At 69.2% G+C, this 52628-nt stretch carries 44 protein-coding genes and 1 pseudogene; 10 read left to right on the forward strand and 35 right to left on the reverse strand.

Going from position 1 to position 52628, the window contains the following annotated elements:
- The first annotated feature begins 286 nt into the window (after nucleotides 1–286).
- The 3 genes from ASE10_RS18790 (at nucleotide 287) to ASE10_RS18800 (ending at nucleotide 3275) form a co-directional block, all read left to right on the forward strand.
- Nucleotides 287–667, forward strand: a complete 381-nt coding sequence (locus ASE10_RS18790; RefSeq protein ID WP_055905234.1) for a BlaI/MecI/CopY family transcriptional regulator — start codon at nucleotides 287–289, stop codon at nucleotides 665–667.
- 11 nt (nucleotides 668–678) lie between these two features.
- On the forward strand, nucleotides 679–1899 hold the full coding sequence (locus ASE10_RS18795) for a M56 family metallopeptidase (RefSeq protein WP_157481116.1): 1221 nt from the start codon (nucleotides 679–681) through the stop codon (nucleotides 1897–1899).
- Nucleotides 1900–1967: 68 nt separating this feature from the next.
- Nucleotides 1968–3275: a hypothetical protein gene (locus ASE10_RS18800; RefSeq protein ID WP_082586147.1), complete on the forward strand. Its 1308-nt coding sequence runs from the start codon at nucleotides 1968–1970 to the stop codon at nucleotides 3273–3275.
- A 66-nt stretch (nucleotides 3276–3341) separates the two neighbouring features.
- Here ASE10_RS18800 and ASE10_RS18805 read toward each other — a convergent pair whose 3' ends face one another.
- From ASE10_RS18805 to ASE10_RS18820, 4 genes are all read right to left on the reverse strand, one after another.
- Entirely contained in the window at nucleotides 3342–3731 is a 390-nt protein-coding gene (locus ASE10_RS18805) for a VOC family protein (RefSeq protein WP_056101204.1), read from the reverse strand.
- A gap of 254 nt (nucleotides 3732–3985) precedes the next feature.
- Entirely contained in the window at nucleotides 3986–4219 is a 234-nt protein-coding gene (locus tag ASE10_RS18810) for a hypothetical protein (protein ID WP_056306165.1), read from the reverse strand.
- Between the two features lie 90 nt (nucleotides 4220–4309).
- Nucleotides 4310–5467, reverse strand: coding sequence for an efflux RND transporter periplasmic adaptor subunit (locus ASE10_RS18815; RefSeq protein WP_056306167.1), 1158 nt, complete (start codon nucleotides 5465–5467; stop codon nucleotides 4310–4312).
- On the reverse strand, nucleotides 5464–8673 hold the full coding sequence (locus ASE10_RS18820) for an efflux RND transporter permease subunit (RefSeq protein ID WP_082586148.1): 3210 nt from the start codon (nucleotides 8671–8673) through the stop codon (nucleotides 5464–5466). The genes ASE10_RS18815 and ASE10_RS18820 overlap by 4 nt, the downstream gene beginning before the upstream one ends.
- Nucleotides 8674–8914: 241 nt before the next feature.
- On the opposite strand from ASE10_RS18820, the gene ASE10_RS18825 reads away from it, so the two are divergent.
- Nucleotides 8915–9850, forward strand: coding sequence for an AraC family transcriptional regulator (locus tag ASE10_RS18825; RefSeq protein WP_056306169.1), 936 nt, complete (start codon nucleotides 8915–8917; stop codon nucleotides 9848–9850).
- A gap of 9 nt (nucleotides 9851–9859) precedes the next feature.
- Here the strand turns inward: ASE10_RS18825 and ASE10_RS18830 are convergent, their stop codons facing one another.
- The 7 genes and pseudogenes from ASE10_RS18830 to glnA all read right to left on the reverse strand — a co-directional run bounded on the left by ASE10_RS18830 (nucleotide 9860) and on the right by glnA (nucleotide 16078).
- Complete coding sequence (locus ASE10_RS18830) at nucleotides 9860–10219, reverse strand: VOC family protein (RefSeq protein ID WP_055905251.1); 360 nt, start codon at nucleotides 10217–10219, stop codon at nucleotides 9860–9862.
- 24 nt (nucleotides 10220–10243) lie between these two features.
- Entirely contained in the window at nucleotides 10244–11104 is an 861-nt protein-coding gene (locus tag ASE10_RS18835; protein ID WP_056306171.1) for an AraC family transcriptional regulator, read from the reverse strand.
- Between the two features lie 280 nt (nucleotides 11105–11384).
- Nucleotides 11385–12659: pseudogene (locus ASE10_RS18840) on the reverse strand (ammonium transporter); the annotation flags it as partial.
- 133 nt (nucleotides 12660–12792) lie between these two features.
- Nucleotides 12793–13131 (reverse strand): P-II family nitrogen regulator, encoded by a 339-nt coding sequence (locus ASE10_RS18845; RefSeq protein ID WP_055905257.1) that lies wholly within the window; start codon nucleotides 13129–13131, stop codon nucleotides 12793–12795.
- Between the two features lie 28 nt (nucleotides 13132–13159).
- A complete protein-coding gene (locus ASE10_RS18850; RefSeq protein ID WP_082559774.1) occupies nucleotides 13160–13945 on the reverse strand; it encodes a TorF family putative porin in 786 nt (261 codons plus the stop codon).
- Between the two features lie 203 nt (nucleotides 13946–14148).
- On the reverse strand, nucleotides 14149–14568 hold the full coding sequence (locus tag ASE10_RS18855; protein ID WP_343123450.1) for a GNAT family N-acetyltransferase: 420 nt from the start codon (nucleotides 14566–14568) through the stop codon (nucleotides 14149–14151).
- A gap of 100 nt (nucleotides 14569–14668) precedes the next feature.
- Nucleotides 14669–16078 carry a type I glutamate--ammonia ligase gene (glnA, locus tag ASE10_RS18860; RefSeq protein WP_055905262.1) on the reverse strand — a complete coding sequence of 470 codons (1410 nt, stop codon included), beginning with the start codon at nucleotides 16076–16078 and terminating at the stop codon, nucleotides 14669–14671.
- A 271-nt stretch (nucleotides 16079–16349) separates the two neighbouring features.
- Between glnA and ASE10_RS18865 the strand changes: the two genes are divergently transcribed.
- Nucleotides 16350–17156, forward strand: a complete 807-nt coding sequence (locus ASE10_RS18865; RefSeq protein WP_055905265.1) for an undecaprenyl-diphosphate phosphatase — start codon at nucleotides 16350–16352, stop codon at nucleotides 17154–17156.
- Between the two features lie 156 nt (nucleotides 17157–17312).
- Complete coding sequence (locus ASE10_RS18870; RefSeq protein WP_056306175.1) at nucleotides 17313–18050, forward strand: META and DUF4377 domain-containing protein; 738 nt, start codon at nucleotides 17313–17315, stop codon at nucleotides 18048–18050.
- A 62-nt stretch (nucleotides 18051–18112) separates the two neighbouring features.
- Here the strand turns inward: ASE10_RS18870 and ASE10_RS18875 are convergent, their stop codons facing one another.
- The 16 genes from ASE10_RS18875 to ASE10_RS18945 form a co-directional block, all read right to left on the reverse strand.
- Entirely contained in the window at nucleotides 18113–18715 is a 603-nt protein-coding gene (locus tag ASE10_RS18875) for an RDD family protein (RefSeq protein WP_055905271.1), read from the reverse strand.
- Nucleotides 18716–18785: 70 nt separating this feature from the next.
- A complete protein-coding gene (locus ASE10_RS18880) occupies nucleotides 18786–19577 on the reverse strand; it encodes an SDR family oxidoreductase (RefSeq protein WP_055905274.1) in 792 nt (263 codons plus the stop codon).
- 29 nt (nucleotides 19578–19606) lie between these two features.
- Complete coding sequence (locus ASE10_RS20865; RefSeq protein WP_056306177.1) at nucleotides 19607–20341, reverse strand: hypothetical protein; 735 nt, start codon at nucleotides 20339–20341, stop codon at nucleotides 19607–19609.
- Nucleotides 20334–21278 carry an NAD(P)-dependent oxidoreductase gene (locus ASE10_RS18890; RefSeq protein ID WP_056306179.1) on the reverse strand — a complete coding sequence of 315 codons (945 nt, stop codon included), beginning with the start codon at nucleotides 21276–21278 and terminating at the stop codon, nucleotides 20334–20336. Before ASE10_RS18890 ends, ASE10_RS20865 begins: the two co-directional genes overlap by 8 nt.
- A 25-nt stretch (nucleotides 21279–21303) precedes the next feature.
- Complete coding sequence (locus ASE10_RS18895; RefSeq protein ID WP_055905284.1) at nucleotides 21304–21930, reverse strand: YbhB/YbcL family Raf kinase inhibitor-like protein; 627 nt, start codon at nucleotides 21928–21930, stop codon at nucleotides 21304–21306.
- Between the two features lie 66 nt (nucleotides 21931–21996).
- Entirely contained in the window at nucleotides 21997–22167 is a 171-nt protein-coding gene (locus tag ASE10_RS20620) for a hypothetical protein (RefSeq protein ID WP_157481118.1), read from the reverse strand.
- Nucleotides 22168–22269: 102 nt separating this feature from the next.
- Entirely contained in the window at nucleotides 22270–24342 is a 2073-nt protein-coding gene (locus ASE10_RS18900; protein WP_056101241.1) for a tetratricopeptide repeat protein, read from the reverse strand.
- A 554-nt stretch (nucleotides 24343–24896) separates the two neighbouring features.
- Nucleotides 24897–25886 carry an alpha/beta fold hydrolase gene (locus tag ASE10_RS18905; protein WP_055905785.1) on the reverse strand — a complete coding sequence of 330 codons (990 nt, stop codon included), beginning with the start codon at nucleotides 25884–25886 and terminating at the stop codon, nucleotides 24897–24899.
- Nucleotides 25887–25948: 62 nt separating this feature from the next.
- A complete protein-coding gene (locus ASE10_RS18910; RefSeq protein WP_055905291.1) occupies nucleotides 25949–26755 on the reverse strand; it encodes a lysophospholipid acyltransferase family protein in 807 nt (268 codons plus the stop codon).
- Nucleotides 26756–26834: 79 nt separating this feature from the next.
- Nucleotides 26835–27272 (reverse strand): hotdog fold thioesterase, encoded by a 438-nt coding sequence (locus ASE10_RS18915; RefSeq protein ID WP_055905294.1) that lies wholly within the window; start codon nucleotides 27270–27272, stop codon nucleotides 26835–26837.
- 232 nt (nucleotides 27273–27504) lie between these two features.
- Entirely contained in the window at nucleotides 27505–27699 is a 195-nt protein-coding gene (locus ASE10_RS18920) for a hypothetical protein (RefSeq protein WP_056101243.1), read from the reverse strand.
- Nucleotides 27700–28016: 317 nt separating this feature from the next.
- The gene (locus ASE10_RS18925; RefSeq protein ID WP_082586151.1) at nucleotides 28017–29954 is read right to left on the reverse strand and encodes a phospholipase D family protein; all 1938 of its coding nucleotides are present in this window, start codon (nucleotides 29952–29954) and stop codon (nucleotides 28017–28019) included.
- The gene (locus ASE10_RS18930; protein WP_235565850.1) at nucleotides 29951–30568 is read right to left on the reverse strand and encodes a YceI family protein; all 618 of its coding nucleotides are present in this window, start codon (nucleotides 30566–30568) and stop codon (nucleotides 29951–29953) included. The genes ASE10_RS18925 and ASE10_RS18930 overlap by 4 nt, the downstream gene beginning before the upstream one ends.
- Complete coding sequence (locus tag ASE10_RS18935) at nucleotides 30565–31041, reverse strand: histidine phosphatase family protein (protein WP_055905299.1); 477 nt, start codon at nucleotides 31039–31041, stop codon at nucleotides 30565–30567. Before ASE10_RS18935 ends, ASE10_RS18930 begins: the two co-directional genes overlap by 4 nt.
- A gap of 166 nt (nucleotides 31042–31207) precedes the next feature.
- A complete protein-coding gene (locus ASE10_RS18940; protein ID WP_055905302.1) occupies nucleotides 31208–31837 on the reverse strand; it encodes a ParA family protein in 630 nt (209 codons plus the stop codon).
- Nucleotides 31838–32044: 207 nt separating this feature from the next.
- A complete protein-coding gene (locus ASE10_RS18945) occupies nucleotides 32045–32953 on the reverse strand; it encodes an AEC family transporter (protein WP_055905794.1) in 909 nt (302 codons plus the stop codon).
- Nucleotides 32954–33080: 127 nt separating this feature from the next.
- Here ASE10_RS18945 and ASE10_RS18950 point away from each other — a divergent pair, with 127 nt between their 5' ends.
- Nucleotides 33081–34571 carry an AAA family ATPase gene (locus ASE10_RS18950; protein ID WP_055905305.1) on the forward strand — a complete coding sequence of 497 codons (1491 nt, stop codon included), beginning with the start codon at nucleotides 33081–33083 and terminating at the stop codon, nucleotides 34569–34571.
- A gap of 54 nt (nucleotides 34572–34625) precedes the next feature.
- On the opposite strand, the gene ASE10_RS18955 is transcribed toward ASE10_RS18950, so the two are convergent.
- The 8 genes from ASE10_RS18955 to ASE10_RS18990 form a co-directional block, all read right to left on the reverse strand.
- Complete coding sequence (locus ASE10_RS18955) at nucleotides 34626–34985, reverse strand: gamma-glutamylcyclotransferase family protein (protein WP_055905797.1); 360 nt, start codon at nucleotides 34983–34985, stop codon at nucleotides 34626–34628.
- 17 nt (nucleotides 34986–35002) lie between these two features.
- Entirely contained in the window at nucleotides 35003–36733 is a 1731-nt protein-coding gene (gene ggt / locus ASE10_RS18960; protein WP_055905308.1) for a gamma-glutamyltransferase, read from the reverse strand.
- Between the two features lie 146 nt (nucleotides 36734–36879).
- Nucleotides 36880–39768, reverse strand: coding sequence for an ATP-binding protein (locus tag ASE10_RS18965; protein WP_056306181.1), 2889 nt, complete (start codon nucleotides 39766–39768; stop codon nucleotides 36880–36882).
- A 10-nt stretch (nucleotides 39769–39778) separates the two neighbouring features.
- Nucleotides 39779–40972, reverse strand: a complete 1194-nt coding sequence (locus ASE10_RS18970; protein WP_055905315.1) for an EAL domain-containing response regulator — start codon at nucleotides 40970–40972, stop codon at nucleotides 39779–39781.
- 289 nt (nucleotides 40973–41261) lie between these two features.
- Nucleotides 41262–41906 (reverse strand): tetratricopeptide repeat protein, encoded by a 645-nt coding sequence (locus ASE10_RS18975; RefSeq protein WP_235567584.1) that lies wholly within the window; start codon nucleotides 41904–41906, stop codon nucleotides 41262–41264.
- Between the two features lie 130 nt (nucleotides 41907–42036).
- Entirely contained in the window at nucleotides 42037–44430 is a 2394-nt protein-coding gene (locus ASE10_RS18980) for a family 20 glycosylhydrolase (protein WP_157481120.1), read from the reverse strand.
- Between the two features lie 199 nt (nucleotides 44431–44629).
- Nucleotides 44630–47383 carry a TonB-dependent receptor gene (locus tag ASE10_RS18985; RefSeq protein WP_055905322.1) on the reverse strand — a complete coding sequence of 918 codons (2754 nt, stop codon included), beginning with the start codon at nucleotides 47381–47383 and terminating at the stop codon, nucleotides 44630–44632.
- 138 nt (nucleotides 47384–47521) lie between these two features.
- A complete protein-coding gene (locus tag ASE10_RS18990) occupies nucleotides 47522–48529 on the reverse strand; it encodes a glucokinase (protein ID WP_055905330.1) in 1008 nt (335 codons plus the stop codon).
- Between the two features lie 425 nt (nucleotides 48530–48954).
- On the opposite strand from ASE10_RS18990, the gene ASE10_RS18995 reads away from it, so the two are divergent.
- From ASE10_RS18995 to ASE10_RS19005, 3 genes are all read left to right on the forward strand, one after another.
- Complete coding sequence (locus tag ASE10_RS18995) at nucleotides 48955–50274, forward strand: sugar MFS transporter (protein WP_055905333.1); 1320 nt, start codon at nucleotides 48955–48957, stop codon at nucleotides 50272–50274.
- 87 nt (nucleotides 50275–50361) lie between these two features.
- Nucleotides 50362–51075 (forward strand): class I SAM-dependent methyltransferase, encoded by a 714-nt coding sequence (locus tag ASE10_RS19000; protein ID WP_055905336.1) that lies wholly within the window; start codon nucleotides 50362–50364, stop codon nucleotides 51073–51075.
- 136 nt (nucleotides 51076–51211) lie between these two features.
- Nucleotides 51212–52255: a LacI family DNA-binding transcriptional regulator gene (locus ASE10_RS19005; RefSeq protein WP_055905803.1), complete on the forward strand. Its 1044-nt coding sequence runs from the start codon at nucleotides 51212–51214 to the stop codon at nucleotides 52253–52255.
- The last annotated feature ends 373 nt before the right edge of the window (nucleotides 52256–52628 follow it).

Here is a 52628-nt window from a genome sequence, read left to right on the forward strand (position 1 = left end):
CACTCCCGGCATCGCCCATGCATCAACCCTCGCGCCGCACTGCCCGCCACGACGAGTGGATGGCCGCATCGGCGAAATCGGCGGCTTCATGCCACGCGTCTGCTATCGGCACTTCGCCTGCGGTCCGATCGAATCGACTGCGACGCCACGGGCTCGTCGGCGCAGAACCGCATGTGCGATCCATGCGCCGGCCCCCATCCGATACCGACGGACGCGGCGCCGAAGGAGGCGGCGCACGGCAAACTCACGCCTTGTTTTGCGATCGTGGTCGTCGCATCCTGACACGGTGAAGAAATCGCCCCCCACCGCCGCCGAACTCGCCATCCTGCGCATCCTGTGGCGGGACGGGCCCGCGACGGTGAAGCAGGTGCATGAGGCGGTGTATGCCGGCACCGACACCGGCTACACCAGCGCCCTGAAGATCCTGCAGAACATGCTGGCCAAAGGCCTGGTCTCGCGCGATGCCGATGCGCGCCAGCACGTTTACAAGGCTTCGGTCTCCGAGCGCCCCACCCTCAACCGCCTGGTGCGTGGGTGGATGGACAGCGCGTTCTCCGGATCTTCGCTGGCCCTGGCCATGCAGGCGCTCGATGCGCGTCCGATCGATCAGAAAGAGTTGGCGGAGTTGAAAGCCGTGATCAAGCGGCTCGAAGCCGATACGGACTGACGGTGGCCTCGGTGACGCTGGCCTATGTCTTCGAGCTGCTGGCGTTCGCTCTGGTCGGGACCTTGCTGCAAGGGACCCTGCTGTGGATGTCGTGGCGTTTGTTGAGCCGCGCGATTCCCGTCTCCTATCCGGTGTTGCGCTATCGCGTCGCCAGCGCGCATTTCGCGCTGCTAGCGGCCTTGCCGCTGCTGACCGTCGCATTGTTCCACCTGTTTTTCGCAGCGATGGGCGCCGAGATTTCGCGGGAGAAGCCGTCCGTCGAGCTCCCGCCCCTGGAGAGCAGCGCAGCCTACCTGAGCATGCTGGCCGGCATCGCAGCGTGCTGGTTGCTCGGCGCCGTGGTCCATTGCCTCAAGCTGCTGCGCGAGTGGGCGGGCTTGGCACGCATTGCGCGGAGCGCGGCGCCGGAAAATCTGGTCGCCGCCGTCGATCGCTTGGGCAAGAAGATCGGTGTGCGCGGCCTGGTGCAACCCTGCATAGCCGCTGTCGCCAGCCCGCAGGTCGTCGGGTTTCGCCGGGCGAGCTTGATGATCCCGAAGGATTTCATGACGGCGCTGCCCGCTGCGGAGCGCGACGCGATCTTGCTGCACGAGTTGGCGCACGCGCGCAGGCACGACTTCGCCTGGAATCTGATGCAGAGGTTCGGCCTGGCGCTGGTCTGGTTCCATCCCGCGGCGTGGGCGCTCTACAACAGCATGGCGCTGGAGCGGGAGGCCGTTTGCGACGCCATGGCGGTCGGCCAGGGCGCCTCGCCGAAATCGCTCGCGCAAGGCCTGTTGCGTCTCGCAGAGCGCCGCAGTGAGCACGCGATCGCCATGGCGTCCGCCAGCGGCGCCACCCTGAGCGATCGCGTACATCGGCTGCTCGCTCCCGCGGCCGCTCCAGCCTCGTTGTTGCGGCGCACGGCGATTGCGGGCGGCGTGCTAGCTCTGTTCGGCGTCGCCGCCGCGCTCGCCGAGCCCGGCCTCAACGCCGCCCGGATGCGCGAGCTGTATATCGCGAGCGGTTTCGGTCCCACGGTGGTGGTCAAGGCACGCGATCCTGCCGGCGCCTTCGGCTTGCGCATCCGCCAGGGCCGGGTCGTACAAGCCTCCATCGAACGGCAGTCCGTGCCGACGGAGCGCATCATTCAAAAGGGCGACCAAGTCATCCTGCTCGGACCGAACCGGCGCCCGGCCGTCTCGCTGCGGGTGTCCGCCAACGGCAGAATCCGCTGGGACGCGCGCGGCTAGCACTGGGCCCGATGCTGATATACGATGCGCGTCGTAGATAAATACGACAACAATCGTAGAGAGATCGAATGGACCTGCTCTCCGCCTTTTCCTGCCACCGCCTGGCCGTCGGCCTGGCCGTCCTGTTACTGCCGTCGCTGGCGCCGGCCGCTCCCGATCCGGCCGATGCGGCCCGGGTATTCGCGGAGGCCGAGGTCATCTGCCGGCGCGACGGCGGCAATCTCTGGGGGCAGTCCTTGTGCGGCCCCATCCTGTTGGTCGACTACACGGACCGATCGGTCGTGGCCAACGTCGCCGATGCGCAAGGCAAGCTCATCGCCTCCGGCAAGGTTTTCACCGGCACGCTGCCCGAGAGCGTGATCATCGCCAACACCCCCACCGAATGGTCGGGCGTGCGCTGGACTCAGCTGCTGTGGCCCTTGCCCACGGAAGAGGCGAAGCGCCATGTGCTCCTCTCGCATGAGCTGTTCCACCGCATCCAACCGGCGCTCAAGCTCACGCGCGACGAGGTCGGCAACCAACACCTCGACACGCTCGAAGGCCGCTACCTGCTGCAACTGGAATGGCGTGCATTGGCGCAGGCATTGAAAGCGCCTACACCCGCCGAGCGACGCGCAGCCGTGTCCGATGCGCAGCTGTTCCGCCATGAGCGCTATCGCCTGTTCCCGCAGGCTTCGGTCGAGGAAGGCCACCTCGAGATCAATGAGGGCGTTCCCGAGTACACCGGCGTGAGACTGGGACTGACCGATCCCCAGGCGCGCATCGCCTTCGCCGAATACGACCTGTCCGCGTTCGTGCAGGCGCCGACCTTCGTGCGCTCGTTCGCCTACGCCACCGGACCGGCATACGGCTTGCTGCTGGACGAGCACGATCCGGCATGGCGTGGAAAGCTGGGCGCCGGGCAGCGCCTCGACCAGTTGCTGAGCCTGGCGATGCAGCTGCCCGCTCCGGATTTCGCGGCCCTTAAGACCCGAGCGGCGCGCTACGACGACGGTACGCTCAGATCGTCGGAGGAATCGCGCGACAGCCAGAAACGCAAACACCTGGCGGAGCTGAAAACGCGCCTCGTGGACGGTCCGGTGCTTATCGTTCCGCTCAAGAAGACCAATCGCCAGTTCAACCCGCAAACCCTGCAACCGCTGGGCGAGTTGGGCATGGTGTATCCGACCCTGCGATTGACCGGCGAATGGGGCGCCCTGCAGGTCGAAAGCGGCGGTGCGCTGCTCACCCAGACGCAGGCGACGGTCTCCACCGACGGCGTGAACCCGTCCGCGACCGAAGGCGACGGATGGCGGCTCGATCTCAAGCCGGGTTGGTCGGTGCGGCCGGGCGATCGAGCCGGCGACCTGATCGTGGTGCAAACGCCCAGCCAGTAATTCAGCGGGCGGAACTCCGAGCGTCGCCGGAGTTCCGCCACGGTGGAAGACCGGACTAATCCCTGGTCAGGTCGCAGACAGCGCACTGACCATGACGTAATAGCCGTCGGGATCGCGCAGCGCGAACTCCTCGGTGCCGGTGCTCGGATTCACGCTGGGCTCCTCTTCCAGCACCGGAACCAGCGCCCGCGCCCGGGACAAGGCCTCGGCGAAATCATCGACGCGGAAAAACAAAAGCAAGCCGTTGCCTGGCGTGGCGGAATCGGGGCTGGTCAGCGAAGGATGCTCGTGGGAACCCCACGCGTGCAGGCAGAGCAGGACCGTTCCGTCCGAGTCGAGAATCTGCCCGAAGTAGGTATGGCCGGGAGCCGACGCCGGTATGCCCAGCAGCGACTGGTACCACTTGAAACTGGCAGCCACATCGCTGACGCCGATAATCGTCCAGGTGCGCTTCATGGGGCCTCCTGTGGTCCGACTGCGGTTCGAGCTTGGACGTCGCCCAGCTTATGCCACTTTTGTGATCGTCTGTTGAAACGCCGTGGCCGTGCGCTGAAGCGCACTATCCGGTCTGGCGAATCTCTGGGCCCCGGCGATCCGGCCGCAGCCGCACCGGTCGTTCCCGTCCCGGCAGCGCCCGCTCGACGGTGCCGCCGGCGAGGTCCGCGCGCGGCGAAGCGCAGTCGAAGTTGTCGGCCGATGCGCGGCGCAGGTCAGACCCGATCGACGACTCCGCTCACGCCGGCGTGCTTGGCGCAGTGCGCGCAGCAATAGAACGCACTGCCGCTTTCGATGCCGTGGCCGATGATGGGGCAATGGCAGTGCGCGCAACGCGGTGCCAGTGCGTAGATCGCGCATTCGAACGAGTCGAACGTGCCGCTGCGTCCGCCCATGTCCACCCGGAAGGCCTTGTCGTAGTCGTTGCCGCAAACGTCGCAGATCGCCATGGCATGCTCCCATTTGCCGTAGTCCTGCGATCGACCCTACGCGCCGCCGGGTTAAGCGCCGCTGCTGCGGGTGTTAGCGCCGCGTGTACGTCAGGACTTGCGCGGCTCCGTCGGCGGCTTCACCCGCACTTTGTTTCCCTCGGCCAGCAGGGCGTTAGGCGCCTGAACCACGGTGTCGCCGGGGCCCAGGCCGGAGACGATCTCGATCTCGCTGCCCAGATTGCGGCCCAGCGCGACGGCACGGAATTCCAGGGTCGAATCCTTGCGCACGCAGGCCACGCGCGGGCCGGCGCCGCCCTGGATCACCGCCGAGATCGGCACCAGCACCGCGGGCGCGGCGCGCGGCACCTTCAGCCGCACTTCGCCGACCATGCCGGCGGGGATGCGGCCGTCGGCGTTGGGCAGGCGCAGTTCCACGCGCATCGATCCCAGGTCGCGCGACAGGCTCTGCGCGCTGCGCGCGACTTCGGCCTGGAAGCTCTCGCCCGGCAACTCCGGGAAGCGCACCTCCGCCTGCAGGCCGGCATGCACTTGCAATGCGGCGCTCTGCGGCACGTCGACCACGATCCGCAGCGGGTCCAGCGCGTTGATCTCGAACATGGGCGCGGCCGAGGCGGCCGAATCGGCGACCACGCGGTCGCCGCGCTCGACGTTGCGCGCCGCGACCACGCCGGCGAACGGCGCACGCACGCTCTGGAACGCGCTGCGTTCGCGTGCGCTGGTCAGGCGCGCCTCCGCGGCGGCGCGCGCGGCGGCGGCGGCATCGCGGTTGGCCTTGCGGTCGCTGTACATCTCCTTGGAGATCGCACCGGAGCCGACCAGCACCTGGGCGCGGTCGTAGTTGACCTGGGCCAGTTCCTGATCGGCGCTGGCCTGGTTCAGATCGGCGACGGCCTCGCGCACGGCCTGATCGACTTCGGGCGCGGAGATCGTCGCCAGCACTTGCCCGGCGACGACGCGATCGCCCAGATCGGCCTGGCGCTCGCGCACGAAGCCGGTGGCGCGGGCGTAGATCTGCGCGGATTCGCCGGCGTAGGCGCGCGCCGGCAGGCGCAGTTCGAGTTCGCCGTCGGCGGCCTTGGCAGCCACGGTCAGCACTTCGGGCAAGGCGCTGGCCGGAGCGGTCTCGGCGTCGCTGCGGCCGCAGGCGGCGAGCGCGGCGACGACGAGCGCGAGGCCCAGCGCCAGCGCGCCGCGGGACATCAAACGAATGCGGTTGCTGCGGAAATTCATGGCACTGACCTTCATGGCGTCGCTCCTGCCCCGGCGGTGCCGGCGGCGGCTGTGGATTCGGCGTTCGCGTGTCGCGCGGCGCGCCGTTTGATGTAACGGCCGAGCACGGCCAGGATCGAGGGCACCAGCACCAGGGTGGCCGGGGTGCCGAACAGCAGGCCGCCGATCACCGCGCGGCCCAGCGGCGCGTTCTGTTCGCCGCCCTCGCCCAGGCCGATCGCCATCGGCACGATGCCCAGCACCATCGCGCTGGCGGTCATCAGCACCGGACGCAGACGCACTGCGGCGGATTCGTAGGCGGCCAGCTCCGGGTCGTGACCTTCGGCGATCAGGCCGCGGGCGAAGCTGGTGACCAGCACACTGTTCGCGGTGGACACGCCGATCACCATCATCACGCCCATCAGCGCCGGCACGCTCAGCGGCGTACCGGTGACGAACAGGCCGACCGCGGCGCCGGCGATCGCGACCGGCAGGCCGGACATCGCCACCAGCGGCTGGATCCAGGACTGGAAGTTCACCACCAGCACCAGGAACACCAGCACCGCCGACATCAGCAGGCCTGCGGCGAGTTCGCCGTAGGCGCTCTGCATCTCGCCGGCCTGGCCCGCGATCTCGATGCGGTTGCCGGGCTTGAGGCGGCCTTCCATCTCGTGGGTGATCGCGGTCAGGCGATCGTAGACCGAACCAAGATCGGTGCCCTGCACATTGGCGAGCACGCTGATGGTCGGCGCCAGGGTGGTGCGGCCGATGCTGGCCGGCACCGTGCGCGGCGTGACCGTGGCGATGCTGCGCAACAGCACCGCCTGACCGTTGGGACCGATCCGCAGCGGCATGTTGAGCAGGGTGTCGATGTCGCCCAGGCGCGCCGGCGGCGCCTGCACCTGCACGGTGTAAGCGATCGCGTTGACGGTGTCGGTCCAGTACACCGGCGACACCGTGCCGGCCGAGCCCAGCACCGCAAGCACGGCACGGCTGGCCTGCTGGGTGTCCAGGCCAAGTTGGGCGGCGCGGGTACGGTCGATCCTGACCTGATACTCGGGCAGGTCCAGCACCTGGCGCAGGGCGATGTCGACCGCGCCGGGCACCTGCTGCAGGCGCGTCTCGATCTCGCGCGCCAGCGCCAGGTTGCCGGCGTTGTCGCGGCCGATCAGGCGCACTTCGAACGCGGCCGCGGCCGAACCGGCCAGGGTGCGGCTGGTCGCGTCCGGCGGACGCTCGAATACTTTCACCTCGGGGAATTTCTGCGCGATGCGTTCGCGCAGTTGCTTCAGGTACAGGCGACTGGGCGCATGCGGCGAACGCAGCTGCAGCATCACCTCGGCCTCGAACGAACCGACCACGGCGCTGTCGACCAGCGAAAGATTGATCGCGTCGGGCACGCCGATCTGTTCGTAGACGGTCTGCAGCTCCTGCGGCGGGATGATGCTGCGGATCTCGCGCTGGATCTGGGTCACGCGCGCCGCGGTTTCCTCCAGGCGCATGCCCGAGGGCATCCGCACCTGCAGGCGCAGCTGGCCGGCGTCGACCTGCGGGAAGTATTCGCGCCCCAGCATCAGCGCCGAACCCGCGCCGAGCGCGACCAGCAGCAGCGCCGCCAGGGTCAGCACGCCGCCGTGATGGCCCAGCCGCACCAGCAGCGCGTGGTGGCGCTCGCGCAGGCTGTCCAGCGTGCGTTCGACGCGGTGGTTGAGCGCCAGCAGCCGCTTCTCCGGCGCCCAGCGCGGGTGCTTGCGGCTTTCGATGTCGGCCGGCAGCAGCAGGTAACACAGCACCGGGATCAGCGTGCGCGACAGCAGGAACGAGGCCGCCATGGCGAAGATCACCGCCAGCGCCAGCGGCGTGAACACCCAGGCCGACAGGCCGGTCATCAGCAGGATCGGCGTCAGCACGATGCAGATCGCGACCGTGGACACGAACTCCGGGAACACCACCTCGCGCGCGCTGTCGAGGATCGCGGTGCGCACGTCCTTGCCCAGGGCGATGTTGCGGTTGGTGTTCTCGACGTCGACCACCGCGTTGTCGACCAGGATGCCGATCGCCAGCGCCAGGCCGCCCAGGGTCATCACGTTGAAGGTGTAGCCCAACAGGTGCAGCATCGCCACCGAGGCCAGCAGCGCCAGCGGGATCGCCGACAGCACGATCAGGCTGGAGCGCCAGGAGCCGATGAACACCAGCACCACCAGGGCCACCAGCAGGCCGACCAGCAAGGCTTCGTGCTGGATCGAGCCGATCGCGTTGTCGACGAATACCGACTGGTCGAAGATCGGCGCGATGCGCATGCCCGGCGGCGCCGAGGCTTCGATCTCGGGCAGGCGTTCGCGCACCGCGCGCACTATCTCGACCGCGGACGCGCCGCCGAGCTTGATCAGCGCCACCGACACCGCACTGGAACCGTCCATGCGCGCGACGTTGGTCTGCAGCGCGCCGCCGTCGCGCACCGAGGCGACGTCGCGCACGTAGATCACGCTGCCGTTGCGCGCGGCCACCGGCAGGTCGAGGAACTCGGCCGCGGTCGCCGGGCTGGTGTCCAGCGAGATCTGCAGCTCGCGCGCGCCCTCGCGGATCGCGCCCGAGGGCAGGGTCGGGCTGCCGCGCTCCAGCGCCGTGGTCACGTCGCTGGGGGTGAGGCCATAGGTCTGCAAGGCCGCGGGGTCCAGGTCGACCATGATCTGCCGCGCCGCGCCGCCGTAGGGCAGGGTCATGCGGATGCCGGGGATGGTCTGGATCTGCGAACGCAGCTGCAGGCGCGCGTAGTCGTAGAGCTGGGCTTCGGTCAGCGAATCCGAGGACAGCACCAACTGCAGCACCGGCGTGCTGGACACGTTGTTGCGGATCACCAACGGCGGCGAGGTGCCGGGCGGCATGCGCCGCAGGATGGTCTGCGAGACCGCGGTGATCTGGCCCAGGGCGCGGTCCAGACTGACCGTGGGCTGGAAGTCGATGCGCACGATGCTGGCGCCGTTGATCGACTCCGAGCGCACTTCCTTGAGATCGTCGACGGTGTTGAGGATCGCCGCCTCCGAGAACGAGGTCAGCTTGGCCGCCATGTCGGCCGCCGGCAGGCCGTTATAGGTCCAGACCAGGTTGATCGAGGGAATGCCGACCTCGGGCAGGATGTCGGTCGGCATGCGCCGCGCCGACAGCGTGCCGAACAGCAGGATCAGGATGGCCAGCACGCCGATGGTGTAGCGGCGGTTGAGCGCGTATTGAACGATCCACATCGCGACGTATCCGGGTGCGAGGGAACCGCGGCCGGGCGCTGGAGGCGGGGCGCACGGGCGCCGCGCCGGGGCGGACCCGGTCGGGTCGGGGGGAGACGGCTACGTTAGGGGTTGCGGCCCCCGCCGGGTAAGTACATTGCTGCCGAATCTTTGCCCGATCCTGCAATTTGCCCATTCCGGCACGCCGAACGGCAGAATCCGCAAACATAATCGGGGTATCCCCCGTCGGATGCTGGGAGCCATGAACGCCAATACTTCCGCCGAGTCGGCCGCCCGCAACGGGTTCTGCGCCCCGCAAGCCGAGCTGGCCGACCGGATTGCCCGATCGACGGCCGACGACGGCGTCCACGCCACCGCGGTGCCGTCGCTGTACCTGATCCGTTCCAGCACCCCGACCCCCTGCAAGCCGACCCTGTACGAGCCGCGCCTGTGCATCGTCGCCCAGGGCAGCAAAGTCGCGATGCTGGCCGGCGAGACCTACCACTACGACCCGCTGAATTACCTGGTGGTGTCGGTGACCCTGCCGATGATCGGCCAGATCACCGAGGCCTCGCCGGAAAAGCCCTACCTGTGCCTGCGTCTGGACATCGACCCGGAGGAGATCGCCGCGCTGATCCTCGACGCCGGCCCGCAGGCGCCGTCGGCCGGCATCGATCGCGGCCTGTACGCCGCGCGCGTCAACGCGCCGCTGCTGGATGCGGTGCTGCGCCTGATGCGGCTGCTGGATACCCCGGCCGACCTGCCGGTGCTGGCGCCGATCGCCTTGCGCGAAATCTACTACCGGGTCCTGGTCGGCGACCTCGGCCATCGCCTGTGCGAACTGGCGATGGCCGACACCCGCTCGCACCGGATCGCGCGCGCGGTCGAGCTGCTGCGTCAGCGTTACCTGCAGCCGCTGAGCATCGACGACCTGGCGCAGTCGGTGCACATGAGCATCTCCTCGCTGCACCATCAGTTCAAAGCCGTGACCACGATGTCGCCGCTGCAGTTCCAGAAGCAGCTGCGCCTGCACGAGGCGCGACGGCTGATGCTGGTCGACGGCATCGAAGCCGGCGCGGCCGCGCACAAGGTCGGCTACGAGAGCCCCTCGCAGTTCAGCCGCGAGTACAAGCGCCTGTTCGGCGCGCCGCCGCGCTCGGAGATCGTGCAGATACGCAGCAACGCGCGGCTGGCCTGAGCCGCGCGCTCAATCCATGCACACCGCTTCGACGTTGTGGCCGTCGGGGTCGATGAGGAACGCGGCGTAGTAGCTCGGGCTGTAGTCCACGCGCAGTCCCGGCGCGCCGTTGTCGCGCCCGCCGGCCTCGACGCCCGCCGCATGGAAACGCTCGACCGCGGCGCGGTCGGGCGCGCGGAAGGCGACGTGGCTTTGTCCCTGGGCCTTGGCGTCCTCGTACAGCCACAGCGCCGGTGCGCCGTCCGGGCCGAGTCCGGCCCCGCCCTCGTAACGCGAGTCCAGGCGATGGCCGAGCGCGCCGAGCGCGGCTTCGTAGAAACGTACGCTCGCGTCGAGATCGCGAACCTTCAGGCCGATATGGTCGTACATGGCGGAACCTCCGTAGGTGGAGGCTCAGCTTGCGACGTAGGCGCGTATGCGTTCTTGGAGAATCTTGCGGTCGCCGCGCGCGGCGTGGCGGAAGCCGCGCGGCGACACGCCGGCGGCGCGGCGAAAAGTGCGGACGAAATTGGACAGGTCGGCGAAACCGCTGTCGTAGGCGACCTCGGTGATCGAACGGCGCGCGTCGGCCAGCAAGGGCACCGCGCGCCGCAGCCGCGCGCGCAGCAGGTACTGGTGCGGGGTCACGCCGAGCACCGCCGAGAACAGGCGCAGGAAGTGGAAGGCGCTCAGGCCGACGCTGGCGGCGGTACGCTCCAGATCGACCGCCTCGTGCGCATGCGCGTCCAGCCACAGCGCGGCCTCGATCGCACGCCGGCGGTCGCGCGCCTGCGCGTGCATCGCCCGCGCGTCGCGACCGCCGACCAGGCCCAGGTAGCGCTGAGCGAACAGCAGGCCGAGCTCGTCCACGCCCAGATCGCTACGCCCCTCGGCCGCGGCCTGGGCCAGTTCGCCCAGCACCATCAGTTGCGGCAACGGCGGCAGGCCCGCGGTGGTCCAGCTGGCGCTACCGCAGCGGCGCGCGCCGGCGAGTTCGTCGACCAGCTCCGGCGCGAAGTGGAACGACAGGCATTCGTCGCCGCACAGGTGGTGGTCGTGCGTGCACAGGTATTCGTCGCCGGTGCGGCCGATCAGCACCGAGCCGGCGACCAGTTCGTAGCTGCGCCCGCGGGCCTGATAACCGAAGCTGCCGCGGCGCACGTAGGCCAGCGAGTGGCGGCCGTGCTGCTCCAGGAACGGCGCGTCGTCCGGACCGGCCTGGCAGCGGTAATCGACTACCGTCAGCGGACCCTGCAGCAGCGTGGTTACGTGCATGCGCCGATGCTAGCACCGCGGGTGTTGCCGATGCGGGAAGCCCCGACCGAGGTTGGCGGCTTCCCGATCGTCTTTGCGCAGCACCTCGGAACTTCAGAATCGGCCGCGCCGACCCACCTGGAAACCCACCCCTCGCAGCAGCGGCGCGGAGTCGCGCATGGCTACGGTTCGTGCCGCTACGGCGTTTGCAGTCGGACGCGATCCGCGCCGCTGCTGCGAAGAGTCGAGCGGCGCCGGCGCCGGAGGCCGGGCCGGAGGGACGCCCCTCCGGCCCATGCGCTCAGTTCTCGTACGCGGTTTCGCCGTGCGAGGTGATGTCCAGGCCTTCGCGTTCGGATTCCTCGGCCACACGCAGGCCGACCACCAGCTTGACGAAGCCGAACGCCAGCACCGACACCAGGCCCGACCAGAGCACGGTGATCCCGACGCTCAAGGCCTGCACGCCCAACTGCGCGGCGATCGAATCGTTGCCCGCGCCCAGGCCGAAGCCGCCCAGCGACGGCGAGCTGAACACGCCGGTGAGCAGGGCGCCGATGATGCCGCCCAGGCCGTGCACGCCGAACACGTCGAGCGCATCGTCGGCACGCAGCAGGCGCTTGAGTCCGTGCACGCCCCACACGCACAAGGCGCCGGCGATCGCACCGATCGCGATCGCGCCCATCGGTCCGACCGTGCCGCAGGCCGGCGTGATCGCGACCAGACCGGCCACCACGCCCGACGCACCGCCCAGCATCGACGGTTTGCCCTTCATCACCGCCTCGACCAGGCTCCAGGCCAGCGCCGCGGCGGCGGTCGCGAGCAGGGTGTTGAGGAAGGCCAGGGCTGCGCCGGCGTTGGCTTCCAGGTTGGAGCCGGCGTTGAAGCCGAACCAGCCCACCCACAGCAGCGAGGCGCCGATCATGGTGAAGGTCACGTTGTGCGGCTTGATCGCCTCACGCCCGTAGCCCACGCGCTTGCCGACGAAATAGGCGCCGACCAGACCGGCGACGCCGGCGTTGATGTGGACCACCGTGCCGCCGGCGAAATCGATCGCGCCCTTGGCGAACAGATAGCCGTCAGGCCCGTACCAGACCATATGCGCGATCGGCAGGTAGGCGAAGGTGAACCACAGCGCCGAGAACAGCAGTACCGCCGAGAACTTGATGCGCTCGGCGAACGCGCCGACGATCAGCGCGCCGGTGATGCCGGCGAAGGTCGACTGGAAAGCGACGAACACGTACTCCGGCAGCGACACGCCGGCCGTGAAGGTCGCCGCCAACGTGTCCTTGTTGACGCCGGCCAGGAACAGTTTGTCGAAGGTGCCGATGAACGCGCCCGGGAAACCGGCGCTGCCGCCGCCGAACGCCAGGCTGTAGCCGTAGGCCACCCACAGCAGCACGATCAGCGAGAACACCGCCAGCACCTGCATCAGCACCGACAGCACGTTCTTGGAGCGCACCAGGCCGCCGTAGAACAGCGCCAGGCCGGGCACGGTCATCAACAGCACCAGCAGGGTCGAGGTCAGCATCCAGGCGACGTCGCCCTTGTCGACCACCGGCTCCGCGGCGGCGGCGGCGTCCTGCGCGCGCGCGGCGATCGGAGCCAGTACTGCGGCCAGGGGCAGCGCGCCCAGGGCCAGGGTTCGCAACGACCGCTCGCGCGAGCGGGATTTGATGGCATGGGTCTTCATGTCGGATCTCGCGTCAGGGTCACAGGGCATCGTCGTCTAGCTCTCCGGTGCGGATGCGCACCGTGCTCTCGATCGGCAGCACGATGATTTTTCCGTCGCCGACCTTGCCGGTGCGAGCGGCGTTCTGGATCGCCTCCAGCGCGGCATCGAGCAGGCCGTCGGGTACCGCGCACTCGATCTTGAGCTTGGGCAGGAAATCGACGACGTATTCGGCGCCGCGGTACAGCTCGGTGTGGCCCTTTTGCCGGCCGAAGCCCTTGACCTCGGTGACGGTGATGCCCGAAACGCCGACTTCGGTCAGCGCTTCGCGCACTTCGTCGAGCTTGAACGGCCGGATGATGGCGGTGATCAGTTTCATCTCGCAGCTCCGTAGGTGCGGTGGCGCATCAGAACGCCTTGGTGAGGGTGAGGGTGAACGCGTCTTCGGCGATGTTGTTGCCGTGTGCGTTGGTGTAGAGCGCCTCTTCCGCGTCCGTGTCGGTGTACGCCGCGGCGATCGAGAAGCCGTTGTCGAAGGCCTTGGTCACGCCGAGCTTCCAGTCGGTGTATTCGAAGGCTTCGTTGTTCTTGATCCACTGCTTGCCGCCGTGCAGGTTCAGCGTCCAGCCGGGCTGGAAGGTCCAGTTGACCGAGGCGTCGAGATAGCCACTGCCGTCCGAGTCGGCGTAGCCGAACAAGTCGGTCAGGGCGTGGGAGTACTTCAAACCGAGCGCGACGGTTTCCACCGGCGTGACGGTGGCGCCGACATAGAACTCGGCGGTGTTCGGGCTGTTGAACCCGCCCGGATAGTCGCCCGGGTACCAGTAGTACAGCGCGCCGACGTCGTAGGCGAAGATCTCGCCGGCCTTGCCGCGGTAGCCCGCGGAAACGTCCAGCTCCAGGCTGCTGGATATGTCGTCGCCGACGACGACGGTATCGGACAGCCAACTGACGTTGCTGCCCCAGGCGCCGACGTAGAAACCGCTGTCGGCGGCGTATTCGATGCCGCCCTGCAGGGCCGGCTCCTGGTTGGTCTGCGACACTCCCCTGAAGATGTAGTCGCTGGTCAAGCTCACCGAACCCGAGGTACCGGCGTGCGCGAGCGCCGGTGCGCCCAGGCAAGCGGCGAACACGGACAGAGCGAGCGCGGCGTGCGCGGTCGCGGTGGTGCTGGCGTTGGTACGAGACGACATGACGCAGGCTCCTCATAAGCGGTGGCCCCTCCCCGGTCAGTACTTCGTGCTCTTGCGGCGCGGGCGTTTCGTCGTGGCCCGGCCAATTTTTGGGACGCAGTCGCCCTGCGGCGGAGCGAGCCCGTCGTTGAGACCTCCTGGTTGTGGTGGTGGACTTGAAAAGCGAGCGGCCCGTAGCTTTCGCCACGGGCCGCCGGGTGCGTCTACAGGTGTTTCGTCATGAAGACGCTGTTCGGGTCGTCGACGTAGTCCGCGAAGGGTCCGCAGGGGTCGAAGCCGAAGCGCGTATAGAGTCTGCGCGCCGGCTCGAATCCGTCCATCGATCCCGTCTCCAGGCTCAGCCGCCGATAGGCGCGTCGCCCTGCCTCGTCGATGAGGTGATCCAGCATCGCGGCCGCCACGCCCTTGCGCAGGTGCCGCGCTGCCGTGCGCATCGATTTGATTTCGCCGTGCTCCGGATCGAGCTGCTTGAGCGCGCCGCAGCCGAGCAGTTGCCCGTCCTGCCAGGCGCTCCAGAAGCTGATCCCCGGTCGCCGCAATCCGTCCAGGTCCAGCGCGTGGATGCTCTCCGGCGGCGACAGTCGGGCCATGCCCTGCAGATGTTCGCGCAACAGCGCGATCACCTCGGGATGGTCCAGTTCGCCTGCACGGATCTGCATCTTCGCTCCTGGCGGTGGTGCGGCAACGCGGGACGGCGGCGCGGGCCGCCGTCCCTGTCGCACGTTAGACGGCGTAGTACATCTGGTACTCGAGCGGATGCGTCGCCGCGCGGAACTTGGTCACTTCCTGCATCTTCAGCGCGATGTAGCCGTCGATGAAGTCGTCGGTGAACACGCCGCCGGCCTTGAGGAAGTCGCGGTCCTTGTCCAGCGCTTCCAGGGCCTGGTCGAGCGAATGGCAGACGGTCGGAATGCCCTTCTCTTCTTCCGGCGGCAGGTCGTACAGGTCCTTGTCGCTGGGCGCGCCCGGGTCGATCTGGTTCTTGATGCCGTCCAGGCCGGCCATCATCAGCGCGGCGAAGGTCAGGTAGCCGGACTGGATCGGGTCGGGGAAGCGCATCTCGATGCGGCGCGCCTTCGGGTTGGCCACGTACGGAATGCGGCAGCTCGCCGAACGGTTGCGGGCCGAATAGGCCAGCATCACCGGCGCCTCGAAGCCCGGCACCAGGCGCTTGTAGCTGTTGGTGCCCGAGTTGGTGAACGCGTTGATCGCGCGCGCATGCTTGAACACGCCGCCGATGTACCACAGCGCCATCTGCGACAGGCCGCCGTAGCCGTCGCCGGAGAACAGGTTGACGCCGCCCTTGGCCAGCGACTGGTGCACGTGCATACCGCTGCCGTTGTCGCCGACGATCGGCTTGGGCATGAAGGTCGCGGTCTTGCCGTTGCGGTGGGCGACGTTCTTGATGATGTACTTCATCGTCAGCAGTTCGTCGGCCTTGGCGACCAGCGAATTGAACTTGGTGCCGATCTCGCACTGGCCGGCGTTGGCGACTTCGTGGTGGTGCACTTCGACTTCGATGCCGGCCTGTTCCAGCGTCTTGCACATCTCGGCGCGGATGTCGTGCAGCGAGTCCAGCGGCGCGACCGGGAAGTAGCCGCCCTTCACGCCCGGACGGTAACCGCTGTTGCCGCCTTCGTATTCCTTGCCCGAGTTCCACGCGGCTTCTTCCGAATCGACGTGGAAGAAGGTGTGGCCCATCTCGTTGGCGTAGCGCACCGAATCGAAGATGAAGAACTCGGGCTCAGGGCCGAAGAAGGCCTGGTCGGCGATGCCGCTGGACTTGAGGTAGGCCTCGGCGCGCTTGGCGACGCCGCGCGGATCGCGCGAGTAGGCCTGCATGGTCGCCGGGTCGAGGATGTCGCAAGTCAGGATCAGGGTCGGATCGGCAGTGAACGGATCCAGGACCGCGGTCGAGGCGTCGGGCAGCAGGATCATGTCCGACTCGTTGATGCCCTTCCAGCCGCTGATCGACGAGCCGTCGAACATCTTGCCGTCTTCGAACAGCGCCGGCTCGACGATCGACTTGGGGAAGGTCACGTGGTGCTGAACGCCACGCATGTCGGTGAAACGCAGGTCGACGAATTCGACCTTGTGGTCCTTGACGAGCTTTTCGACGTGTTCGAGGGACATGGACTGGATCCGGATTGGGAAGGGACAGGACGTGCGGTGCGCGGCTTTGAGCTGCTTGGCTTAAGTAAAGCAAGCAGCGTGCCAAGTTCTGAATTAACGTATATGATTGATTATAAAGAAAATTAATCTTGGCGCACCGCAGCAATGCTTCCTATTGGTGCTTTTCCAGTTGTGAATGCACCAATTTGGACCAGGCGCTCTTTAGGATATCCTGCTGCGGTTTTTGTCCCTGCCGTCCTGCCGCCCCCTCGCTTCGCACGATTCCCACTCAATGACCGATCTGCTCGCCGCGCTCCTGCTCGGCATCATCGAAGGCGTCACCGAATTCCTGCCGATTTCCAGCACCGGCCACCTGCTGATCGCGCAGCACTGGCTGGGCAGCCGTTCGGACCTGTTCAACATCTCGATCCAGGCCGGCGCGATCCTGGCGGTGGTGCTGATCTACCGGCGGCGGCTGTGGCAGCTGGCGACCGGCTTCATGCAGCCCGACAACCGCGACTACCTGCTCAAGCTGATCGTCGCCTTCGGCGTCACCGCGGTGCTGGGCCTCACGGTCAAGAAGCTGGGCTTCGTACTGCCCCACAAGGTGCTGCCGATCGCCTGGGCGCTGGTGTTGGGCGGCATCTGGATGCTGGTGGCCGAGCACTACGCGGCCAAGCACGCGCAGACCCTGGGCGAGCGCACGACGATCAGCTGGACCGTGGCGATCCTGGTCGGCGTGGCGCAGGTGATCGCGGGCGTGTTCCCGGGCACCTCGCGCTCGGCCGCGACCATCTTCGTCGCCCTGCTCGCCGGCACCACCAGCCGCGCGGCGGCGACCGAGTTCGCGTTCCTGGTCGGTATCCCGACCATGTTCGCGGCCACCGCCTACGAACTGCTGGGCGTGATCGGCACACCGGCCGCGACGAGCGAGAACTGGACCGCGCTCGCGGTCGCGTTCGCGGCCTCGGCGGCGACCGCGTTCGTGGCAGTGAAGTGGCTGCTGCACTACATCCAGAAGCATCGCTTCACCGTGTTCGCCTACTACCGCTTCGCCCTGGGTGCGGCGCTGCTGCTGTTGATGCCGTCGGGCAGCTGATCCGCGCCGCGCGCGGCGGCATCCGGCGCCTGCGGCGCCGATGCGTGTGGAATTCATCCTTCCTTTTCGTGGCCTGAACGATACTGAATAGGCTTGACCCCACCGGTTGAGCCGATGCGTTCGCATGGGTTCGGCTATCGAAACGGAAAACCCCACATGAAGATGCTCGCCCCCGCACTGCTCAGCCTGGCCCTCGCCGCCTGCGCATCCAACACCGCGCCCGAAGCCACCGGCGCCGGCCGCGATGTCGACGCCGGCACCGCGAGCGCGGCCCTCAGCCTGGACGCCTACCACTGGCGCCTGACCGACGCGACCGACAGCAGCGGCAAGCCGATCGCCGCGCTCGTGCCGGACCCGAAGCGCCCGCTGCAACTGGACTTCGACCGCGGCCGGGTCAGCGTCAGCGGCGGCTGCAACCGCGCCAGCGGCAGCTACACCCGCGACGCCAAGGCGCTGAGCTTCGGCGACATGGCGCAGACCCTGATGGCCTGCGCGGACACGCGCCTGATGGAACTCGACCAAGCCATCGGCGAACGCCTGCGCGGCTCGCTGCCGGCACGGATCGAAGGCGGGGCCGACGCGCCGCGCCTGCTACTGACCGCCGCCAACGGCGACCGGCTCAGCTTCGAAGGCGCGCCGTGCTCGCACCCGCTGATCCCGAACATGCAGTGCCTGCAGGTGCGCGAGCGCCGTTACCAGGCCAACGGCGTGGCGATCAAGAGCGACGCCGCCTGGCAGCCGCTGTACCAGGACATCGAGGGCTACACCCACGAACCCGGCGTGCGCAACGTGCTGCGGGTAAAGAAGTACGCCATCAAGAACCCGCCGGCCGACGCCTCGTCGGTGGCCTACGTGCTCGACATGGTGGTCGAGTCGGAGATCGTCTCGAAGTAGGTCCTGCCGCCGCGACTACCCCATCGCGACCACCCGGGACCGGGCGGTCGCGATGGCCGCGCTCAGGGCGCGACCGTAATGCTGGCCGCCGCGCCGGTGTCCGCCGCGACCCGCGCCGGCTGCGGCACGATGCCTTCGCCGAACTGGCTGCTGATCGCATGACGCGGCCGGCCGACGCGCTGGCCCGGACGCGGACGGCGGATCACGTAGGTCTTGGTCAGGGAGTCGTGCCAGCCGCGGCGGACTTCTCCATCGCTGAACAGCAGCGACAAGGCATCGAACGGAATCAGGCGGCACAGGCTGCGCAAGAACGCGCGCGCGAAGCCCGGCGACCTGCCGTACTCGTCCACCACGCGGGTGTTGGTGATCAGCTTTCCGATGGTGAAACCGAACGCGCCTTCCATGAACGCGTAGTAGACCACCGTGATCGCGGCGGTCAGCAGGATATCGGTCAGGCGGTCGATGCGATCGATCCACGCGAGCACGGCTTCGTTGCCCGACAGCGCCGCGAGCACGCCGAGCAAGGCGCCGAACAGCAGCACGATCAGCTTGTCGATCAGCCAGTTGAAAAAGCGGCGCCACTTGGTGGCGGACTCGACGTCCACCAATTCCACGACATCGGCCACCGCCGCGCTGGATGCGCGGTACGGGTTCTGTTCTTCCATAGCGTTCCCCCTGTGAACGGGGAAAATCTAGCAGTTCCGTGGCCGGAAACAACGTCAGGCTGGGCCCGGGCTAGAGGGTGCGGGTCTGCCCGCCGTCGACGTCGACGATCGCGCCCTGCATGTAGCTGGCGGCGTCCGACAGCAGGAACGCGACCACCTGCGCGACCTCCTCGGGCGTGCCGTAGCGGGCCACGCGCAGCTGGCGGGCGAGCTCGGCCGCGGCCTGCGCCGGTTCGATGCCGCGCTCGCGCGCCAGGGCCTCGATGCGGCGCTGGGTGCGCTCGGTCGCGATCGAACTGGGATTGACCGCGTTCACCCGCACGCCGTCGGCGATGCCGCGGTCGGCCAGGACCTTGCTCAGATTCAGCAGCGCGGCGTTGACCGCGCCGCCGATCGCGAACTCGGCGCTGCCGGTGCGGCCGCCGATGCCGGCGATGTTGACGATGCGGCCCTGGGTCGCGACCAGATGCGGCCACGCCGCCCGGCATAGGCGCATCGCGCCGTGGAACTTGAGCGCGAAGCCGTCCTGCCAGTCGGCATCGGTGAACGACAGGAAGTCGCCGCGCGGCGTCGCGCCGGCGTTGTTGACCAGGGCGTCGATGCGGCCGTGCCGTTCCAGCGCGAGTTCGATCACGCGTTGCGCCGCGGCGGGCTCGCTCAGGTCGCAGGCCAGCGCCAGCGAGGGCGTCGCCAGGGTATCGACCAGCGCGTCCAGCGCCTCGTGCGAGCGCGCGACCGCGAGCACGCGATAGCCGTCGGCGGCGAGCTTGCGCGCGATCGCCGCGCCGATGCCGCGGCTGGCGCCGGTGACGATCGCCAGCGGATCGCCGTGGATGGGGATGCCGGCCTGTGCTGGCTGCACTTTCGACTCCTGGCTGCGATCGAAGCTGCTTACGATACGCCGGCCGCTCGGGTACCGACAGCAGAGCCGGCCGCTGGAACTTGCGCATGCGCAGCGGCGACGTCGCCGATCAGCGCGCACAGGAAACTTTGCAGAAACAGCACCTGCGCGGCGAGTTCGAGGCATTCCTCGATGGTCTGCTCCAGCCGTTGCCATTGGACCGGCAGCAGGCCCAGGTCGATGGTGTCCAGCGACACCGCGACCACGGCCACCGCCAGCCCCAGGCCCAGACGCAGGCGCGCGCCGGCATGCGCGCCCAGCATCCGCCAGACGCGCGGCAGGAACAGCAATCCGATGGCGGCGTACAGCATGACGACGAAGTCGCCCGGCGATACCCACGGCAGCAGCGGAACCGACACGCCGTGTGGCGCCAGGAAGCGATCGCGTAGCCGTTCGTGCAGGGCGAAACGATCGTCCAGCGCGAAGAACAGGAATGCCGCCGCCAGCAGCCACCAGGTTTGCGCATGCGGCCGCCCGTACAACCAGGCGCGCGAGCCGGCCAGCAACGCCAGCATCGCCGTGGACGCCATCACCGCGACTTCCAGGCTGGTCATCGGCGTCTGCTCGAAATTGATCCAGAGCCAGTACTGCGGCCAGCGCAGCGCCAGGAGCAAGGCGACGAACGCCAGCGGCGCCAGCGAACTCGCCCACAACAAGCACCGGCGGAGCTGCGACAGCTTGCTCAGGTCCGGCGCCGTTGCGCTGCCGATCGCGGTGTCAGTCATGTCTGAATTCCCGTGCCAGCCGGACCAGCGATTCCACCCATTGCTGCAGGCCGCGCGCCATCGCTTCGTCCGAGTACCAGGCCGAGTGCCCGCTTTGGAGGATGCGGCCGGGTTCCAGATGCCGCGTTTGCGCATCGCTGAAGACGTAGTCGTCCACCGCGTATCCGGCCAGCCGCCGGGCCGCGATCGCTTCGAGCACCGCGCCCGGATCGACCAGCGCGCGACGGGCCGGATTGATCAGATAGGCGCCGGGGCGCATGCGCTGCAGCTGTTCCTCGCCCAGCAAGGGCGGTGCGTTGCGCTCGCGGCTGCAGGCCAGCATCACCACGTGGGACGATTCCAGCAGTTCGGCCAAGGAGCGTGCGGCGGCATCGGGCGCCAGCGCCGGATCGGTCCATACCAGTTCCATGCCGAACGCCTGCGCGAGCGCGCCGATCCGACGGCCGATCTGGCCGTAGCCGATCACGCCGATGCGCTTGCCGGCGAGTTCCCAGCCGCGCAGGGACACTTCGCGTGCCAGCTCGCCGCGTGCGATGCGGTCGCTGAGATGGGTGCGGCGGCTCAGCGTCAGCACCATGGCCATGGCGTGCTCGGCGACGGTCTGCGCCGAATAGTCGGTGCAGCTGGCGAACGCGATGTTGCGCGCGCGCAGGTAGTCGACGTCGACCCACTCCGTGCCGGTCGCGTGGACGGCGAGCGCGCGCAGTCCGGACACCGCCGCGATGCTGTCGCGATCCAAATCCGGCATGGCGCGTGGCGTCAGGCCGACGATATCGGCACCGCCGCACAGCTCCGCGAACGCGGGCCGGCTCAGCGCCGTCGGCACCGCGTGCACCGTCAATGCCGCGACGGCTTCCATGGCCTGCAGTTGCGTACGTTCGAAACTGTCGCGCCCACGCGCCGTCATCACGGTCAGGCGCGGCAATCGGATCTGCATGGCGTCCCCCAACGCCTGGGCGGCCTTAGCTGGAGACCGCGGGGTTCAGCGAATAGGTGCCGTAGGTCGAGGCCTCGGCCAGGACATGGCCGTGCATCGCGCGCAGCACGTCGGCGGCGCCGAAGCGCTCCGGCAGGTCGAGGCGCTCGACGTCGAGCGCGAACACGCGGAAGAAATAACGGTGCAGGCGCAGGTCGTTGGGCGGCGGGAACGGGCCGTCGTAGCCGCGCCAGTCGCCGGCCATATCGGCGTTGCCGGCGAACCAGCCGGTGTAGTCGTTCAGGCCTTGGCGCGCGCCGCGCGGGCCGGCGGGGTCGGCTTTGCCGTGCGCGACCACGCCGTCGCTGCAGCTGCCGGCGGCGATTTCGCGCAGGTCGGCGGGCAGGTCGGCCATCGCCCAATGGCAGAAATCGGTGCGCGGCTGCTCGACCGGGATCTGCACGTCGTCGCGGCCGACCATCTCGGCGACCGTCGGCACGTCGGGGTCGACGCACAGCAGCGCGAACGAGCGCGTCGCCGCGGGCGCGTCGGTCCAGGCCAGATGCGGATTGCGGTTCGGCGCGAAGCCGTAGCCGTCGGCCGTGGGCTGACCGGCGGCGAACTCGGCGGCCAGGCGCTGGCCGCGTTGGAAACTGTCGCTGTGGATTTGCATACCGCCTCCAGGCAGGGAATCGCATCGACCCGCGCGCATCACGGCATCGGCTGAGCGGACAAATTACTACAGGACGATGCGCGGGCCCATGTCCGAACGCATCGTGAGCAAGGCTTCCGCATTGGCCTTGGCGTCGTCGACCGGGTGATGGCTATGGCGGGTGCGACGCAGAGGCTTGGAGTTCTTGCCGGCGCCGTTCACCAGTCTTTCGGAGCCGCTGTTGTCCGAGACGAACATCGGCCGGCCTTAGGCGTTCTCGCTCAGCCTCTCCGGCGATCCGACGCGGGATGCGCGCATCCCGCGTCTGTGAAATCGCGCGCCCATCCGGACGCGGCGAACTCAGGCTTCCGGATAACCCAGGCGCTTGGCGACCGGCGTCAGCACGGCGAAGGCCTCGGCCAGCGGTTCGGCGAACGCGCGCCAATGACCGGGGGCGAAGCGCTGCGGGCCGAGGGCTTCGATCGGCGGCGGTGCGATGCCGATTTCCAGCGCCTGAGCGATCGCCACGGCGAGGCCCTGCGGGTCCTGCGAGATATCGTCGAGCTTGATCAGGCGGTGCGGGAACAGGTCCTGCTCGTGCAGCGCGGCGACCTGGTTGAGCACCATCGCCATCCAGCGCGCGCCGGCTTCCGGCGATTCCAGACGGAACGGCGCCGGTGCGCCGTAGGCGAGCCAGTCCAGCAGCATGTCGCGCGGATCGCGCAGGGCGATCATCAGCACCGCTTCGGGCAGGTGCGGGCGCAGCGCCAGCAGCAGCGAGTTGTCCCACCACAGCAGCCAGTCGAAGATCGCGCCGTCGTTGACGCCGCGCGTGGGCAGCGCGGCGCGCCACAGGTTGACCAGGTAGGCCGGATCCATCGAGCCGTCGAGCAGGGCTTCGGCGGTGCCGTAGCGCTGCAGCGGGTCGTTGGGCGGGTTGGAACCGAAACGGTCGGCGCGCAGCGGGCCCTGGGCGAGGTCGAAAGTCTGCGCGAGGCGCTCGACCAGCGAACCCGGCGGGCCCCACAGCAGCAGCACGCCCGGCGCGTCTTCCGGCAGCGGCGCCAGATCGGGCCAGTTGGTACGCGGCGTGGTCACCGGCGGCAGCGGGAGGCGCTGCGGCGCGGCTTCGGACTGCAGCTCGATCCAGGTCGCGGCGGCCGCGCCGGGCTGGCCGGCGTGGTCGAGGGTGCGGCCGAGCAGATGACGCAGGTTCAACTTGACCTGCTCGTCCGGCGCGCGCGCGAGCAGGCTCTCCACACGCGTGACCGCAGCGTCCGGATCGGTCTGGATCAGGCTGTCGATGATGCGCAGTTCCGAACGCGTATCGCCGGGGTTGAGCTCGACGATGCGATGGGCGATGGCGTCGGCCTGTTCGCGCTCGCCGTGATGGTCGTGGATGGTCGCGCGCGCTTCCAGCGCCGGGATGTAGTCGGGCATCGCGTCGATCCAGCGCTCGACGATGCCGAGCGCTTCGTCGCCCGCGAACGGTTCGAACAGCAGGCGCGCGCGCCACAGGTCGTCGCTCTGCGGATGCGTGGCCAGGGCCGCTTCCAGCGTGTTGCGGGCGTCGTCGGCGTCGCCGAGGCGGCGCCAGACTTCGATCAGCGCCGACAGAGTGCGGCGGTCGCGCGGTTCGGCGGCGAGCGCGGCGCGCAGGCGCGGCAGGGCGCTGTCGGCGCGGCCGGCTTCGAGTTCGATCTCGCCCAGCCAACGCTGCATGCCCGGGCTGGCGTCGACGTCGACGGTGCGCGCGAGTTCGTCGGCGGCTTCGGCCGAGCGGCCCTGGCGGCGCAGCAATTCGACGATCAGCACGCGCAGCGAAGGCGCCGATGCGGGGGTGCGCTCCATCAGGCCGCGGAAGGCCTGTTCGGCGAAAGCGAAGTGGCCCTTGGCGAGGTAGGCGAAACCGAGCGCGTGACGCAGCTGCGGTTCGTCGGGCGCGCGTTCGGCGGCGCCGCTGAGCAGGGCCAGCGCGCCGTCGGCATCGCCGCGGCGCAGCATCAGGGTGCCTTCGACCGCGGCCACCTGCGGGTGGTCCGGGGCGATGCGCGCGGCGGTACGGATCAGGCGTTCGGCCTCGTCGAGGTCGCCCCGCGAGATCGCCAGCTGCGACTGCACCACGTAGGCGGGGAACTGATTCGGGTCCAGACCGATCGCCTGCGCGAGCGCGGCCTGGGCCTGGTCGAGCTGGCGGCCGTCGAGCAGCAGGCCGGCACGTTCCAGATGCAGATTGGCGTCTTCCGGCGCGATCGCGATGGCCTGGTCGATCGCGGCGATGGCGGCGTCGCGGTCGCCGCTGGAGCGGAGCGCGGCGGCGTGCAGTCGGTGCGCATGCGGGTCTTGCGGCTGTGCCGCCACCAGTTCCTGGGCGGCGGACAGGGCCTCTGCCGACGCGCCGCGGCGCAGGGCATCGAGGGTGGTCTCGTACATGGGATTGGGGACTTCAGGCCAAACCCGCATTGTAGCGGGAGGATCGGGGCCGGGCGGGCGGCGGCGTATGGGCGGCGATTGGCGCCTCTTCCGCTTGCGGGGTGAGGGGCAGCGCCTGCGAGCCACGGCTCGCGCTGCGCCGAACGCCCGACCGCTGGCGGTCGGGCCGGGGTGGGGGGTGGGGTGAGGGGCGAAGCTGGGGGAGTTTCACCGCCAACGCTGCCCTCATCCGCCCTGCGGGCACCTTCTCCCGCCAGCGGGAGAAGGGAATGGCGGGCGAATCGAAGCTACACGCTGCAGGGCGCGGTTACAGACGCGGCGCTTAAGCCCCTCTCCCGCTTGCGGGGTGAGGGGCAGCGCTTGCGAGCCACGGCTCGCGCTGCGCCGAACGCCCGACCGCTGGCGGTCGGGCCGGGGTGTGGGGTGGGGTGAGGGGCGAAGCTGGGTGGAGTTTCACCGCCTGGCGCTGCCCTCATCCGCCCTGCGGGCACCTTCTCCCGCCAGCGGGAGAAGGGAACGGCGGCGGGAGAAGGGAACGGTGGAAGCTTGGGGCATCAGGCCGATGCGGCCGACTCCAGCCGATCGGCGATCCAACGCTCCGCAAACCCATCCAGGCGCGCGCTTTCCAGAAACCCGCAGTGCCCGCCCCAGGGCGCGATCTCGAGCTGCGCATTCGGCGGCAGCGTCAGCGCGCGAAAGCCTTCGACCGGGATCACCGGATCGTCCTCGGCCATCAGGATGCTGACCGGCACCTGCAGGCGCGACAGTCGGTCGGCGGCCACCGAATAACCGTCGAAGTAGCGGTCCAGGGTGCCGTACTCGGTGTGGCGCTCGACCATCCACTGGGTCAGCGAACGCATGCGCAGGCCCAGGGTGCTGTCGTCGAAATCGTGGAACTGCGGGAACAGCTCGCGCTTGCGCGCCAGCGAGCCGCGCCACTTGCGCTCGAAGTACCACAGGTAGATCGGCAGGCCCTGCTCCATCGCATCCATGGTCCGGGCCGGGTCCAGCACCGGGCAGATCGCGGCTGCGTAGGTCAGCGGCAGACCCGCCTCGGGCGCCTGCAGGGCCAGGCGCAGGGCGAAATTGCCGCCCAGCGAGTAGCCGGCCACCGACATCGGCCGGCGCGGGAAGCGCTGGGTCACGTCGCGGGCCGCGTGCAGCACTTCGCCGATGCGGTTGGAGTGGAACAGGCCTTCGTTGAGGTGGTGGGTGTCGCCGTGGTCGCGGAAGTTGAGCCGGAACACTTCGAAGCCGCGGCCTAGCAGCTCGGCCGCGGTCATGCGCATGTAGTTGGATTCGGCGCTGCCTTCCCAGCCGTGCAGCAGCAGCACCAGGCCGCGCGATTCGGTGCCGGGCACGATGCTGTGCAGGCCGTGCAGGCGCACGCCTTCGCCGCCGTCGATCAGGTGTTCGGTGGTGGTCGCGCCCAGTTCGGCCAGGCGCTGTTCGGCGCGGCGCCGACGCAGCGGGCTGGAGCCGAGCAGCGATTGCAGGTGCGCGTTGCGCAGCCAGCGCGGTGGGCGGTAGTCGGCGGCGGTCAGCATCGGGGCGGAGGCATGGTGGGGGCGCGCGGCTTCATCGTAGGCATCGCCGGCGCCGGGGTTCAATGCCCCATCGCCTCGACGATGCGCTGGCGCGCGAGGTCGGCGATGCGCCGGCGGCCGTCGGTCTCGCCGGGCAGGATCGGCTGCAGGAAGTGGATCTCGGCGCGGCGCGAGGGTTCGCCGAGCAGGCGCACGAAGTTGGCGAAAAAGCTTTCGCGGTTCTGGAACGCGACCACGGTCTGGGCCTCGCCATGCTCGCCGTAGCGCAGCGCGACCGGCTGCACCGGCACGCCGGCCTCGACCGCGGCCAGAAAGATGCGGGCGTGGAAGGGCCCGATCTCGCCGCCGCCGCGGGTCCCGCCTTCCGGAAACACGCCGACCGAACGCCCGGCGCGCAGGCGCGCCAGCATTTCGTGCAGCACGCCGCCCAGCGATTCGGTGCTGCCGCGGTGATGGAAGATGGTCTCGCCGCGCGCGGCCAGCCAGCCGACCACCGGCCAGCCGGAAATCTCGCGCTTGGCGACGAAGCCCATCATGCGCTGGCTGTGCAGGGCCTCGATGTCGATCCAGCTGACGTGGTTGGCGACGAACATCGCCGCGCCCGGCAGCGGCGTGCCGACCCGGCGCAGGCGGAAACCGAAGATGCGCATCAGCCCGGCCGACCAGGCGCGGATCACGCGGTGTTCCAGGCGCTCGTCGCCGACCGGGATGCCGGCGGTCAGGGGCGAGATCAGCAGCAGTACCAGCGGCAGGTCGACCAGCAGATGCCACGTCAGCAACGGCACACGGATCAGGTAACGCAGCGCGCGCGCGGCCTGCGCACCGGAGGGCGCGGCCGCGCCGGCGTGGGGAGACGGCGCATTCATCCTGTGCACGATACCGAAGCGCCGGGGGCGTGGCGAGCGCGCTCGCGCGCAATCGGCGGCGATGAGCGCTGACGGCGGTTCAACGCGCGATCACCGCCACGGTCAGGCGCGAGATGCAGACCAGGCGCGCGGATTCGTCCTCGATGCGGATTTCCCAGACCTGGGTGCGCGCGCCGATGTGCAGCGGCCGCGCGGTGCCGGTGACGATGCCGCTACGTACGCCGCGCAGGTGGTTGGCGTTGATCTCGATCCCGACCACGCCCTGGCCCTCGTCCACCGCCATCATGCCGGCGCTGCTGCCCAGGGTTTCGGCCAGCAGCACCGAGGCGCCGCCGTGCAGCAGGCCGTAGGGCTGGTGGGTGCGGGCGTCGACCGGCATGGTCGCGCGCAGGTAGTCGGGGCCGATCTCGGTGAAGACGATGCCCAGGGGCTCCATCGCGGTATCGCGCGAGCTGGCGTTGAGCTGCTCCAGGCTGCTGGGGCGGCGGAATACGGGTCGGGTAGCGGCGGCGGTCATCGCGCCACGATAGCCCAGGCGTGCGGCGCGGACGAAAAGAACGCAGGGTCAGCCGGGGGATTCCTTAGCCGGGAATCGGGGCTGCCCTGCGTTTAGGGGGTAAGACGGCGCGACTGGGGACTACAGTCGGCGGGCTCGGCCTTCTGACCGGCGCACTGCGTGGAGAGGGGCGCAGCGCGCCGGTCCCGGCTTTATGGAGCGGACCGACACACGACCAGGACGACACCGTGGGTTAAGCGCAGCGGAAGCGCGGCTGGGCCCAGTCGTTGCCGGTGTAGCGGCGGCTGCTGGCGTAGCCGGAGCTGTTGCCGTAGCCGACGCCGAAGTCGCGTTCGCGGTGGACGTGGCGGACTGGGGCGACGGGAGCGTTGCGGTTCTGGCTACTCGTGGAAGAGACGTTGCGGTCGAAGAGCTTGGAGACGTTCATGGCGGTGTCCTGGGTCGGTGGGGGAGTGATAGTGCTTCGGTGTGTTGGTAGAGTACAACACCTGGCCTCTTGTTCCATATGCCGGAAGTCACCCCACCAAAGACCTGTCTGTTTGCGGCGGGCTGCAACACTGGAACTTGCTGATAGAGATGAGATTCGCGGGCCCGCGGTTGCATCGATCGGCCCATGACTGACGACCTATGCCGGGGGATGTGACCTGCTCCGGACGCGCACAGACGCGCACCGTCCCGGACCGATGCCGGGACAGTTTCCTGAAATATCAATGATTTAGGACGCCATGACCGGGCGCCCGGGGCTTATAGAATCGGCGCCAGGCCCGCCCCGAAGGCGGTGAAAATACGCGTGATCAGGCGCTTGGGGCCCAGGCTGACCTCGGGGAAGTCCCCGACCGGGCGGTAGCAGGCGCGGAATCCGGGCTGGTTGCGGTACAGCGGGTGCGGGCAGTCCGGCCCGGGCACGAATTCGTAGCTGGTCGCATAGCGCATCGGCCACAGGTCGAACAGCGGCAGCTGCTCGGAGACCTTGCCCAGCGAATACTCCAGCCCCGAAAACACCGGCGGCTTGTCGCGGCGCGCGATCACCCACGAATTTTCCGGCTTGATGTCGCGGCGGATGCTGGCCGCGAGTTCGGCCGCGAACACGGCATCGTCGATCACCACCGCGCTCTCGGTGTTGTAGCGGTCGCCGCGCGGATCGAAGTTGTGGGTGCCGACCACGCCGATGCGCTCGTCGATCACCATCGACTTGGCGTGCATGCCGATGCGCACGCCGGCGCGTTTGAGCGGCACCGGCTCGTTGGCGCGGCGGCGCGCGTAGCGCATCGCCGCGTATTCGCGCGACAGCGGCGTGCGGTACTGGGTGCGCGAGATCACGCTGGAACGATCCAGGCGCTGCTCACGCAGCGTTCTCGGCGCCGGCTCCGGCGGCAGGTCGTCCAGGCCCAGGTCCGGCAGCGTCGCGCCGGTGGTGGCGATGTCGATCGGCGCGTCGGCCGGGAACGGCTTGTACTCGTAGATATCGAAGCCGAATTCGCGCAGGTAGCGGCGCTTGTACTTGTACGACAGGGCGTAGGCGATGAAGGCGTCGGTCGCGGCCAGGCTGTTGGTCGAGACGATCACGCGCGGCGGCGCCGGCCGCTTGCGCAGATCGCGGAACAGGGCCTGGGCGGCGTCCGACAGCACCAGATAGGGCGTCTGCAGCAGCACTTCGCGTTGCGCCGATTCGATCAGGCCGCGCAGCGAAGCGGAGGACTGGGCGCCGTCGATGCCGTTGCCGCGGTGCTTCTCCGGCGAGTCGGCGATGTAGCGCACCTGGCCCACCGCCAGCGCATGCGCGACCAGGCGTTCGCGCACCAGCCCGGCGTCGCCGGCATCGCGGCGCATGGCCTGGGCGCGCTCCGGGCGTTCGAACGCGGTCGTCGGCAGCTTCGGCACGCCGCTGCGGATCAGATAGGTGCCCACGTCCTTGAGGCGCTCGACCGGCACGCTGCGGCGATCGCCCCAGAAGCGCACGAAGTCCTCGTCCATCACCCGCGCGGCCGGCCCGGCCACCAGCAGGTCGCGGTCGCGGAAGTTGTACTCGTCGTCCCAGTCGTAATAGTCGTCCTGGTAGTTGCGCCCGCCGGTGATGCCGACCGCGCCGTCGACCAGCAGCAGCTTGGTGTGCATGCGCTGGTTGAGCCGGCGCCAGCAGCAGGCCGCGGCCAGCAGGTACTGCGGATAGGTGATGCGAGCGCGCTTGAGCACCGGGTTGTACAGCCGGACCTCGAAGTTGGCGTGCGTGCCGGACAGTGCGGCCAGGGTCTCGATGTGCTTGAACGCGGCCAACTGGTCCAGCAGCAGGCGCACGCGCACGCCGCGGCGCGCGGCCGCGATCAGCTCGTCCAGGACCAGACGGCCGGCGTCGTCCTCGTCGTAGATATAGGTCTGCAGATCGATCGCGGTGGTCGCGCTGCGGATCAGGTTGATGCGCGCGAGCAGCGCGTCCGGGCCGTGGTCGAGGATCAGGGCGTAGTGGCGCGGCGTGTCGGGACCGGATTCGGCCAGCGCACGCGTGGCCAGGTCGCGCAGCGGCGAGGGCTGGGCGCAAGCGTCGATGGCGGTGCAGTCGATCTGGGTCGGGCGCGCGGCGACGACGATCTCGGTCGCGCGATCGCGTTGCGCCTGCGACAGCCCGGCGCAGGCCGACAGGCTCAGCGCGAGCGCGACCAGGGTGGTGCGTTGCCAGGCTTTCACGGCGCCGGACTCCGCATCAGGTCGTGTTGCAGGCGCACGCGCAGGGTGAAGCGGACCCGATCGCTCAAGGCCAGCTGCCAGCCGTCCAGGCCGTAGTCGTCGCGGCTGACGCTGCCGTGGGCGATCACGTCGCAGTCCTTGCCGGGACTCAGGCAGAGGCTGGGCGCGAGCACGAAGGTCTCCATCCGGCTGACGCCGTGCAGGGTCAGGCGGCCGCGCAGCTTGCCGCCTTCGCGCACCAGCTCGGCCGCGTGCGGCTCGGACAGGAATTCGATGCGCGGGTAGCGCGCCGAGTCGAAGAAGCGGCGGCCGCGCGCGAGTTCGGTATAGCGCGCCGAGTCGGCGACCTTGACCGCGCCGGTGGCCAGCGCGATGCGGACCTGGTGGCGGCCGTCGGGCAGCACCGTCACTTCGCCTTCGTAACTGGGGAAGGTGCCTTCGACCCGCTGGCCCCAACGCGTGCGCAGCTCGAAACCGAAGCGAGTGTAGAACGGATCGAAACCCGACGACATCGGTGCCGGCGCCTGCGCCGCGAGCGGCGCGCAGGCCAGCGCGGAACACAGGAAGCCGATCGCGGCGAGGGTGCGTGCGGCCGTCGGGCGCTGCGGCCTCACGGCCACCAAAAGGCGCTGAGCTGGGCGACGCCCGGTTCCAGGCTGGTGTCGGCCGGCACGGTCAGCACCGCGACGCCGCCCGGAGGCATGCCGCGGTAGTCGCCGGACTGGCCGCTGTGCAGCAGCGCGGCCAGCCGTTCCAGGCCCGGGTTGTGGCCGACCAGCATCAGCCGCTCGGCCTCCACGTGCAGGTCGGCGAGCGAGATCAAGGTGCCCGGGGTGGCCTCGTAGATCGACGGTTCGATGCGCTGATCGACGTAGCCGATCGCGGCCAGCACCGCCTCCAGGGTTTCGCGGGTGCGTCGCGAGGGTGAGCACAGCACGCAATCGGGCACCAGTTTGTTCTCGGCCAGCCAGCGGCCGGCGGCCTCGGCCTCGGCCAGCCCCTCGGCCGACAGGGGCCGGTCCAGATCGGCCTGCCCTTGGGCGGCCGGCTCGGCATGGGCGTGGCGGAGCAGAATCAGTTCGCGCATGGATTGGGCCGCTTGCGAGTGGAAGGAACGGGCAACGCGTCGATGCGCGAGCACTGGGTAAGCAGGATGCCTGTCGGCGACGCAGAAAGGTAGCCATGCGGCCGCGCCGGTCGTGTGAACGCCAGGGCGCGGCACCTCATGGCCATCGCTTCGTTCCCGCCAGCGCTTACTTCTTCAGCCACTTCAGCAGCGACTGCCAGTCGGCCTGGTGTTCGCGGATCTGCGCCGAGTGGTAGTCGAACAGGCTCTTGCCCAACGCGGTCATCACCACATAGGCCTGGCTGTCGCGCAGCTGCCCGACCATCGGGTAAGGCCATTCGCTGAGCAGTTCCACCGCCTGCTGCGAGGCATTGGTCCAGGGCTTGAGCTTGTTGCCGATCAGGCCCACGCGCAGCTGGCCGCGGCGGACCCGCGGGTGCCGGGCCAGGGTGTCCAGGAACGGCACCGTGGCTTCGATGTCCAGAGTCGAGGGCTGCACCGGCACGACCACCGCGTCGGCGACGTCGAGGAAGGCTTCCAGGTCCTCGGCCATGGCCCCGGCCGGAGCGTCGATCACGATCCGCTGGGTGTCCTCGGGCAGGGCTTTGCGCCAGGATTTGCGGCGGGTGCCGTCGAGCGGCAGGACCGCGCTTTCGAGCGTGGCGCGGCGTTGCGCCCAGCGCGTGGAGGAGTTTTGCGGATCGGCATCGACCAGCGCGGTGCGCAGGCCTTCTAGCGCCGACTGCGCGGCGAGATGGGTGGCGATGGTCGTCTTGCCCACGCCCCCCTTGGAACTGGCCACCAGCACGGTCTTCATGCGAGCTCCCTCTAGGCGGAAGCCGCAGCGTACACCGGGGGTGGGGCCGGGGCTATCACGGGGCGGGGGCGATTTCGACCAGGCGGCGGCCAGCCTGGATCAGGGCGCGCTGCCCGGGATCCTCGGGCAAGCCACCCGGCGGAGCACTCGTTCGCAAGCCGCGCTCCTCCAGCCGGGCCGCCGCAGCCGCCGTTCCCCCTGCGCGCCCTAACCCACCGCCACGCGCGCCCACAGCGGCAAGGTGATCAGCGACAGCAGCAGGCCGTAGCCGACCATGGCCGCGGCCAGGCGCGGCGCGAGCTGGTGCGCGATCGCCAGCGCGCCGGCGGTGACCATCGGCGGCATCGCCGATTCCAGCACGGTCGCGCGCGCCATTTCGCCGTGCAGGCCCAGCCAGGGCACCAGCACGCAGGCCAGCGCCGGCATCAGGGCCAGCTTCAGGGCCAGGCCGGCCGCCAACGGCTTGAGCTCCTCGCGTGGCAACGCCAGCTTCACCGACAGGCCGATGGTCAGCATCGCCAGCGGCAGCAAGGCGTCCGACAAGCGCTGCAGGCCGCCGGCGATCCAGCTCGGCGGTTGCGCCGGCATCACCGTGAAGCCGAGCAGCAGCGCCCACAGCGGCGGGAAGCGCAGCACCCGGCGCAGCATGTCGCGGGCGTTGGGCGCGCTGTCGCCACCGTAACGCGCCAGCACCCACAAGCCGAACGTGGACAGGATCAGGAAGGCGCCGAACTGGTCGTAGACCACCGCATAGGGCAGCGCGTGTTCGCCGATCAGGGCGCGGGTCAGCGGATAGCCGAGGAAACTGGTGTTGCCCAGGGCGACGGTCAGCAACAGCACCGCGTGTTCGTCGCGGCGCAACTTCAGCCAGCGCGATAGCGCGCCGACCGCGGCCACGGTCGCGGCCAGCAGCAGCCAGGGCACCGCGGCCACGCCCAGCAGCGCCGGCTCCAGGTGCAGGCGCGGGGCGTAGCGCAGCACGGCCGCGGGCAGGCAGACGTACAGCACCACCAGGTTCAAGGTCTGCGCCGCGCTCTCGGGTAGCACCCGCAGGCGTTGGAACAGATAACCCAGCGCCAGCATGGCCAGCACCAGGGCAAAGGCGTCGAAGGCCATCGCGGTCGCGGTCGGCGCGCCGCCGGGCGCGATCCGTCCATGGTCGCGGTTGCGGCGTGTGCGCTCAAGGGTTCTGCGGCGCGCGCGGCGGGCCGATATCATGGCGGCGACCTCGAAGACCGCTTCCATGACCGATCTGCAAGACCTGACCGCGCTGATCCGCGCCAACACCTCCCTGATCGTGATCGAGACCCGCGACGAAGGCCGCGTGGTCGAACTGTTCCGGCAGGCGCTGATGCAGGTCTGGCGCGCGCTGTACCGCTGGTCGATCACAGAGGGCCTGCGCCGGGTCGATATCGACCGCGAGGACGAAGAGACCCGGGTCGCGCCGGATATCTCCGCGACCCTGCAGGCGATCCGCGACGCCGATCAGCGCGGCATCTATCTGCTGTTCGACGCCCATCCCTACCTGGGTTACGCCAGCACCCAGCGCCAGCTGCGCGAGATCCTGCAGCGTCGCGGCTGCCAGCCGCACGTGCTGGTGCTGATCGGGCATAAGGTCGAGCTGCCGCCGGACCTGGACTCGCTGGCGGTGCGCTACACGCCGCGCCTGCCCGACGCCAACGCCCTGCTCAAGCTGGTGCGCGAGGAAGCCGAGAACTACATGCGCGAGCACGGCGGCCGCCGGGTCGAGGTCGACGCCGAAGTGGTCAAGCAGATCGTGCGCAACCTGCAGGGCCTGGACCCGGTCGACGCGCGCCGGATCGCGCGCCACCTGATTTTCCGCGACGGCGCGATCGCCGCCGACGACCTGCCGGAACTGGCCAAGCTCAAGTTCGAGCTGCTCAACCGCTCCGGCCACCTGCATTACGAATACGACAGCGCGCGCATGGGCGACGTCGCCGGCGCGCGCCGGCTCAAGCGCTGGGTCGAACAGCGCCGCGGCGTGTTCACCGGCGGCGAGCCGCCGCCCGGGCTGGACCCGCCCAAGGGCATGCTGCTGCTGGGCGTGCAGGGCTGCGGCAAGTCGATGCTGGCCAAGGCGGTCGCGGCCGGTTTCGGCGTGCCGCTGGTGCGGCTGGATTTCGGCACCCTGTACGACAAGTTCCATGGCGAGACCGAGAAGAACCTGCGCGCGGCGCTGGCCTCGGCCGAGCAATTGTCGCCGTGCGTGCTGTGGATCGACGAGATCGAGAAAGCCCTGGCCGGCGACGGCGGCGACGGCGACGGCGGGGTGTCGCGGCGCGTGCTGGGCTATCTGCTGACCTGGATGGCCGAGCGCAAGTCGCGGGTGTTCCTGGTCGCCACCGCCAACCAGATCGACGCGCTGCCGCCGGAACTGCTGCGCAAGGGCCGTTTCGACGAGATCTTCTTCGTCGACCTGCCCGACTCGTCCGCGCGCATCGAATTGTTCGCCCTGCACCTGCGCAAGCGCTCGCTGGCCGCGGAAGGTTTCGACCTGCCCGCGCTGGCGACGGCCAGCGACGGTTTTTCCGGCGCCGAGATCGAGCAGGCCATCGTCGCCGCGCTGTACGCCGCGCACGCGGCCAATGGGCCGCTGTCGGATTTCCAGCTACGCGCCGAGCTCAAGCAGACCCGTCCGCTGTCGGTGATGATGGCCGAGCAGGTCGAAGGCCTGCGCGAGTGGGCGCGCTCGCGCACGGTGCCGGCGGATTGAGTTTTTGGGAAGCGGGGGCCGCGACGATGCGGTTCGCCTGCGGCTCACCGCATCCTACGACCGGGTTTTGCGCTTCACGTAGACCCAGGCCCGGCGCCCCGACAGCAACGGCGCTTCGACGCGCTCGTAGTCGTCGACTTCGTAGGCGTCGGCCTGGGCCAGCTCCTCGGCGCTGATCGCGAACACCGTGCCCGGCACCGTGTCGGCGGGATCGCCGCTGTATTCGACGATCGGGTGATAGGTCTCGCCGCTGGTCGCCACGACCTGGGCGTCCTCGATCCGGATCGAACTGCGGCGATACCCGCTGAGCGCATCGGCTTCGCCGTGCAGCGAGCGCCCGAAGGTCGCGCGCTGTACCTCGGCCAGCTGCAAGGTGCCGTAGGAAAACAGCGCGATGTCGCGATCGTCGTTCATGCCGATACGGCCGCGGCTCAATAGCCCGCGGCCTGGCCGTCCTTGCGCGATTCGCTGGCGCCGACATAGCCGCCGTTGGGATTGACCATGATCGCCTGGTAGCCGCCATAGGGACCGTTGGCGAAGCGCACGCTGTGGCCCTTGCGCATCAGTTCGCGCACGGTCTCGTACGGGTAGCCGGTTTCCAGGTCGAGCTCGCCGCCGTCGCTCATCACCGTGGCCTGCCCGGCCGGGTCGGTGGAGCCGTCGTGCTGGATGCGCGGCGCATCGCCGGCTTCCTGCAGGTTCATGCCGAAGTCGATCAGGTTCATCACGATCTGTGCGTGCCCCTGCGGCTGCATCGCGCCGCCCATCACGCCGAACGACAGCCAGGGCTTGCCGTCCTTGGTCACGAACGCGGGAATGATGGTGTGGAACGGGCGCTTGCCCGGCGCGAACGAGTTGGGGTGCCCTTCCTTGAGCACGAACTGCTCGCCGCGGTCCTGGAAGATGAAGCCCAGGCCCGGCGCGGCCATGCCGCTGCCCATGCCGCGGTAGTTGGACTGGATCAGCGAGACCATCATGCCGTCGGCGTCGGCGACGGTCAGGTAGATGGTGTCGCCCTCGTCCAGTTCCTTGGGCGTGGCCGGTTGCACTTCGCGCGCGGCCTTGTCCATCGAGATCAGCTTGCGGCGCTGCTGCGCGTAACGCTTGGAGATCAACTGCTCGACCGGCTGCTTGCCGAACGCCGGGTCGGCGTACCAGCGCGCGCGGTCGGCGAAGGCCAGCTTCTTGGCCTCGGCGAACAGGTGCACGTGTTCCGGGCTGCCGAAGCCGTAGCGCGTGAGGTCGTAGCCTTCCAGGATGTTGAGGATCTGCAGCGCGGCGATGCCCTGGCCGTTGGGCGGCAGTTCCCACACGTCGTAGCCGCGATAGTTGCTGCTGACCGGCTCGACCCATTCGCCGTGGTGCGAGGCCAGGTCGTCGTAGCTCAGGTAGCCGTCGTTGGCCTTGAAGTAGGCGTCGATGGTGCGGGCGATGTCGCCCTTGTAGAACGCGTCGCGGCCGCCGTTGGCGATCTTCTCCAGGGTCGCGGCCAGGTTCGGGTTCTTCCAGGTTTCGCCGGTGCGCGGGGCGCGGCCGTCGATGGTGAACTGCTCCTTGAAGCCGGGCCACTTCGACAGGCGCGGCACCGAGGCGTTCCAGTAGTAAGCGATCACCTCGTGCACCGGGTGGCCTTCGCGGGCGTAGCGGATCGCTGGGGCGAGGTCGTCGGCCATGGGCTTGCGGCCGAAGCGCTCGTGCAGGGCGAACCAGGCGTCGACCGCGCCGGGCACGGTCACCGGCAGCGGGCCGTAGGACGGCACGTCGCTCAGGCCGCGCTTGCGGAACTCGGCCAGGCTCAGCGATTTGGGCGAACGGCCGGAGCCGTTGTAGCCGTAGAGCTTCTGGGTCTTGGGATCCCAGACGATCGCGAACAGGTCGCCGCCGATACCGCTGCCGGTGGGCTCCATCAGGCCGAGCGCGGCATTGGCGGCGATCGCCGCATCGACCGCGCTGCCGCCCTGCTTCATCACGTCCAGCGCGATCTGGGTCGCCAGCGGGTGCGAGGTCGCGGCGATCGCGTGCGGGGCATAGACCTCGCTGCGGGTCGCGAAGGGCTTGCCGGTGACGCGGTCGGCGGCCGGCGCGGGCGCGGCGTGGCCGGCGGCGAACAACGCACACAGCAGGACGAGCGGGAAACGGTGAGGCAGGCGGCGTGAGGTCATGGCGCGGCTCCGCGGATCGGACCGCGACGATAACGCAGACCGGCGCGGCCGGGAGCGACGCAGTCGGGCGGATCGCGACCCGACGCCGGCGTATGCGGCGCCGATCCTGCCCGGCCCCATCCGGCCGGCGGGAAACCCGTGCGGATTCACTCCGACGGCAACTGCGCGGCCGCCAGCCGCAGACGTTGCAGGGCGGCGTCGAGATAGTCCGCCAGCGGCGGGATCGCCAGCCATTCGCCCTGGCGGCCGGCGTTTTCCAGCGCCTCGGCGACTTGAGCCAGCTCGGCGGCACCGACCATGCGCGCGGCGCCTTTGATCTTGTGCGCCTGGCGAGTCAAAGCCACGGCGTCGCCGCCGTCGCGCGCGGCGTGCAGCGCGACCAGGTCCTGCACGGTCGCGGCCAGGAACTCTTCGAGCACCTCGCGTGCCTCGGCCGGCGAGCCGCCGGTGAGCGCGCCCAGCACGTCGCGGTCCAAGGCCTGGACCTGGCCGAGTTGCGGCAGCACCGCGGGCGCGGCCGGCGCCACGGTCGCGGCGGCGGCGGCGTCGTTGTTGCCCAGCGTGTGCGGCAGCCAGCGCTGCAGGCAGGTCGCCAGCACCGCCACCGACACCGGCTTGGTCAGGTAGTCGTCCATGCCCGCGGCCAGGCAGCGTTCGGCCTCGCCTTTCAGCGCCGAGGCGGTCAGGGCGACGATAGGCGTACGCGCCAGACCCTGCGTTTGCTCGATCTCGCGGATCGCGGCGGCCAAGGCGTAACCGTCCAGGCCGGGCATGTGCACGTCCGACAGCAGCATCGCGTAGCGGCCGCTGCGCCAGCGCTCCAAGGCCTGCAGGCCGTCCTCGGCCGACTCGCTGGCGTAGCCGGCCAGGGCGAGCTGGCGCGCGATCACCATGCGGTTGGTCGGATGGTCGTCGGCCAGCAGCACCAGGCTGCGCTCGCGCTCGGCCTGCTCGGGGCTGGGCATGGGCCGCAGCGCGACCGTGGCCGGCGCGCTGGCTTCCGGATCGGACGGCAGTTCCGACTCCGGCGCGCGCGGCAGGGTCACGATCAGACGCATGGTCGTGCCCAGGCCGGGGCGGCTTTCCATGCTGACCTCGCCGTCCATCAGCTCGGCCAGTCGGCGGCAGATCGCCAATCCCAGGCCGGTGCCGCCGTAGCGGCGCGTGGTGTCGCCTTCGGCTTGATGGAACGGCTGGAACAGATGCCGCTGCTGTTCCTCGCCGACGCCGATGCCGGTGTCGGTGACGCGGAAGCAGAGCGTGTCGCGCACCGTGCCGTCGGCGTCCTTGGCGCTGGACTGCCACTCCAGCGCCGCCTGCACCAGGCCTTCGGCGGTGAACTTGAGCGCGTTGGAGAGGAAATTGCCGATCACCTGGCGCAGCCGCAACGCGTCGGCGCGGTGCGCCGGCCCGATCCGCGGGTCGATCTCGCACAGCAGGTTCAACCCCCGGCTCGACGCCGCGCCGGCGTAGTTGGCGACCGTGCTGCGCAACAGTGCCGGCAGGCCGACCACGGTCGGCGACAGTTCCAGGTGCCCGGCTTCGATCTTCGAGAAATCCAGGATGTCGCCGATGATCTGCAGCAGGGAGGCCGACGACTGCTGGATGATGTTGAGCGCGCGGCGCTGGTCGGAGTCCAGGCGCGAATGCGCGAGCACTTCGATCATGCCGGTCACGCCGATCATCGGGGTGCGGATCTCATGGCTCATCGCGGCCAGGAACGAGGACTTGGCGCGGTTGGCGTCCTGCGCGCGCGCCTCGCTCGCGCGCAGCTCGCGCTCGAGCCGGCGGATCGCGCTGAGATCGGCGGCCACCAGCAGCAGGCCGCCGTCGGCGCCGTCGGCGTCGCTCATCGCCGACACCGCCAGCAGGGCCGGCACCCAGGTGCCGTTGCGATGGCGCAGCGTGGCCTCGCGCGGCGCGGCCCGCATCGACGCCAGTTCGCGCAGCGCGGTCCAGTCGGCCTGCACCGGCCGGCCCAGGCGGTCGCCGAGTTCGTAGGCCAGGGCCTGCAGCGCCTTGGGTTCGAACAGCGCATGCAGGCGTTCGCGCGCCAGCAGGTCGGCGGCACGCCAGCCCAGCAGTTGTTCGGCGAAGGGATTGACCAGGGTGAAGCAGCCCTGCGCGTCGACCGCGACGATCGCGGTCTGGGCCGCGTCCAGCAGCGAGCGCTGGAAGCGCTCGCGCCGCTCCAGCTCGGCGCGGGTGCGCTCGTTGCGGATCAGCTGGCCGGTGAGTTCGTTCTCGAAACCCAGCACGTCGCGGCGCATGTCCAGGAACACCTGCATCACCATCGCCAGCTCGCCCCGCGGCTGGTGCCTGGGGGTGGCGGTGTAGTCGTGCTCGCGCATGCGCCGCGCCAGCCAAGTCAGGCTTTCGATGCCGCGGTAGGCATTGCGCAACACGCGGCGCCCGACCACGGCCGCGACCAGCAGGGCCAGCACCGACAGCCCGATCCGCAGCGCGCTCACGCGCCGGCTGCGCTCGATATCGGCGTGGACCACGCTGTCGGCTTCGACCATTTCCAGATCGGACAGCAGCTTCAGGCGCTGGGTCAGCGGGTCGATGGCCGGGTACAGGCGCGTGTCGGCGAAACGGCCCAGGGCCGGCATGTCTTCGCGCTGCAGGATCGCGCGCAGTTCGGCCGCGGCCGCGTCGGCGGCCACGCGCGCCTGGCCGGCGGCGCGGAAATGCACCTCTTCCTCGGCGGTGCGCGGCAGCCGTTCCAGCACCGCCCAGCTTTCGTCGATGCGGGCGCGCGCGCCGTCGATGGTGGCCACGCCTTCGCGCCAAGGCACCAGGTAGTTGCGCACCCGGAAGGTGGTGTCGACCACGTCCAGGCCGTAGGCGTCGGACACCATCTTGATCCGGCGCAGACCGCGCAGCGAATCGTTGCGCAGGCTCAGCAGCGATTCGCGTGCGCGGTACTGGGCGACTTCATCGATCACCAGCACCGTCGCGCCGGTCAGCAGCAGCAGGCCGAACAGCGCCCACAGCTGATGTCGGATGCTGAGCGTGCCCAACCAGGCGCGCATGCGCTGCGCTCTACTCCGGCCGCCGCCAGCGGCCGAGCACGACCGGCAGGTCTTCGCCGGGCACCGGTTCGGCGATCAAATGGCCCTGGGCCATGCCGCAGCCCAGTTCGGCCAGCATCTGCCAGTCGTCGACGGTCTCCACGCCCTCGGCGACCACGTCCAGGCCGAGCTTGCGCGCCAAGTCCAGGCTGGCCTCGATCACCGCGCGCTTGCGCGGCTGCTCCTTGGCGCCGGAGACGAAGCCCTGATCGATCTTGAGTTCGGTGAACGGAATCTGCGACAGCTGCGCCAACGAGGAATAGCCGGTGCCGAAGTCGTCGATCGACAAGCCGAAGCCCTTCAGGCGCAACCGCGCGAGCACATTCAGGCCGCGCGCGGCATCGGTCATCAGCGAACTCTCGGTGATCTCCAGCACCACCTCTTCCGGCGGCACACCGGCGACGCGCACCAGATGCTGGAAACGGTCGGCCGCGCCGGCGTCGGCGAGCGTCGCCGGCGAAACATTGATCGACAGGTTCAAACGGATGCCCTGCCGGTCCCAGGCGCGCTTCCAGCGGCAACCCTCGACCAGCATGTGGTCGGTCAGCAGGTCGACCAAGCCTTCGCGCTCCATCATCGGCACGAAGTGCTGCGGGCGCACGATGCGGCCGTCGGAGCGGCGCCAGCGCGCCAGCGCCTCGACCCCGACCGCCTTGCCGTTGCCGAACTCGACCTGGGGCTGGAACCACGGCCCGATCTCGCCCGCGGCCAGCGCTTCGCGGATCAGCTGCGGCGTGACCTCGACCGGCTCGTCGTCCTCTTCGGCATGCAGCGCGTGTTCGTAGCCTTCCAGCGCCTGCTGCAGTTTGGCCCGGGTCAGCGGCTTCTCGACGTTGCCCAGCATGCGCAAACCGTAGGCGCGGGCCATGGTCTGCACGGTGTTGAGCAGGGCCGGATCGAGCGCACTGACCACCGCCACCGAACGCGCCAGGCTGCGCTGGGCGACGTGGTCGATGAACTCGATGCCGTCCATGCCGGGCATGTCCAGGTCGACCAGGATCACGTCCGGCGGCGAGCGCACTTCCTCGAGCAGGCGCAACGCGCCGGCGCCGTCGGCGGCTTCGAATACCTGCTCGACGCCCAGCTCGGCGAGCATGCGCAGCGCCATGCGGCGCTGGAACCCATGGTCCTCGACCACCATCACGCTGAGCGCCGTAATCGACATGCCGTTCCCTGGAAAGACTGCCGCCATGGCCGTGGCGCGGTGCGCCGCGATCGCAACGGACCGGCGGCTGCGCAGCCACGCGGCTCGGCTGCATTCGCGCCGACTGTATCCGCGCATAGCGTCCAACGGCAACGGCGCCGACGAACGGTCGCGGCGGTCGCACGGGCGACGGCGCGGCGATGGCAGGTCCGTCCGGACAGCCAAGCGCGCCGGCTGCGGGCGCGCTGCACGCGGCACAAAAAAAGCGGAGCCGAAGCTCCGCTTTTCGATTCGATCCGTGCGCGATGCGTTACGGATACTTCGGCGGGTTCGCGGCCCAGGCCGCCTGCACTTCCGCCAGGGTCTTGCGCTCGGCTTTGGTCCAGCCCGGCAGCAGGCGCGCGAACTGCGCGCTGTCGACCCACTGGGTCGGCTCGGTGCGCACGGCGGCGGCATACCACTGCACGGCTTCGTCCTTGCGGCCCAGCGACCACAGCGCCAAAGCGAAAGTCGGCGGCATCCACGAGGCGGTGACGCCGCGGGCGGCGTACAGCGTGCGCCACTGTTCGAACGCGGCCTTGTCGTCGCCGGCGCGGTACAGATCCCAGCCGTAGTTCCACATCACCGCACGCCAGATGCCGTCGCTGGCGTCCAGGCCGGACAAGGCGCGTGCGTACAGCTGACGACCGAGGTCGACGCGGCCGCTTTCCATGGCCAGATGCGCGAGCTGCGCGGCTTCGGCATCGGCGCCGGCCTTGCGCTCGAGGATGCGACTCAGCTTCTGCATCGCCGCTTCGCCGGTCTCGCGCACGACCACCACCGGCTTGGTGGTGTTGGTGTCGGCATCGAAGTAGAACTCGACGGGCTTGGGCAGCGACGGCGCGGTGGCGGTCTGGGCCGCTGCGGTTCCGGATACGGCCAGCACGGCCGTCAACAACACACTACGAATACGCATGATCGATGGATCCCCCTGATACCCGCATATGCTAACCCGAGCGGGATAGGGATCGCGCCGTTCATCACGCTTTTTGCGGCAAATCGGGCCTTGCGCGGCCCCGACGCTCGTCGGGGCCGCGCATTCAGCCTTAGCGCGGCCGCAGGGTCACCCGCTCGATCGCCCACAGCGGGTCGTGGCTGCCGCTGGCGAACACCAGGCACAGGTCGTGGGTGCCCGCAGTCGGCGCGACTTTTCCGCGCAGCGTGGTCAGGCCGGCGGTGCGGCGCGCCGAACCCAGCGGCAGCACCGCGATCGGCGCGCCCTCGCAGCCGTCGGCGCGCACTTCCAGCGCGCCTTCCGGGCCGTTCGCGGGGCGGCTGACGATCTTGGGCGTGTCGCGCCACAGCTGGTAGTTGTACGGCAGCTGGCCGACCCGGACCTCGATCGCGCCGACCTGGTCCAGCGCGGCGCCTTCGTAGATCCAGCACGGGTCGAACACGTCGGCGAGCAGGGCCGCGCGCGGCGAGCGTCCGCCGATGCCGTCGGCCGGGGCGTCGTCCTCCATGCGCAGGTTCAGGCCGCCCTTGCACTGGCGCAGGCGGTTGCCGGTGCGCTGGGTCAGCGCGGCCATGTCGGCCGGGGCGTAGCGGCGCGGCGCCGACAGCGCGCGGCCGTCGACGTAGGTCGCGGCCTGGAAAGTGGTCGGCGGGCGCAGCGGCAGGGCCGTGTCGTACAGCGGCGAGGCGTTGCTGAGCGGGCCCTTGCCCTCGACATAGCGGATCTGGCCGAAGCCGACCTGGTTGCTCAGCTTGACCCGCGGCTGGCCCTGGGCGTCGCGTTCGGCCTGGTAACGCACTGCGAACGCGGCGTCGGAGGCCTGCACGTTCTGGGCCTGGTAGCGCGCCATCTGCGGCACCAACCGGCGCAGGAAGCTGTCCCAGTCGCGCGCGCCCTTGGGCGACCACACCGCTTCGGCCAGCGCGGCGGTGCGCGGGAACAGGGCGCGCTCGGCCGCGTCGAAGCTGCGGCGGTGTTCGGTCCACAGGTTGGCCTGGGCGCCGAGCACGTGCCTGGCCTGCTCGGGCGTGAGTTCGGTCGGCACCGGCTCGAAGCCGTACACCGCCTTGAGCGTGATCGCGGCCAGGCGGCCGGCGGGTTCGTCGTCGTTGTCGCTCTGGACGTGGTCGAAGTACAGGTCCGGCGCCGGCGACAGGATCACGTCGTGGCCGGCGCGCGCGGCTTCGATCGCGCCCTTGGTGCCGCGCCAGGACATCACCGTCGCGCGCGGCGGCAGGCCGCCTTCGAGGATCTCGTCCCAGCCGACCAGGCTGCGGTTGCGGCTGCCGAGGTATTTCTCGATCCGGGCCACGAACCAGCTCTGCATCGCCATCTCGTCCTTCAGCCCCAGCGCGGCCTTCTGCGCCTGGATGCTGGGCGAGGCCTGCCACTGGTCCTTGGCCGCTTCGTCGCCGCCGATATGGATGTAGCGGCCGGGGAACAGCGCGGTGACCTCGGCGAGCACGTCCTGGAGGAAGCCGAAGGTGGCGTCGTCGGTGTTGAACAGATAGGTGTGCACGCCCCAGTCCGGCGACACCGGCGGCGGTGCCTTGAGCACGTCGCCCACGCCGTACTCGGGGTAGGCGGCGATCGCGGCCTGGGCATGGCCGGGCATTTCGATTTCCGGGACCACGGTGACGTAGCGTTCGGCGGCGTAAGCGACCACGTCGCGGATCTGGTCCTGGGTGTAGTAACCGCAGTACGGCAGCGGCGCGCCGGTGGCCGGATCGTGGCCGGACGCGCCGGCCGGAATGCGGCAGGCGCCGACTTCGGTCAGCTTGGGATACTTCTTGATCTCGATCCGCCAACCCTGGTCGTCGGTCAGATGCCAGTGGAAGGTGTTGAGCTTGTGCAGCGCCATCTGGTCGATCAGGGTCTTGACCTGCTCGACGCTCTGGAAATGGCGCGCCGAATCCAGCATCAGCCCGCGCCAGGGGAAACGCGGCGCGTCCTCGATGCGTTGCGCGGCGATCTGCGCCGTGCCGCGGCCGCCGTCGGAGGTGGCCAGCTGCCACAGCGTGACCGCGCCGTAGAACAGGCCGGCCGGCGCGCGCGCCTGGATGCGCGCACCTTCCGGGCCGATATCCAGGGTGTAGGCCTCGTCGCTGGGCAGTGCGGCCTGGCGGTCGATCGCGAACACCACGGTGTGCGCGGCCTCGCCCTGAGCCTGGCCGCTGGCGTCCACGCTCGGCGCGAAGCCGCGCAGGCGCTGCACACGCGCGGCGAAGTCGCGCGCGATCCGCGCCGCGTCCTTGTCGCCGTTGGCCGCCTGCAGGCGCGTGCCCGCGTCCAGGGCGAATACGCCCTCGCGCAGTTCCACCTTGGCGGGCAACGGAATCACCGGGGTGGCTTGCGAGCGCTGCGCGGCCGGCACCTCCACCGCAGCGTCCTGGCCGCCGCGCTGGCAGGCCGACAATGTGATCGCCGTCACCATGGACAGCGCTACCGCCGCGGCCACAGCCGCGCGCATGCGTTTACCGCTCATCCCCGCCCCCTTTTGTCCGTCCGACACTCATACAACAAGCGGGCCCGGCGTAACCGGGCCCGCTGTCGCAGCTGAACGCTGTCACCTTACCGCCAAGCCCGTAGGGTGTGGTGAGCTGCAGGCGAACCGCACCATCGCGCCGGCGGGACCGTTCGCGACGGTGCGGTTGTCACCGCACCCTACCACCCGCTTCTTCGCATCAGTAGTTGAAGCGGAAGTTCAGATAGTACTGGCGGCCGTTCTCGTACACCGAACGAGGACGGTCCTTGGTGGCGTAGTACGTGGTCTTGGGGTTGTTGAGGTTCATCGCATCCAGGCTCAAGGCCATGTGGTCGTTGATCTTGTAGCCGAACGAGGCCGACACGGTGTCGATTTCGTCCTGGTAGAAGGCCGAGGCGCGATCCAGGCCGCTGTAGAACTCGGAGCGGTAGGTGTAGTTGACGCGGGCGTTGAAGCGGTCGTTCTCGAACCACAGGCCGACGTTGTAGGTGTTCTCGGACGTGCCCAGCATCGGCGTGCCGTCGTCGGTGTCGGATTCGGCGTAGGTGTAGTTGGCGAACGCGCCGAAGTAGTCGCCGATCGGGCCTTCCCAGGCCAGCTCGAAGCCGTTGACCTTGGCGTTGGAATTGACCGGGATGGTCACGTCGTAGTCGACCATCGCGCCGTTGGGACGCTGGGCATCGATGGTCAGGTACTGACGGCGCACGTTGGCCAGCGACACGTAGTTGTCGATGTTCATGCTGAACACGCCGACGGAGAACAGCGCGCGCTCGCCGTAGTACCACTCCACGGTCGCGTCGAGGTTGGTCGACAGGATCGGGGCGAGGTTCGGGTTGCCGCCGGTGCCGGTGCCGACGCCGTTGACCGCGGCCGGCGGGAGCAGCGAGACCGCGCCCGCGATCGCCGAGAAATCCGGGCGGGTCAGGGTGCGCGAAGCGGCCAGGCGCAGGACCACGTCCTCGGTGATGTCGAGCTTGAGGTTCGCGCTCGGCAGCCAGTCCTTGTACGTGTTCTTGGTCAGCACGGTCTTGTACGCGCCGAACGCGGACGTGGTGATCGCGGCCGGATCGGTGGCCGAGGTGCTCACGTAGTTGGTGACGTCTTCCTGGGTTTCCACGTAACGCAGGCCGACGTTGGCCGTCCAGCGCTCGCCCTGGAAGTTGATCTGACCGTAGGCGGCCGTGCTCTGTTCTTCGAGACCGTAGGCGCCGAGGAAGTAGAAGCGCGAGACCGGGTCGCGGTTGGCCAGGCGGTTGAACGCGGCCAGGCTTTCCGGCGAGAAGTACCAGATGTTGCGCGGGAAATTGCCGCCGATGCCGTTGGCGAAGTCGCCTGGGTAGTTGCTGTAGCCCTGCGGCCAGTTGGCCGGATTGAACGGGTCCTGCGGCAGAGCGAAGTTCGGGCCCTGCGCGGTGACCTGGTCGAGGTTGCGCTCGTGACGCGCCTGGCGCACGCCGAAGTCGATCGAGGTCACCAGGCCGCCGTCGAAGAAGTAGGTGCCGTCGATCTGGCCCCAGTCTTCCTTGTCTTCGACATCGATGTCCTGGAAGCCGAAGATCCAATCCAGGCGGTAGTCCGTGTTCGGGATGCCGGGCGCGCCGGTGTTGGCGTTGCCGAGGTGCCAGTTGGCTGCGCCGACGCCGTTGAGGCCCCAGCCGCCGCCGCTGTTGAGGCCCACGTCCCACTCGGCCACGTCCTGCACCGGGGTTTCGCCGTGGCCTTCGGAAGTGCCGGCCTGGGCCGAGAAACGCAGCTTGTCGCTGACGTCCCACTTGCCTTCCAGGCTGAAGAACTCGGTGCTGGACTTGGCGCCCGGACGCGAGATCTGGTCGTAGATGCCGAAGGCCTTGGACGGATCGGCGCCCGGAGTCGGGGCGAAGTTGGCAGAGACCAGGGTGTTGTTGCGTACCACGTAGCCCGGCAGTGGCACCTGACCATTGTCTAGAACACCGTTCACCAATTGCCCGGTGCCGTTGATGATGCGGCTACCCCAGATCATGTAGTTGCGGTTGTAGTTGTCGGCCTTCATGTCCGAACGGAAATAGTTGGCTTCCAGTTCGAAGTTGTCGGCGGGCTTCCACTGCGCGGTGAACATGCCGCCGGTGCGCTTGCGCTCCTGTTCGAACAGCGCCGAGCCCAGCAGGGTCGGGAAGAACACGCCGACCAGGTCGGGATGGGCGACGCCGGCGGCGGTGTTGGCGCCGATCTGCTCGTAACCCAGCAGCTCCTGACCGTCGCGGCGCAGGTGACGCTCCTCGCTGAACGCCTGCACGGTGATGCCGAAGCTGCCGTCGTCGTTCTTCCAGTTGCCCAGCACCGAGATCTGCGGATCGGTCTTGCTCGGCTGCTCGGCATAGACGCCGCCGACCGAGCCGAAGATGCTGAAGCCCTTCTCGAAGTTGAGCGGGTTGCGGGTGACGATGTCGACGCTGCCGACCGCGCCGCCTTCGACCAGCTTGGCCTCGGACGACTTGCGCACGATCACTTTGTCGACCAGTTCCGACGGCAGCAGCGAGTAGCTCACGCTGCGGCCCACGGTGCCGGTCTGGTTGAGCACGAACCAGTCGCCGGTGGCGATGTTGTGGCCGTCGATCAGGGTCTGGGTCAGGCTGGGGCTGGTGCCGCGCATGGAGACGCGGTCGTTCTCGTCGAACGCGCCCTCGTTGGCGCTGGCCGCCGAGATGTTGACGCCGGGCACGCGCGCGAGCGAGTCGGCGACGTTCTTGTCGGGCATCTTGCCGATGTCTTCGGAGGTGATGACCTCGACTCGGGTGACGTCGTCGCGCTTGGTATCCAGCGACTGTTCGATCGCGCCGCGGATGCCCTTGACCACGATGGTGTCTAGGTCCTTGGCGTCCTGCGAAGCGGCGGTTGCGTCCTGGGCCACGGCCTGGCCGGCAAAGCCGAGGGCCGCGACGATACTGACGGACAGAATGGTCTTGCGAACTTTCATTGGGTTCTCTCCCTCGGGCTATGGTCCTCTCCGCCGCTCGATCTGCGTCGATTGGGCGAAGCCTGGTACGTCCTGTTCCAGCGCCGTTGGTGCCCGGCGCCGGCAATTCAGCGGATAACGCGAAGCGCGCTGCCGGGCTCAGGCCTCATTGGCGTGCTCCAGGTACCAACTGGCGGCGCCGATGACGCCGAGTTGTTCGTTCTCGATCAGCCGCACCGGTACGCGCTCCAGCACCGGGCGCATCGCACCCTTGTTGAGCAGGCGTTCGCGGAAGCTGCTGGCGTCGAGGAAATCCTTGAGCTGCGGCAGGATGCCGCCGGCGATGAACACCGCCTTGGCGCCGCTGATCACGGCCAGGTCGCCGATCACGCTGCCCAGCAGCGCGCAGAAGGTCAGCACCGCCTCGCGCGCGAGCGCGTCGCCGCGGCGCGCGGCCTCGGTGATCGCGGCCGGCGCGCGCAGGCTGGGATCGACGCCGTCGATCGCGCACAGCGCGTCGTACAGGTTGACCAGGCCGGGGCCGGACACCAGGTGTTCGGTGGATACATGCGCGCCGCGCTGCTGCATCCAGCGCAGGATTTCGATTTCGCGCGCGCTGCCCGGCGCGAATGCGGTGTGGCCGGATTCGGTCGGCAAGATCACGGTGGCGCCGCGGAACGGAATCCGCACCGCCGCGCCCAGGCCGGTGCCCGGGCCGATCACCAGCACCGGCCCCGGCGCGGAATCGCTGACGCCCGGGGTGAGCAGGGTCGAGTCGCCGGGCGCCATGCACTGGGCGGCATGCGCGGCGGCCTGGAAGTCGTTGATGAACTGCACTTCGCGCAGGCCGAGCTCGCGGCGCAGCTCGGACAGCGAAATCCGCCACGGCAGATTGGAATTGATCACCGCGTCGTCCAGGACCACGCCCGCGCAGGCGATCGCGACCCGGTCGGCGCCGGCGCCGGCGCCCGCACCGGCCAGGAAGTCGGCCAGGATCGCGGACAGGCTGGGGTAATCGGCGCACACGTACTTGCGGTGCGCCAGCACGGCCACCGCGGACTCGCCCGCGGCACCGGCCCGGACCAGGCCGACCCGGGTGTGGGTGCCGCCGACGTCGGCGGCGATGAACGGAGACACAGCCGGGGCCAGTTTGCTGGCAGCGCTCATGCGGCCCGCTCCGACCGTGCCGAGACGGTGTTTTGACCGCCCGCCCTTTCGGCGCGCCAAGACTGCGCCGCGCGGGGCGAAAACGCCGTCCGCTTCGAATCCCACTGCATCGCTTCCTCCGTTGATCCCGGCCAGCCCCCGGCTGGCGGGGCCGAGATTGCCCACGATCTGACAACGTTGTCAACTTGCGGTCACGCCGCCCTAACGAATGCCCGAAAAGTACAGGATGCCGGGGTTTTCCCTGCTGCGGCGCAACATGGCGGAGCGCCTCCGCCAGCCCCGCCCAGACTGGGTTTGCGCTGCCTTCTGGCTTGTCGGACAAAGTTGTGACACCGTTGAGCCAACGGATGTCGTGCAGGTCAAATACGACATGGCCGTAACGCCGCGGGGCGCTCCCCGCGTTCCTGGAGGGGAGTCCTGATCACATGTCCACGCCCAATACCGGCGGCCCGCCGCAGCGCTATCTCGGCTCGATCGCGATCGTCGGCGCGCTGTTCTTCGTCTTCGGCTTCGTCACCTGGCTCAACGGCCCGCTGATCTCGTTCGCGCAGCTGGCGTTCGACGTGAGCGAATCGCTCGCGTTCCTCATTCCGAGCGCCTTCTACATCTCGTACTTCTGTCTTGCCCTGCCCTCGTCTTCGATTCTCAAGATGACCGGCATGAAGAAGGGCATGGCCCTGGGCCTGTTCCTGATGGCCGTCGGTGCGGCCGTATTCGCGCACTACACGACTCAGCGCATCTACCCCGGCGCAGTGACGGGCGTGTTCGTGATCGGCGCGGGTCTGGCGATTCTGCAGACCGCGGTCAATCCCTACATCAGCATTCTGGGACCGATCGAAGGCGCGGCCCAGCGCATCGCGATCATGGGCATCTGCAACAAGCTCGCCGGTTGGGCGGCGCCCTACGTCATCGGCACGCTCGTCATGCATGGCATGGGCGACGTGGCCAGTCAGGTCGCAGGCGCCGATGCCGCGACGAAGGCGGCAGTCCTCAACGAGTTCGCCGCGCGCATCCATACCCCTTACATGATCATAGCGGGGCTGCTCGCCCTCTTCGCGGTGGGCATCCTGTTCTCGCCATTGCCGGAAATTCAGGCCGAAGAAGTCAACGCCGAGGGCTCGGAGGCCATGTCCGGCGCCAAGCCGATCGGACTGCTCCAGTTTCCTCATGTTTGGTTGGGCGCCCTGTGCATCTTCGTATACGTGGGCGCCGAGGTGATGGCCGGCGATGCGATCGGCACCTACGGCCGTGCCTTCGGGCTGCCGCTGGACGAAACCAAGCTGTTCACTGGCTATACCCTGGGGGCGATGCTGGCCGGCTACATCGTCGGGCTCATCCTGATTCCGCGATTCGTCTCTCAGGAACGCTATCTCGGCCTTTCTGCGATCCTGGGCGTGGCGCTGACCATCGGCGCCTATTTGACCCAGGGCATCGTCTCGGTAGGCTTCGTCGCCGCGCTGGGCTTCGCCAACGCCATGATGTGGCCGGCGATCTTCCCGCTCGCGATCCAGGGCTTGGGACGACTCACCGAGAAGGGCTCGGCATTGCTGATCATGGGTATCGCAGGCGGCGCGGTCATTCCGCAACTGTTCGTGCATCTGAAGCAGCACTACGACTTCCAGGCCGTGTTCGCGCTGCTGATGATCCCCTGCTACCTCTACATCCTGTACTTCGCCCTGCGCGGCCACCGCGCCGGCCTGCGCCGCGCCGCGGCGGTCGGCACGCCGTCGGCACAACGTGCGTGACCTGGACGCGGCGGGCCGGCACATCCGGTCCGCCGCGAACGCCGATACCATGGGCGCCCGATACCGGCGCCAGGTCACTCAGGACTCATGCAGCAAGCGGATACGAGCTCGGCCGCGACACCCGCGGGCGACACGCAGTACACCAAGGACTGGTTCCAGTCCCATGTGCGCAACTGGGAGCGCTGGCTGGACGGTTTCCGCGACCGCCCGGGCCTGCGCTTTCTCGAGATCGGCAGCTTCGAAGGCCGCTCCACCGTGTGGCTGCTGCAGAACATCCTGACCCAGCCCGACAGCCGCATCGACTGCATCGACCTGTTCCGCCCCGACCCGCTGCAGGGCGACTACCACCAGCGCTTCCGCGCCAACGTCGCGCCGTGGAAGCAGCGGGTCGCCGAATTCAAGGGACCCAGTGCCGAGCAGTTGGGCCGCGTGACCGGCCCCTACGACCTGGTCTACGTCGACGGCTGGCATACCGCGTTCGGCGCGCTCGCCGACGGCGTGATGTCCTGGCCGCTGCTCAAGGTCGGCGGGCTGATGATCTTCGACGACTACCTGTGGATGCCGCCGGCCTACTACGAGGCCAGCAAGCCCAACAAGCTGGTGCGCGAGTTCTGGCGCGCGCTGGGCAAGCGCTGGCAGGACCGGGCGATCGCGCGGATCGCCGCGCAGACGCCCAAACTGGGCATCGACGCCCTGCTGCGCACGCTGGAAGGCCAGTACGAACTGGTCGAGCGCGGCTATCAGCTGGCGATCCGCAAGACCCGCGGCTTCGACGACGTGACGCTGGAACTGGACACCTGAACCCGGCCGCGCGCCTGTGCCGAAGCCGGCGGCCCGCGGGCGCCGCTTGCGTCGCGTCGGCGCCCGAGTAGGCTAGGCGACACGCCTGCGCGTTGCGAACGCCATGGCGGCTCCGATCGACTACCCCGAGGCAGCGGTGCGCCGACCCACGATCAAAGACGTCGCCGAACGCGCGCAGGTCTCGCTGAAAACCGTCTCGCGCGTCATCAACGACGAGCCCAGCGTGCACGCCCGCACCCGTGCGCGGGTCAACCAGGCCATCGCCGAACTCGACTACCGCCCCGACCCGTCGGCACGCAGCCTGCGCAGCGCGCAGCCGTACGCGATCGGCGTGGTCTACGACAATCCGAACCCGTACTACATCATCAGCGTGCAGAACGGCGTGCTCGCCGCCTGCCGCGAAACCGGCTACGGCCTGCAGATCCATCCCTGCGACTCCTCCTCGCCGCTGCTGGCCGCCGACCTGATCGACCTGGTCCAGGGCGCGCGCCTGGCCGGCCTGGTGCTGGCGCCGCCGATGTCCGAGCGCATGGAACTGGTCAGCGAACTGGTCGCGCACGGCATCCGCCTGGTGCGCATCGTCTCGGCCGCCGAGGACCCGCAGGACGGCGCACCCTGCGTCTGGGTCGACGACCGCGACGCCGCCTACGACATCACCGAGCACCTGATTCAGCTCGGCCACCAGCGCATCGGCTTCCTGTGGGGCGGAAAATCGCACCGCTCCAGCTGGGAACGCTACAAGGGCTACGCGCAGGCCCTGGCCGACTACGGCATCGGCGAAGACGAGGACCTGGTGCTGCCGGGCGACTATTCCTTCGACGACGGCTTCCGCGGCGCGCGCCGTTTGTTCGCCCTGCCCAACCGGCCGACCGCGATCTTCGGCAGCAACGACGAGATCGCCGCCGGCGTGCTCGCGGCGGCGAAGTCCAGCGGCATGCACGTGCCCTACGACCTGTCGATCGCCGGCTTCGAGGACAGCCCGTTCTCCAAGCAGTCCTGGCCGACCCTGACCACCGCGCGCCAGGCCACCGAGGAGATCGCGCGCCACGCGGCCTACCGCCTGATCGCCGACCTGCGCCGCGAGACCGACCAACCCTTGCAGATGCCGGGCAACGAGGGCTTCAGCCCGATCCTGGTGGTGCGCGGCTCGACCGCCCCGCCGCGGCCCGAGCGCGGCTGAGGCGCGACGCGAATCGCCGCGCGCTTGGCTTTGGCGTTCGCCTCCCGATCCGCCGCGCGGTCCGCCTTGGGGTAGGAGCGGCGTAAGCCGCGACCACGTCGCAGCCGAAAGTTTCGCAATCGCGGCTCACGCCGCTCCCACAGGAAGCGCCCGTGTCGCTGCGCCGCGGCGCGCCCAACCAGCGCACGGCAAGCCCGCTTCGCTTTGGCGCCCGCCCTGCGGTTCGCGCTTTGGGGTAGGAGCGGCGTAAGCCGCGACCACTTCGCAGCCGAAGGTTTCGCAATCGCGGCTCACGCCGCTCCCACAGGAAGCGCCCGTGTCGCTGCGCCGCGGCGCGCCCAACCAGCGCACGGCAAGCCCGCTTCGCTTTGGC

Origin of the sequence: Lysobacter sp. Root76, assembly GCF_001428685.1 — a bacterium.
Classification (GTDB): Bacteria; Pseudomonadota; Gammaproteobacteria; order Xanthomonadales; family Xanthomonadaceae; genus Lysobacter.

Excerpts from the sequence above, each read along its gene's own strand:
- ASE10_RS18940 (WP_055905302.1), bottom strand. The coding sequence starts at position 31,837 with ATGAAGACCGTGCTGGTGGCCAGTTCCAAGGGGGGCGTGGGCAAGACG.
- ASE10_RS18830 (WP_055905251.1), bottom strand. The coding sequence starts at position 10,219 with ATGTACGACCATATCGGCCTGAAGGTTCGCGATCTCGACGCGAGCGTA.
- ASE10_RS18875 (WP_055905271.1), bottom strand. The coding sequence starts at position 18,715 with ATGGAAGAACAGAACCCGTACCGCGCATCCAGCGCGGCGGTGGCCGAT.
- ASE10_RS18825 (WP_056306169.1), top strand. The coding sequence starts at position 8,915 with ATGAACGCCAATACTTCCGCCGAGTCGGCCGCCCGCAACGGGTTCTGC.
- ASE10_RS18865 (WP_055905265.1), top strand. The coding sequence starts at position 16,350 with ATGACCGATCTGCTCGCCGCGCTCCTGCTCGGCATCATCGAAGGCGTC.
- ASE10_RS18995 (WP_055905333.1), top strand. The coding sequence starts at position 48,955 with ATGTCCACGCCCAATACCGGCGGCCCGCCGCAGCGCTATCTCGGCTCG.
- ASE10_RS18910 (WP_055905291.1), bottom strand. The coding sequence starts at position 26,755 with ATGAATGCGCCGTCTCCCCACGCCGGCGCGGCCGCGCCCTCCGGTGCG.
- ASE10_RS18955 (WP_055905797.1), bottom strand. The coding sequence starts at position 34,985 with ATGAACGACGATCGCGACATCGCGCTGTTTTCCTACGGCACCTTGCAG.
- ASE10_RS18950 (WP_055905305.1), top strand. The coding sequence starts at position 33,081 with ATGACCGATCTGCAAGACCTGACCGCGCTGATCCGCGCCAACACCTCC.
- glnA (WP_055905262.1), bottom strand. The coding sequence starts at position 16,078 with ATGTCCCTCGAACACGTCGAAAAGCTCGTCAAGGACCACAAGGTCGAA.
- ASE10_RS18835 (WP_056306171.1), bottom strand. The coding sequence starts at position 11,104 with ATGCACGTAACCACGCTGCTGCAGGGTCCGCTGACGGTAGTCGATTAC.
- ASE10_RS18935 (WP_055905299.1), bottom strand. The coding sequence starts at position 31,041 with ATGCGCGAACTGATTCTGCTCCGCCACGCCCATGCCGAGCCGGCCGCC.
- ASE10_RS18815 (WP_056306167.1), bottom strand. The coding sequence starts at position 5,467 with ATGAAGGTCAGTGCCATGAATTTCCGCAGCAACCGCATTCGTTTGATG.
- ggt (WP_055905308.1), bottom strand. The coding sequence starts at position 36,733 with ATGACCTCACGCCGCCTGCCTCACCGTTTCCCGCTCGTCCTGCTGTGT.
- ASE10_RS18800 (WP_082586147.1), top strand. The coding sequence starts at position 1,968 with ATGGACCTGCTCTCCGCCTTTTCCTGCCACCGCCTGGCCGTCGGCCTG.
- ASE10_RS18915 (WP_055905294.1), bottom strand. The coding sequence starts at position 27,272 with ATGACCGCCGCCGCTACCCGACCCGTATTCCGCCGCCCCAGCAGCCTG.
- ASE10_RS18975 (WP_235567584.1), bottom strand. The coding sequence starts at position 41,906 with ATGCGTATTCGTAGTGTGTTGTTGACGGCCGTGCTGGCCGTATCCGGA.
- ASE10_RS19000 (WP_055905336.1), top strand. The coding sequence starts at position 50,362 with ATGCAGCAAGCGGATACGAGCTCGGCCGCGACACCCGCGGGCGACACG.
- ASE10_RS18965 (WP_056306181.1), bottom strand. The coding sequence starts at position 39,768 with ATGCGCGCCTGGTTGGGCACGCTCAGCATCCGACATCAGCTGTGGGCG.
- ASE10_RS18980 (WP_157481120.1), bottom strand. The coding sequence starts at position 44,430 with ATGAGCGGTAAACGCATGCGCGCGGCTGTGGCCGCGGCGGTAGCGCTG.
- ASE10_RS18845 (WP_055905257.1), bottom strand. The coding sequence starts at position 13,131 with ATGAAACTGATCACCGCCATCATCCGGCCGTTCAAGCTCGACGAAGTG.
- ASE10_RS18890 (WP_056306179.1), bottom strand. The coding sequence starts at position 21,278 with ATGCAGATCCGATTGCCGCGCCTGACCGTGATGACGGCGCGTGGGCGC.
- ASE10_RS18820 (WP_082586148.1), bottom strand. The coding sequence starts at position 8,673 with ATGTGGATCGTTCAATACGCGCTCAACCGCCGCTACACCATCGGCGTG.
- ASE10_RS18985 (WP_055905322.1), bottom strand. The coding sequence starts at position 47,383 with ATGAAAGTTCGCAAGACCATTCTGTCCGTCAGTATCGTCGCGGCCCTC.
- ASE10_RS18920 (WP_056101243.1), bottom strand. The coding sequence starts at position 27,699 with ATGAACGTCTCCAAGCTCTTCGACCGCAACGTCTCTTCCACGAGTAGC.
- ASE10_RS18850 (WP_082559774.1), bottom strand. The coding sequence starts at position 13,945 with ATGTCGTCTCGTACCAACGCCAGCACCACCGCGACCGCGCACGCCGCG.
- ASE10_RS20865 (WP_056306177.1), bottom strand. The coding sequence starts at position 20,341 with ATGACTGACACCGCGATCGGCAGCGCAACGGCGCCGGACCTGAGCAAG.
- ASE10_RS18945 (WP_055905794.1), bottom strand. The coding sequence starts at position 32,953 with ATGGCCTTCGACGCCTTTGCCCTGGTGCTGGCCATGCTGGCGCTGGGT.
- ASE10_RS18895 (WP_055905284.1), bottom strand. The coding sequence starts at position 21,930 with ATGCAAATCCACAGCGACAGTTTCCAACGCGGCCAGCGCCTGGCCGCC.
- ASE10_RS18900 (WP_056101241.1), bottom strand. The coding sequence starts at position 24,342 with ATGTACGAGACCACCCTCGATGCCCTGCGCCGCGGCGCGTCGGCAGAG.
- ASE10_RS20620 (WP_157481118.1), bottom strand. The coding sequence starts at position 22,167 with ATGTTCGTCTCGGACAACAGCGGCTCCGAAAGACTGGTGAACGGCGCC.
- ASE10_RS18810 (WP_056306165.1), bottom strand. The coding sequence starts at position 4,219 with ATGGCGATCTGCGACGTTTGCGGCAACGACTACGACAAGGCCTTCCGG.
- ASE10_RS18990 (WP_055905330.1), bottom strand. The coding sequence starts at position 48,529 with ATGAGCGCTGCCAGCAAACTGGCCCCGGCTGTGTCTCCGTTCATCGCC.
- ASE10_RS18870 (WP_056306175.1), top strand. The coding sequence starts at position 17,313 with ATGAAGATGCTCGCCCCCGCACTGCTCAGCCTGGCCCTCGCCGCCTGC.
- ASE10_RS18970 (WP_055905315.1), bottom strand. The coding sequence starts at position 40,972 with ATGTCGATTACGGCGCTCAGCGTGATGGTGGTCGAGGACCATGGGTTC.
- ASE10_RS18805 (WP_056101204.1), bottom strand. The coding sequence starts at position 3,731 with ATGAAGCGCACCTGGACGATTATCGGCGTCAGCGATGTGGCTGCCAGT.